The organism is Flavobacterium silvisoli (assembly GCF_004329815.1).
GTDB classification, from domain to species: Bacteria; Bacteroidota; Bacteroidia; order Flavobacteriales; family Flavobacteriaceae; genus Flavobacterium; species Flavobacterium silvisoli.
On the sequence record NZ_SJPE01000003.1, the window covers coordinates 57,672 to 115,342 of the forward strand.

Genomic DNA, 57,671 nt, shown 5'->3' on the forward strand with positions numbered 1-57,671 from the left:
TGATTAAAACCATGACCCTATCTGAAAAAGAGATGGAAAAACGATTTGTTTTCACCAATTTGGAACTTTATCGCGATTTGGAAAAACAAAAAAAGAGCATAGCTGTTATGCTTGCCCACTACGCCTCGTATGAGTGGGTAATTTCAATGAACCGTCACATTGCTTTTGAAGGTTTTGCCATTTATAAAAAAATCGGCAATAAATATTTTGACAAGTTGGTGCGCGATATTCGTTCCAAATTTAAAGCCACTTTAATTACCAATAAAGAAACCATCAAAACCATTGAAAAAAATGCCCGAATTAATCATTACGGAGTGTATGGGTTTGCCAGCGACCAATCACCTCAATTGAGCAAAACACATCATTGGGCTAAGTTCATGGGTATCGAAACACCGGTACACACCGGGGCTGAAATGTTAGCCAAAAGATTTGACATGAATGTCATTTTCCTAAAAACCCGCAAGGTAAAACGAGGGTATTACGAAGCCACTTTTGAACATTTGGCAAATGACCCTAAGATGGTTCCCAATTATGAAATCTCGGATGAATTTTTAAGACGTGTGGAAAAACAAATCCTCGAAGCTCCGGAATATTATTTGTGGACGCACAAACGTTGGAAACACAAAAAGCAACAATAAAATCTATTCGTTGGTTTTAAACCACGATTTTACCATTTCTTTTTCTTTGTTCTGAGCCTCTTTATGCATAAACTCATTGGTTTTTGAGTTGTACAAATAGTCTTTTGACCAATCTGTATGATGTGCTGCCAATGCTTTTATGCTTTCGCAAACAAATTGTATTTCCTCAGTGGTAGTAGTTGGGTGGATAGACATTCTGATCCAACCCGGTTTTTTGATTAAATCACCCGAGGTTATCTGACAAACTAAATCGTGCGATGTTTCCTGATCTACATGCAACAGATAATGCCCGTAAGTACCGGCACAACTGCAACCGCCTCGGGTTTGGATTCCGAAACGATCATTTAATAGTTTCACTCCCAAATTATAATGCAAATCATCAATATAAAACGAAATTACCCCCAAACGGTCTTGGTGTTGGTTGGCTAAAATATGTAAATTAGGAATTGCATTTAATTCCGAAAAAACAAAATCAACAATCTCATGTTCTCTCTTCAGGATATTCTCCACTCCCATTTGCTCTTTGAGTTGAATGGCCAAAGCTGTTTTGATTACCTGTAAAAAACCCGGTGTCCCGCCGTCTTCCCGATCTTCAATGTTATCGATGTATTTGTGTTCTCCCCAAGGATTTGTCCAACTTACAGTTCCGCCACCGGGACAATCGGGAATATTATTTTTGTATAAATTTTTATTAAAAATCAAAACCCCTGATGTGCCGGGACCACCCAAAAACTTGTGTGGAGAGAAAAAAATAGCATCCAAATAACTTTCTTCATCCGGATGCATGTTGATATCAACATAAGGTCCGGAACAGGCAAAATCAACAAAGCAAACTCCATTATTTTGGTGCATTATTTTGGCTACTTCGTGATAAGGCGTTTTAATACCGGTTACATTGGAACATGAAGTGATGGAAGCGATTTTAAAACTTCTATCTCTATACTGGTCTAATAGTGTTTTAAATTCGTTTAAGCAAAACAACCCTTCTTCATTGGCCGGTATTACAATGACATCGGCTATGGTTTCCAACCATGAAGTTTGGTTAGAATGATGTTCCATGTGTGAGATGAAAACTACCGGTTTGAGTTCTTTGGGCAGAGCGGTGTATTCTTTTAAATTTTCCGGAATTTTAAGTCCTAATATGCGTTGAAATTTATTTACAACACCGGTCATTCCGGTACCGGTATTGATCAGAATATCATTTTCATTGGCCTTTACATGCTTTTTTATGATTTGTTTAGCCTCGTGATAAGCCATAGTCATAGCGGTTCCTGAAACGGTGGTTTCGGTATGGGTGTTGGCTACAAACGGACCAAATTCATTCATCAGTTTTTCCTCAATCGGGCGGTATAATCTGCCGCTTGCAGTCCAATCGGTGTATATTATTTTTTTCTTGCCGAAAGGAGAATCAAACTCTTGGTCAATCCCTATAATATTCTTGCGAAATTGCTGAAAATACTGTTCTAATGCCGTTTTGGTTTCCGTAGTAATCATTTGGTAATCATTTGCGTTCAAAGATACATTATTTTTGATTTTTGCTAAATTTTAATGTAAATCCTTGTTGCCTCAGTGTAATGTGGTAAATGCGGATTTCTCTGCAGAAAACAATAATGAATTCCTTTTCAGAAAATTAAAACCTTTTTTAACTTCAAAAAAAGGCTAAAGAGTTAGAGTTCAAAGCACAAGACATTTGTAGTATTTAAATTTCAAATCTGCTCTAAAAATACCTATTGTTAGGGATTTTTTTATTAAATTTAATTTCCCAATTTTGAATCACTAACCGATAAACCAAAATAACATGAACGATCAGACTTATACCGCAGTCGGCTATCTGGATTTGGGAAACAATATTATTACTCTGGATGTCGCCTTACCCAATCCCCCCAAACGGGAAGATTTTTTAATAACTAACTACAACCTGAGCAAAAGATCCGAATACAACAATGTTTTAATGAATGTAATCTTATGTGAATTTACATATGAAGGAGATGAGGGAGAAGAATTGTCCAGAATAACAAAAGACAGGTACCAAGTTTCGATTGACTTTACTAAAATTGAAAAACCGGAAGGGATACCAAATGTAACAGATTTCAATTTTGTTGAAAATCCGAAATGCCTTTTCCTTTTTTTCCATAGTACCGATGCAAATGCAGATGACAGGCAGGCGTTTTTTGACGATATGGAAAAACTCTATTTAGGGGCTATAAAATCACCTTATGTTATTTATCCTGCACCATACATGAAAAACACTTCACAAAAAGGGAAACCACGAACATTAAGCCCTTCTTTAATCTGATAAAAACAATATGGCCATCATAAATTCAATTAAAATTCGGTTACTCATTTTATCCTTTATAACAAGTTCAATCTGTAGCGCTCAATCACCTGATTTTAAAGAAATAAAAAAGCTTATTGAAAAAGGGAATAACTTTGAAGCTCTTGAGCTGCTTAGGAAAATTGATGAAAAAAAAGTTTCCAGAGACAAGATAGCCCGAAAATACTATCTGATGGGGAAAGCCTATGGAAACGAAAATATTAACGATAAAAGTTATCATTGTTTTTTAAAAAGCAAAGACATTTTCGAAGCCATTGACAGTATTCCGGGATTAATGGAAGCCAAATTGGAAATTGCTTACGGTTTGAGTGTTGAACGAATAAAATATGAAACATCTAAAAAATATTACGAAGAGTACCTGAAATACACCCTTGACACTAAAGATCCCAAATTAATTACAAGAGGGTACTATGAAATAGCAAATTTTTTAATGGATAGCGAACCTAAAATTGGTCAACGTTATTACTTCAAAGCATTTCAATTAAACAAAAAAGTAAGGGATGAAAAAATGTTTGCCAAAATAGCTTCGGGTATAGCCATGCTTTATAACGAACGATTAAACCAAAGAGATTCTGCCATTTATTATTATGAAAAAGCCATAGACATTTCACGAAAATATAATAATCTGGACGACCTTAGTTTTAACATGGTATACCTGTCCAATGTATATTACTATAAAAAGCAGCATCAGAAGGCAATTCAACTATTGCGTGAAGCTGACAAAATACCTATAGTCATATATGTTCAAAACATGAAGAGCAGGATACACCAATACATTTCCATGAATTATGAAAAACTGCATGACTATGAAAATGCTTACAAAGAAAGATTATTATCACAGAAACTGAGTGAAGAAGATAATTTCAGGAGACAAAACAAAATCATAAATGACCTTCAGGCTCAATACGAAACAAAGGAAAAAGAACTTGAAAACCTGAATCTGAGAGTAAAAAACAGGAATAACCGTTTTCTGCTCATTATGTTTCTTGTGATTTCAATAGTAATCTTTTTTGTTGGTTACTTCAGAATAAAAATCTTGAGTAAAAAGAAACAAATTGCCGAGCAGGAAAAACTCATTGAATCTCAAAAATTAGAAAATGTATTGAAAGATCAGGAGCTTAAAGAAATTGACAAACTTTTGGAAGGTCAGGAAAAAGAGCGGATCAAAATTGCTAACGATTTGCATGACAACTTGGGCAGTTTAATGGCCACCTTGAAACATAATTTTCAGAATTTAAAACTCAAAGCCAATGCCAATGAAGAATCCGATCAACTTTTTGACAAAACCGATGAATTATTGGAAGAAGCCTATCAAAAAATAAGAGGGATGGCTCATGCCAAAAACGCGGGAGTAATAGCCAATGAAGGACTATTGCCGGCCATTTTAAACATGGTTGAAAAAGCTTCGGTAGCCGGAAAATTAAACATACAGGTCATTCCTTTCGGTCTGGATGAAAAGTTGGAAAATGCGATTGAAGTTACGATTTTCAGGATGATACAGGAAATCATTACCAATGCCATAAAACACGCTAAAGCAACTGAAATCATCATTCAACTAACACAACATAAAGACAGCCTGAATATCATAGTTGAAGATAACGGCAAAGGATTCAATCCCAAAAACATAAATAAAAATAACGGAATGGGACTTACAAATATTGAAAAGAAAGTTGAACAGATGGGTGGTACTTTTACCATAGACAGTGCAGAAGGACGAGGCACCTCCATATTAATTGATCTACCTTTATGATAACATTAGCTATAGCGGAAGACCACCAGGCATTAATTGACGGAATGAAACTATTCCTGAACAGCCAATCCGATATCCAGATTGTGGGAGAAGCCAATGACGGTGATGCGCTGATTGAATTGGTGAGATCCAAAAGACCCAGCATCGTTATCACAGACATTCGCATGCCCAAACGTGATGGCATCAGCGCTACTAAAATCATTAAAGAAGAATTTCCGGAAACTAAGATTATCGCTTTCAGCATGTTTGACCAAACCGAAGCGGTAGAACAAATGAAACAAGCCGGGGCCTCAGGGTATATCATGAAAAATTCTTCTCTTCAAAAAGTTTTAGAGGCCATCAGAACGGTAGATAAAGTTGGAAAATATTTTGATGATGCCATTCTGACCATAGATGACCTTACCAAAGAAGTTGTAATTCTGAGTGCTCGAGAAAAAGACATCCTACGTCTGATAGGCGAAGGGCATTCCTCTCAGGATATCGCCGATATATTGTGCATCGGTAAAACCACAGTTGACACCCACCGAAAGAACATCATCAAAAAGATAAATGTTCATGGTAAAACTGATTTAATCCGATACGCTATAGAGCGAAAATACGATTTCTAACTATTTTAAAGTAAGAAAAAAGATACTTGAAAATCCCCATCGTTGGGGATTTTTTTTTGATATTCATTCGCGAACTTTGAACTGTAATTTTCTTTAGCAAGAGATACAAAAAGAATGATACCCCCATACTGCATTCTGTTTAAAACAAAAGTACAAAGCCCCATATCGTAAGTTAATATTGTAAACAAAAATAGTCTGAAAGATTCGTTTCTGTTTCTGATAAATGAAGTTAGGTTAGTTAAGCAAAATCCTGCCCGAAATTATTGTAGTTGTTTGATTCAGGGCAGGTTTTTCAAAGCAAGTATATAGATTAAAAACATACCTACCGCTTCACTTCCCCTTACAAATTTGAGACTTTTAGTAAGGGGATGGTGAAGTGTCAGTTTTAAAAGAATAACAAAAACACATAAATCATGAGTTGGAATAACGTAGACACCCGTTGCAGAATAATGTATGGCGACCAATTAACTTCTAATCTGAAACCACAAGAGCGCAAATTCATCATCCACACAATTGCAGAGGAGTTTCCTCATTTTTCGAGGGTAAGAATAGCCGCCTCTGTTGATCATTGTTTCAAAATTAATCAAGGTCCTATACCAAGACGAACTTTTTTAACCTTCATCCAAAATTTTCTGAGATAAAAATACAGAAGCTACAAAAAAAAGAAGCATTAATAGATAATTCCGAACAGATTTAAAGAATAACTTTTCGGAAAGTGGTAACTCATAAATACCACTAGAAAGCCGATAAAACACATGGCTTTATCGGCTTTTGAATTCCGTTAATTTTGTTGGTACAATAAAAACTGTAGAATTATTTTTTGGTGTTATCTTTTAGCTCGAACAGTTTCTTCATTTCATTGGCTTTATCCACTTCATTGATAGCCATTAAAGATTGGGCATAGCGATAGTAATATACCGGCTCTAAATCTGTGGTCATTTCAAACAAATCACAATACCAACCGGCGGCTGAGACTAAATCATCATCAAAGAAACTACGGTCTGCCACTTTTTTGAGCATTTCAACCGATTTATATCCTTTGTTGATAACCCTCTCATAGGTATTTAAAATATTAATTTTAACAGAAGAATTACCGGGTTTTGCTGTGTTAAGCTCCGTTTTAGAAGGACTAACTTTAGAATCACCAACAGTCTTAACCGAAGCATTGGAAAAATTACCGGTAACTACTGTCGTTTTTTCTCTTACGTATTTGGGTTTTATTACCCTGACATTGTTAGGCCCCAAATCGTTAGTATTCACCAAACTCATATCCGGAACGGTATAAGTACTGGTGCTGCCACCAAAGGTTTGATTAATCTTTTCTTCTACGTGATAAGATTCAACCTTAAATTGTTTATCAGACATTTTGTCTGACATTACCACGGTATTGCCCCATTTTGCAGTAGTCGCTACGCCGTCATTATGTTGTGCAAAACAGTTGAAAGAAAAACCTATGGTAATAGCTGTGAAAAGAAATGTATAATTTTTCATATTAACTTAAATTAAAGGTTATTACAAAAAATTCAGGGTTAATAAAGGTACTCAAAATTTAATCTCAAAACCATATTTTATACGATTTATTTTTAGGCAAAACAGAATTAAATCTATTGACATAAAACGAGTTAGCACAAAACACATATCAACTGATATTCTGAAAAGCACATCATCATTTTTTCAGTTGCAAAGCAATATCTCATAAATAATTATTAGTTTAGTGAAACCTTGTCGGTATACCTTCTACTGTAAAATGAAGAATTCAAAAAATTAAAAACCATTGAAAATGATAAAACCAACCATCGCATTAAATTTCAGTATAATTGAGCATGTGGTGAATGATATCAAAATTGCTGATTTACTCAATAGCCGAGATCAAAATCCACTGACATTCGGTATGGAAACCCGATGCAGGATTATCCCTGAAAAATCCTCACATTCAAACCTGATTTATATACTTGAGTTCACTTATAAAGCGCCTGACAATTTAAATCACCTTGATGATGTAGCTGTTTTGGTAGAAGTTACGGAAGGACCGGTTATTCAAATTTTAGAATTTAAAATTACATAACACTATATAAATCGCTTAATCCAATCAAAGAACATCATGAAAAAGACAATAAATTTCATCCTAGCACTATTCATAGTATCTGTTACTCAAAAAATTACTGCTCAGAAAATTGAATTAAAAAACAATACGGTTGTGATGGAGGACAAACCTATTTTTTCATTTGATAAAAAAGCCATGAATAATGAATTCCATTTATTCAAACTAAATTCAAAAGAAGAGGTACTAATTCTGCAACACCAACACGTAGGAGCTGATACCGGTGCCAAGGATGATTTCAAGAAAATTATTTTCCCCAGCCAAAATATCACTATAGAATCAAGAGTTTTGCAAAAGAAAAATTGGAAATTCTTGGTACAGCTGTTACTTGACGAAAAAGTCATTGACACGGATGGCAATATTGATGTCCGAAATTTGGAACGATTTTCCGGTAAATACAATGAGAAAATAACCTTAAAAAAATAGGGCTCTAGAACAGCATTTTGATTTCTTTGATGTCATAACGAACAACGGAGTCGTCTTCCAGCATAACAGCTAATCTACCTTCATGGGTTACCCCTTTAATAATTCCCATAAACCGATTTCCTTTGGAGTCTTCAAAAGCACACGGGTAATCGAGTTTGAATAGCATTTTACGGTAGTTTTCCCAAAGCAACTGAGCATTTTGTTCTAAGTCAGCCACAGTAGTCTGAATACCTTTTCCAAATAAAAGAGCCATATCCTCCGGATTATAATCCAATCCTGTTATGCGTGTCAGAGAAGTTGCTTGAGGTAACCATTCAAAGTCCGTTTGATTCAAATTCAAACCCAAGCCTACTACAGCGGTAAAACTCCCATCCGACTTGAAGGTGTTTTCAATCAATATACCGCCCAATTTCTTGCCGCCTGCCATAATGTCGTTAGGCCACTTTATTTTTAATTCAGGAATATTCAGCGAAAATAAAACTTTCATCACCCCCAAGGTTACCGCCACATTAAAATCAAAAAGATGCTCACCCTCAAGCCTCACCTCTTTAAACAAGATGCTCATAGTGAGGTTTTTACCAGGCTCACTTACCCACTTAGCCCCCATTTGCCCTCTGCCTTTGGTTTGTTCACGAGCCGTGACTATTGTAAAATTAGTAACCTCTTTTTCTCTGGCCAATTGCTTTAAATAATCATTTGTAGAATCTATGGCATCGAGTTTGATTATAGGGAGCATACGAAAGTTTTTTACAATAAATTTTAGACTTTTGTTAAGTAAAAATAATGACAAAAGTAATACCTTTGTCCAACATACATAAATACTACATGGCGAAAAAAGCAGTTCAGACCGATGTTCTTTTAGCGAGCATCATTAAAGGCATTGAAGAAGTAAAAGGAAATGACATTGACATCCTCGATTTGAGGGACATAGATACAGCAGTTTGTGATTATTTTATCATCTGTAACGGTAACTCAAACACTCAAGTTAACGCAATCGTTAACTCCATTCAAAAAATAGTTTCTAAAGAATTAAAAGACAAACCTTGGCATGTTGAAGGAACGGACAACGGCGAGTGGGTTTTAATGGATTATGTGAACATTGTAGTGCATGTTTTTCAGAAACAAATTCGCGAATTTTATAACATTGAAGGCCTTTGGGGCGATGCCAAAATCACTACCATACAAACTAATTATTAATAGCTTACACAAAAATGGCTGACGAAAAAAAATCTAATAATTTTAAATATAGTCCGTGGTGGATATATATCGGCTTAATCGCCATATTCTTCGCCCTTAATTATTTTGGCGGTTCTAATTTTCAGGATGCTGCCAAAATAACTTCCTCAAAATTCAATGAATACCTTGAAAAAGGGCAAATTGAAAAAGTGGTAGTTTATAACAAAACCGAAGGAGAAGCTTATTTAACTAAAGCCGCTCTTAAAGACAAAGCACACGTCAAAGTTGCCAAAGACATGCTGGGTAATCCAAGCAAAGGACCTCACTACTCCTTTGATATTGGTAACGACGAAGTGTTTCAAAACAAAATTGAGAAAGCCAAACTTGAAGGCAAGCTGAAAGACTACGATTTCAAACCAAAAAGTAATTGGACAGAACTCTTAATCAGCCTATTGCCAATCATTGTCATCATTGGTTTGTGGATATTGATTATGCGACGTATGTCGGGTGGTGGAGCCGGTGGAGCCGGTGGTCAAATCTTTAACATTGGAAAATCAAGAGCCAAACTCTTTGACGAGAAAACCGATGTAAAAATTACGTTCAAAGATGTTGCCGGACTTGAAGGAGCCAAGGAAGAAGTACAAGAAATTGTAGAGTTTTTGAAAAACCCTGAAAAATACACTTCATTAGGAGGAAAAATTCCTAAGGGAGCCTTGTTAGTTGGACCTCCGGGAACCGGAAAAACTCTATTAGCCAAAGCGGTGGCCGGAGAAGCCAAAGTACCGTTTTTCTCTTTATCGGGTTCTGATTTCGTAGAAATGTTCGTAGGTGTCGGAGCTTCGCGTGTGAGAGACTTATTCAAGCAGGCTAAGGATAAATCACCATCAATCATATTCATAGACGAAATTGATGCTGTGGGTCGTGCCCGTGGCAAAAACAACTTCTCGGGTTCAAATGACGAACGCGAAAATACCCTGAATCAGTTATTGACCGAAATGGATGGCTTCGGAACCAATACGCATGTCATTGTATTAGCCGCTACCAACAGAGCTGATGTATTGGACAAAGCATTGATGCGTGCCGGGCGTTTTGATCGTCAGATTTATGTTGATTTGCCGGATATCCGCGAGCGTAAAGAAATTTTTGAAGTGCACCTCAAACCTTTGAAAAAAGTAGACGATTTAGACATTGATTTCTTAGCAAAACAGACTCCGGGATTCTCTGGAGCTGATATTGCAAACGTATGTAATGAAGCTGCATTAATAGCTGCCCGTAACAACAAAACAGCCGTAGACAAACAAGATTTTCTGGATGCTGTTGACCGTATTGTAGGTGGTTTAGAAAAGAAAAATAAAATTGTAACTACCGATGAAAAGCGTGCTATTGCCGTGCACGAGGCAGGCCATGCCACCGTAAGCTGGATGTTGGAACACGCCGCACCATTGGTAAAAGTAACCATAGTACCCAGAGGACAAAGTTTAGGTGCTGCCTGGTACTTACCGGAAGAACGTTTAATTGTACGTCCGGAGCAAATGCTAGATGAAATGTGTGCCGCCATGGGAGGTCGTGCCGCTGAAAAAGTTATGTTCAACAAAATTTCAACCGGTGCTTTGAGCGATTTGGAAAAAGTAACCAAACAGGCCCGTGCCATGGTGACCATTTACGGTTTGAATGACAAACTGGGCAATATAACCTATTACGATTCTTCGGGTCAGAGCGAATACAATTTCTCTAAACCTTATTCAGAAGAAACGGCTCAAACCATAGACAAAGAAATTTCAAATTTAATCGAAACTGAATACCAAAGGGCGATTAAAATTTTGGAGGACAACAAAGATAAATTAGAGCAATTAGCCAATATATTAATTGAAAAAGAAGTTATTTTCAAGGATGATTTAGAGACCATTTTTGGCAAAAGACCTTTCAATATTCCGGCCGAAGAGACCGATATAGTGTAGTCAAAACCTACATTTAACATTTTTTTAAAATCTTAATTCAAAACATGTTTTTGAATTAAGATTTTTTTATCTTTGAGGGATTTCAAATTCTAAACAAGATTATACCCACACAAGCATGAGTCTTTTCAGAAAATTTTTTGGCGCTGGTAACGATGCCTCTGACGAAGAAAGTCAAAGCGAATTCAACAATACTCCTTCCAGCTTTTCACTACTGCCTGTAGATGAAAAGTTTACTTATAATTTCAAAAAAAACGGCGGTAAATTTTTATACTGTGAAAACTTGAGCGAAGTAAAAGATCAGTTTTTAAACATTTTGGAAGAAAACGATTGGTTCGAATGTGAAGCCCTTTGTTATGAACCCAAATTATTCAGCATGCTTGACGAAAACAAGCTTAGTTACGATAAACCGCAAAACCCAAAATTTCTTTTTGCCAGTTGTGAAAACCTGATTGCCGATGAAGGTTCGGTACTTTTTTCATCTAATCAAATCAAACAAAACAAACCCAATGACCTCCCGATAAACATCATAATTTTGGCCACAACCAGTCAAATACTGGAAACCAAAAGCGATGGGCTTCGTGTCATCAAAAAGAAATACGACAAAGATTATCCAACTAATATCACGACCATAAAATATTTCGAAAAAGCAAAGGACGAGGACTTTCTGCAATACGGAAGCACCGCCAAGAATTTATATCTTTTGCTGCTAGAAGATTTATAGCATGAGTACTACTTTAACCAGAGCCCTTTCGGGAGCCGTGTATGTCCTCCTTTTAGTTGGTGCTACGTTATATTCACAGTATAGTTTCTTACTGTTGTTTGGATTGTTACTTATTTTTTCGACGGTCGAATTTTGCAAATTGATTCACTTAAAGCCTATAGTTCCTCTTGTATTGGCCACGGGTGCTTTTATTCTTTTCAATTTAAATAATACTGTAAAAACGAACGAAATACTATTGCTCATAGCGGCTCTATTAGTATCCTTTCGGGCATTGCTGTTTCTTTTTGAAAAACAAAGCAAACTGCTTGATCGAAATTCCAAATATGTATTTTTGATTGGGTATCTCATCATACCAATTATTATTTTTACCAAAATCCCTTTTATAGCTAACGAGTACCATCCGGAAGTTATCATCAGCATTCTGGTTCTGATATGGACCAATGACACATTCGCTTATTTGGTGGGAAGAAGCATGGGAAAAAATAAACTTTTTGAAAGAGTATCACCTAAAAAAACCATTGAAGGATTTGTAGGAGGTCTCATTTTTTCAATAATAGCCGGTTTTTTACTGGCTCAGTTTTATCTTGACGAATCCCTTATCCAATGGATGATTATTGCAGTTATCGTTAGTACTTTCGGCACTCTTGGTGATTTAATCGAATCAAAATTCAAACGAAATGCTGGGGTCAAAGACAGTGGCAATATCATGCCCGGACACGGCGGTTTTCTAGATCGCTTAGATAGTATTATATTTGCGGCACCATTTGTCTATTTGTTTTATCAAATTTTATATTATGTTTCATAAAGAAGGCGGAAAAATTATTGCAATAGCAACCTCATTAACGGTTATCATTTTTCTTTTATCACACAAATTCGTTGCTGATATATTTTGGTTGGAAAAAGGAATTCAGGTTGTTACGTTGTTTTTCCTAATCATGATTTTACAGTTTTTCCGAAATCCGAAACGAACAGTAGAAATCAATGACCATCATATCATTGCTCCGGTAGACGGAAAAGTGGTAGTAATTGAAGAAGTTTTTGAAGAAGAATATTTCAAAGACAAACGTTTACAGGTTTCCATCTTCATGTCGCCTATAAATGTTCACGTTACGCGATACGCGGCCAGTGGAAAAATAAAATTCAGCAAATACCATCCCGGTAAATACTTGGTAGCCTGGCATCCTAAAGCCAGTACTGAAAACGAAAGAACAACTGTAGTCATCGAAACTAAAGAATTTGGTGAAATACTCTACCGTCAAATTGCCGGTGCTTTGGCCAGAAGAATTGTAAACTACGCCGAAGAGGGACAACAAGTTGTTCAGGGTGAAGATGCCGGTTTCATCAAATTTGGTTCAAGAGTAGACATCTATTTGCCTTTGGGAACCAAAATAAATGTACATTTGAATGACAAAGCTGTTGGTGGAAAAACCATAGTTGCCACAAAATAAACCCTTATACTATGTCTGAAAAAGAATTGGAAATTCGTTTTCAGGAAGCTGTAGAAATAGCTTCCAAAATGACACAGTCATCGTTACCGCAAGATGTGCAATTGCGGTTATATGCCTATTACAAACAAGCAACTTTCGGTACCATTGAACACAACAACATTTCCAATTTTGATTTGAGAAATGCTTTTAAAACCAATGCCTGGATGCAAATCAGTCATTTAAGCGTAGACGAAGCGAAAGAATTATACATAGAAGCCATCAACGATATTGTAAAAAACACCAAATAACATGAAGCAGTTTTTTTCATTAATCTTATGTGTATCTTTTATTTTTTTAATGCCTTCCTGCAAAAGAAAAAAACTGCAAGAAGTGGTAGAAGTACCGCTACCCTCGGCAGAAGAAAAAATAACCATAGGTAAACCCGATGATGTAACCGCAGACGAAGGTCAGTTTCCTTTGGGCAAATTACCTTATGAGTACAACGCCCTGATGCCAAGCATTGACATCTTGACCATGGAAGTTCATTATTCCAAACACTACCTGACTTACACCAATAACCTGAATAAATTAGTGGCCGCTGATCCCACTTTAACCGACTTGAGTATTGAAGATATCCTGAAAAAAGTGGATATGAATACCAGCAATGATTTGCGAAACAATGCCGGCGGATATTACAACCACACTTTGTTTTGGGAAGGAATGTCGCCAAAATCTGGAGGGCAACCCAAAGATACTTTAGCGACCATTATCGATAGAGATTTCGGCTCATTTGACACTTTTAAAAATCAATTTACTGATGTAGCAGAAAAACAATTTGGTTCTGGCTGGGCGTGGCTGGTTGTTGATAAAAACGGCAAACTGTCCGTAACCAGTACACCAAATCAAGATAACCCTTTAATGCCCAAACAAACCGTTTCAGGAACTCCTATTTTAAACTTAGACGTTTGGGAACACGCTTATTATCTGGATTATCGTTACAAACGCAGAAAATACATTGAGAATTTCTTCAAAGTCATCAACTGGAAAAAAGTTTCCGAACGATACGAAGAAGCAACCGCAAAAAAATAACAACAAAAAAATCCCTGCCGATAACGACAGGGAATTTTTTATTCTTTAGTGGGCTGTTACCAAATCACTACTCTCAAATTATCCGGTTGATACATTTTATTTCCGGGTTTTATATTGAATGCTTTATAAAACTCCGGTATATTCATTAATGGTCCGTTAACTCTGAACTGTGCCGGCGAATGTACATCGGTCATAATTTGTCGGGCTAGGGCCTCATCTTTGGCATGCACCATCCAGGCATAGCCATAAGCAAGGAAGTATCTTTGCTCCGGAGTCAAACCACTAATTTTCTCTTTGTTTTTGTATTGAGGCGATTTTTTAAACGCTTCAAAGCCCATTACCACTCCTCCTAAATCAGCAATGTTTTCTCCCTGAGTTGCATCACCGTTTACAAATTTCCCTTTTAGTGGCTCAAATTTGTTGAACTGTTCAACAATGAGCTTAGTTTTTTGTTTGAATTTAGCTAAATCTTCCGCAGTCCACCAATTTTTAAGGTTCCCGTTTTCATCGTACTGACTCCCCTGATCATCAAACCCATGTGTAATCTCATGTCCGAAGGTTGAACCCCCAATAATTCCGTATAGAATAGCATCATCAGGCATTCTGCCTTCAAAGCCCGGAACCAATATATTACAAGCCGGTACTACAATTTCATTGTTGCTTGGGTTATAATAGGCATTATACGTTTGCGGGAACATGCTCCACTCCGTTCGGTCAACCGGTTTTCCGAATTTTTTCACCATATAATCATAGCTCCATTTGTTGGCCGCCATCACATTGGCACAATACGTACCTCTATTGATTACCACACTACTCATATCTTTCCATTTGTCCGGATAACCTACTTTCATTACAATTTTACTCAATTTGTTGAGCGCTTTCTTCTTAGTGGCTTCACTCATCCAGTCCAGTTTTTTGATGTGTTCTGCATAAACATCACGGATGTTATTTCCAATTTCCAATAACTTTTCTTTGGAACCTTTCGGCAAATAATCGGCTACGTACACCTGCCCAACCAATTCTCCTAGAGCACCATCAGTTTCTTCAACAATTCGTTTCCATCTTGGTTTTTGCTTTTTAACTCCATTCATCACGGTAGAATAAAAAGCAAAATTTTGTTTTTCAATGGCGTTGTTCAAATATGGAGCATAACTGTTTACCAAATCCCACTTTAAATAGGTTTTCCAGTCATCAATAGAATAGGTAGTTACAATTTTATCCAATCCTTTAAAAAACTCTGGCTGACCAACTATGACGGTATCTGCTTTGGCAACTCCTAATTGAGGTAATACATTTTCCCAAGCTATGGCCGGAGTAGAAGCTTTAAATTGTGCCAATGGCATTTTGTTATAATTTTTAACCGGGTCACGAAGTGCTTCCAGTTTTCTGCTTATTTTGGCCAAATCAGTCTCCATTTTCATGATTGTTGCAGAAGCCGATTTTGCAGCAGCAGCATCTTCTCCCATCAATTGCATCATAACTTCGAGATGCTTAGCATATTCTGTTCTGATTTTTACCGTTTGCTCATCGGTATTGAAGTAGTAATCTCTGTTTCCTAATCCTAATCCGCCTTGACTGAAAAACAAAGCATGTTTAGAACTGATTTTATCATCCTGACTCACATAAAATGAGAACGCGGGACCGGCACCAATGGTATGAAGATATCCAATAGTATTCATCAAGGAAGGAACATCCTGTACAGCCTGAATCTTGGCAAATTGCATGGCCAAAGGTTTTAACCCCATTTTTTCAATGGCCAATGTATCCATACCCGAAGCATAGAAATCTCCTATTTTTTGTTCGTTACTTCCTTTAGGAGCGTCTTCATTTTTAGCCGATTTTTCACAAATATCTTTAATTTGAGCATTGATGGTATCTCCTATCATTCTGAAAATTCCGTTACTGCTTTCGCTATCCGGTATAGGATGCTTTTTAAACCAACCCCCATTAGCGTAATGGAAAAAATCTTCTGTGGGACTAACGGTAGTATCACGATTGGTGATTAGCGGATCTTCAAATTGTATTTCTTTTTTGTTGCAACTAACCACAAGTAAAGCGGTAAATGCACTGATTGTAAGTTTGGTTTTTAATTGCATATGGTTTTTTTTATGACTATTTGACTCAATAACGTAAAAAAGTTACCAAATGTATACTATTCTGTTTAATCTTCTATTAATCAAATAAAAAAAGTGCCCGATTTCTCAGGCACTTCACAAAAAAAACAGTATGGTAAACTTATTTTTTTTCTTCCATTTTTTTAGCAGCGCAACATCCTGCCTTTTTCTCAGTACTGCAAGATTTTTTCTCTTCTGCTGAGCAGGTTTTTTCAGTTTTTGCTTTTTCTTTTTTCTTAGCTGCAGGTTTTTCCTGAGCATTAACATTCATTGAAAACAAAAAAGCTACTAAAGCTACTGTTGAAACTAATTTTTTCATTTTTTTATATTTTTAAGTATTATTTTTTAAAATTTAGTGATTCAGATTGATGATTTCAGACTTGATTGCAAAACTCGGGTGGTTGCCAAATAGCTACTCTGTAATTTGAAATCAGGCTATCATGATAGAGTGATTTTTCTTTGGGAGATTGATAAAACAAGGAATTCTGTAGTTGATAATCGGTGTTAAAAACGAGATAAGTAGCATTAGTGAAACTAATATTCAACACGCATTTATCTTTCTGACAACCGTTGGGCATGGTTTTATCCATCCCTTTTCCGCAACAAGAATTATGACACTTTTCGTGCATAGTCATCTTTATCACTTTGACCGTTGGCAAAACCGTCAAAACATTAAAGTAACAGCACAAGATGATGGCAAAAAATTTCAATTGATGATCAATTAGGTTATCAAATGTATACAATATTTCCAGATTTGAAAACTCTTTAACATTATGTTGATACTACAATAATGTAGTTGGGCATACATAAGCTGTCAGCGGCATATCGGTCAATTTAATTTCATTGAAGCCACCAATCACGTCAGCAAAATTTTCAAATCCTCTTTGTTTCAAAATTGAAGCTGCAATCATGCTTCTGTAGCCACCGGCACAATGAATGACAAAATACCGGTCACGAGGAAATTCAGTCAAATAATCACTGATTTGATTTAACGGAATATTGATAGCTCCAACGATGTGTTCTGATTCAAATTCACTTTGTTTTCTCACATCGAAAATCGGTGTTTCGTGTATCTCTTCTAAAATTACCAAATCATCAGCGGTAATTCGGTTGACCATATCCGTTTCTTTCCCCGCTTTTACCCATGCTTCAAAACCTCCTTCCAAATAGCCAACAGCATGATCATAACCCACTCTTGACAACCGAATGATGGTTTCCTGAACCTTCTCCTCATTTTCGGCTACAATTAAAATTTGTTGGTTTAAATCGGGAATCAATTCGCCTACCCACATGGCAAAATTGCTTTCCAACCCTATATTGATACTGTTGGGGATGAATCCCTTGGCAAACTCTGATGCTTTTCGGGTATCCAGGACTAGAGCCATTGTTTGGTTGGCTATCTCTTCAAAAGTTTTTACGTCATAGGGTCTTTGGCCGCGTTGCATAATATCATCTAAACTTTCATATCCCTGAATATTCATCAGGACATTTTTTGGAAAATACTGTGGCGGTGTGGTCAGTCCTTTTAAAACTGCCGCCACAAATTCGTCTTCCGACAATTTAGGATTCAACGCATAATTAGTCTTCTTCTGATTTCCGAGAGTATCGGTAGTTTCTTTACTCATCATTTTACCACAAGCACTGCCCGCTCCATGGTTGGGATATACCATCAAATCATCTGACAAAGGCATAATTTTATCGCGGAGTGAATGGTACAAATGTCGGGCAAGTTTATCCTGAGTTAAATCGGCTATCACGTGCTGCGCCAAATCGGGTCGTCCCACATCGCCTATAAAAAGTGTATCGCCAGTAATAATTCCACGCTCTTCATCATCTTCATCAATCAACAGAAAACAAGAACTCTCCATGGTATGCCCGGGAGTGTGTATGAGTTTTATTTTCATTCCGCCCAACTCAAAAATTTCACCGTCGTATCCCAAGTGAATCTCAAAACCCGTTTTCATACTCGTTGGACCATAAACAATAGTTGCTCCCGTTTTATGCGCCAAATCAACATGACCCGAAACAAAATCAGCATGAAAATGAGTTTCAAAGATGTACTTCAATTTCACTCCGTCTCTTTCCAGTCTTTCCAAATAAGGTTGAGTCTCACGAAGCGGATCAACAATGGCTGCTTCACCTTCCGAAGTAATATAATAGGCAGCTTCGGCTATACATCCGGTATAAATTTGTTCGAGTTTCATGGGTCTATTTTTTTCTACAAATGTAAATTCTGAAGTACCAATTTCATATGATAAATATCAGTTAGCCGGTTGACGTCACTCATTTTTCCTGAAAAACTTTTTTAACATTTATAATAATTTTAATACTACGCCGTTTTATAATGTAGTAATTTGCGATAAATAATTAAGGACTATGGATAAGATCAAAATACTCTGGGTTGATGACGAGATTGATTTGCTCAAACCACACATTTTATTTCTGGAAAACAAAAACTATAAAGTCACTACTTTCAACAATGGCCGAGATGCTATAGATGCTTATGAAGACGGAAATTTTGACATTGTTTTTTTAGATGAAAACATGCCGGGGATGAGCGGTTTGGAGACTCTTTCAGAAATGAAAGAAAAGAAATCGGCTACTCCTATAATTATGATTACCAAAAGTGAAGAGGAATACATCATGGAGGAAGCCATAGGTTCAAAAATTGCCGATTATCTCATCAAACCGGTCAATCCGAACCAGATTTTGTTGAGTTTGAAAAAAAATCTGGATCATTCCCGTTTGGTTTCTGAAAAAACGACTTTGGATTATCAGAAAGAATTCCGAAAAATTGCCATGGATATGGCTATGGTTAAAAGTTATGAAGATTGGGTTGAGCTGTACAAAAAGTTACTTTTTTGGGAGTTGGAACTCGAGAACATCAACGATCAAAGCATGACTGAAATCCTCGAAAGTCAAAAAGTAGAAGCCAATGTTCAATTCGGTAAATTCATTGAGCGCAATTACGAAGACTGGTTTGCTGGACCTACCCGAGGTAAGAACGAACAGAGCGAATCAAAACCTATATTATCGCATAATTTGTTCCGAGAATTGGTGGTTCCCGAATTGGTAAAAAAGGATCGTCCTGTTTTATTTATTGTAATCGATAATTTGCGTTATGATCAGTGGAAAGCTATGGAAAAAACGGTTGCCAATCATTACAAACTGGAAAAAGAAATTCCTTATTTCGCCAGTTTGCCTACCGCGACTCAATATGCCCGAAACTCTATTTTTTCAGGCTTGACTCCTCTGGAAATGGAAAAACAGTTTCCCCAATACTGGAAAAATGATGTGGAAGATGGCGGAAAAAATCTTTATGAAGCTGAGTTCTTAACGGCTCATTTAAAGCGACTCGGATTGAACATCAAACAGGATTATTTCAAGATTACCAATTTAGCCAGTGGCAAAAAGCTAGCTGAAAACTTCAAAGGACTGAAAGACAATAACCTGGTCACAGTAGTTTACAATTTTGTGGATATGCTTTCGCATGCCAAAACAGAAATGGAAGTAGTGAAAGAATTGGCCTCAGACGACAAAGCTTACCGTTCGTTGACTCTGAGTTGGTTTAAAAATTCCCCGTTGTTGGAAATCATTCAACAAGGACAAAAATTAGGATTCAAACTCATCATCACAACCGACCATGGCACCATAAACGTCAAAAATCCATCAAAAGTAATTGGCGATAAGAACACCAGTTTAAATCTTCGCTACAAAACCGGTCGAAGCTTAACTTATGAAGAAAAAGATGTTTATGCGGTAAAAGATCCGAAAAAAATTGGACTCCCGGCCATCAATATGAGCAGCTCATACATATTTGCCAAGAACGATTTGTTTCTGGCTTATGTAAACAATTACAATCATTACGTGAGTTATTACAGAAATACCTACCAGCATGGAGGTATATCCCTGGAGGAAATGATTGTCCCATTTTTAGTTTTTAATCCAAAATAATTACAATACAACCCAATGGAAATCCTATTTTCGATTGACGAAATTCAAGACGTAGCCCGCAAAATTATATCCGAAAACCCCAATAAAGTCATCTTGTTTCACGGCAACATGGGGGTCGGCAAAACCACTTTAATCAAAGCATTATCCAAAGAATTGGGAGTTCACGATGCTACCAGCAGTCCAACTTTTTCATTGGTAAATGAGTACAAGACCAATGACAACCGGTTGGTGTATCACTTTGACGTTTATCGCTTAAAATCGGAAACCGAAGCCTTAGACATGGGCATTGATGAATACCTCTACTCGGGAAATTGGTGTTTTATAGAGTGGGCCGAAAAAATTCCGAACTTAATTCCGGAAGCGCACTCAGTCATTAATCTGACGCAAACCGCAGATGGCAAAAGACATCTAAGATTGACGTAATTGGATAAAATTTTGTAATTTGTGGCGAAATTCAATATTGCGTTATGGCCATCACCCCTTTCACCAAGCAACAGCTGTTACCTCAGGAAGAAAAATTAGAAGTTTACCGTAACAAAAGCGAACTTTTTATCGGAATTCCAAAAGAAACCTCTTATCAGGAACGACGCATTTGTTTGACTCCTGACGCAGTGAATTCGCTTACTTCACACGGCCATAAAGTCATGATTGAATCGGGTGCCGGACTCAGTTCGAGCTATACCGATAAAGAGTTTAGCGATGCCGGCGCAATCATAACCAATGATACTAAAAAAGTTTTCAGTTGCCCGATTATTCTAAAAGTCGAACCTTTAACAATGGAAGAAATCGAGTTGGTCAGCAACAATACCATAGTAATTTCGGCCATACAGTTAAAAACGCGAAAAGCTGCCTATTTTGAAGCATTGATTAAGAAAAAAGTAACTGCTCTTGCCTTTGAATATATTAAAGATGAGGACGGTTCTTATCCGGCCGTAAAGTCACTGAGTGAAATTGCCGGAACTGCATCGGTACTGATTGCTGCTGAACTGATGATCAATAACCAATTTGGAAAAGGATTACTACTGGGAAATATTACGGGTGTTCCTCCTACTGATGTGGTAATTTTGGGAGCCGGAACCGTTGGGGAATTTGCTGCTAAAACTGCTATGGGACTGGGAGCCAGTGTTAAGGTATTTGACAATTCGATTACGAAATTACGCCGATTACAAAACAATCTAAATCAACGAATATTTACCTCTACCATACAACCCAAGTCATTGCTTAAAGCTCTGCGCCGTTGTGATGTTGCCATTGGTGCCATGCGTGGTAAAGACCGATGCCCGGTGGTTGTGACTGAAACCATGGTAGAACACATGAAAAAGGGCGCTGTTATAGTGGATGTCAGCATTGATACCGGCGGCTGTTTTGAAACCTCGGAAGTCACAACTCACGAATCGCCTACTTTTATCAAAAACAACGTGATTCATTATTGCGTGCCCAATATTCCATCGCGTTATTCAAAAACCGCTTCACTTTCCATCAGCAATATAATAACACCTTACTTATTGCAAATTGCCGAAGACGGCGGTATAGAAAGTGCTATTCGCTGTAACAAAGGACTCAAAAACGGAGTGTATCTTTATCATGGAATTTTGACCAACAAAGCCATAGGCGATTGGTTTAACCTTCCGGATAACGACATCAATCTGATTGTTTTTTAAATTAAAACTCCGTTAAAATTCTCGTTCAATCTCGAACATTGATTACTTTTGGCAAAAATTAATCTACTATATGAAATTTTACCATCGATTAGCCTATTACCTGGTAGGTTTTACAATTGGGCTTTTTTTTGTGGCTATGGTTCTTAGCGGAAAAGACACCCGATGTAATTACTTCCCGAATGCGAGAGTACTGAATGATATTCGAAATAAACCATTCCTTTATGACATTGAAGCTTCGCGACGATTAAGTGAAGATTGGGTAGACACTTTAGACATCAAAAACACCTTAACAAACGGAGATGTTGATTTTGATAAAAGTAACAAACCTATAGACGGAGGTAAATTATACATTGTTTACGGCAAGACAAAAAAGAATAAAGAAATCACATTAGAAATTATCAATTATCCTGAAAAGGCCATTTTGAGAAACATCATCAGAAAAGATAAATAAAAACAAGATTAAATAAAAAAAGGGTTGTCAAATTGACAACCCTTTTTTTATGCATAGAACTAATTAATTAGTTACCGTGTCTTTTTTCGATATCTTCAATATCTGCTTTACCCATGGTATCAACTAATACCGGCGTTGCAATGAATAATGAAGAGTAAGTACCGATTATAATACCGATTAACATGGCAAAGATAAATCCTCTGATAGATTCCCCACCGAAGATAAACATGATTAACAATACCATAATCATCGTCAATGAAGTATTCAATGTTCTTGACAAAGTAGTGTTAATAGAGGCATTTACCACGTCTTTAAAGTGACCTTTGCTGTCACCGGCCAAGAACTCACGGATACGGTCAAATACGATTACGGTGTCGTTCATTGAGTAACCGATAACCGTCAGAATAGCCGCAATGAAGTGCTGATCCATCTCCATGTGGAACGGTGCGTATTTGTATCCTATTGAATAAACTCCCAGTACAAAGATTACATCATGAAATACAGCTGCAATAGCTCCTAATGAATATTGCCATTTGCGGAATGAAATCACTAGGTACAAACCTACGATTATCATAGCTCCGATAACGGCCCAGAAAGAGTTGGTTTTAATATCGGCTGAAATGGCTGCTCCTACCTTAGAAGCCTGCAATACTCCGATTTTTTTTCCATCGTAAGTGTTGATGAATTTTTCGTAAGTTACATTCGGGCTGAAGTATTTTTTCAGACCGTTGTACAACTTCTCATTTACTTCTTTATCAACTTCTACTCCTTCTTCTTTGATTTTGTATTTGGTTGTAATTTTCAACTGATCATCATCTCCAAAAACTTTAGCCTCAACACCGGTTCCAAAAGCAGCAGACAATTCATCTGACACCTGCGTAGCTTCTACCGGTTTTTCAAATTTCACTTGGAAAGTTCTACCTCCCACGAAATCAACCCCTTCATCCAATCCGTTGAAATAAAAAGTAATACAACTAAGTACCACAACTGTAGAGGAGAAAATATAAGACCATTTTTTCACCCCGATAAAATCAAAGTGGAAGCCGGTAAACCAGTTTTTAGTCAAATTAGTAGTAAATGTTAAGTCTCTGTTTGCAGCAATATCTCTATCAATAAAGATTCTTGCAATAAAGATTGACGTAAACAATGAAGTAAAGATACCAATCAACAAAGTAGTAGCAAATCCTTGAATTGGACCTGTACCAAAGATGAATAAAATGGCTCCTGTCAATACGTGTGTCACGTTTGCATCGATGATAGAACGCATCGCACCTTTCCATCCATAAGAAGCCTTTACCGCTTCGGCCAATGATTTTCCTTCACGTAGTTCCTCTTTGGCTCTTTCGTAAATAATAATGTTAGCATCTACCGCCGTACCCAAAGTCAATACGATACCCGCGATACCCGGCAATGTTAAAACAGCACCTAAACTGGCTAGGATTCCGAATAAGAATAATAAGTTTACCAACAAAGCCACGTTAGCATACCAACCGGCTCTTCCGTAGTAGAACACCATCCACAAACACACCAATAACAATCCTACTAATGATGACGTGGTACCGGCATCGATAGCTTTTTGACCCAATGACGGACCTACCACTTCTGATTGTACAATTTCGGCAGCAGCAGGCAATTTACCCGCTCTCAATACGTTGGCTAAATCTTTAGTTTCAGTAACATTGAAGTTTCCTGAAATTTCAGATCTTCCACCCGCAATTGGTCCTGAAGTTACACCCGGTGCAGAATACACCATGTCATCTAGTGCAATAGCGATAAAGCTTTTTTGAGTATAAGCTCTTCCTGTTAATTCTTCCCAAACTTTAGCTCCCTGACCATTCATTTGCATAGACACAGCCGGTTTACCCATTTGGTCAAATGTATCTCTGGCGTCAACAATCACACCGCCACTTAGTGGAGCTGTATTGTCTCTGTTTCCTTTTAACGCATATAAGTCAACTGTTTCAGTCTCTTTTTTCGTTTTTTCATCAACCTTTACATCCGGTTTTCCCCAAACAAATTTTGCATAACGCTTATCTGCCGGTAATAAGGAACGAATTTCAGGTCTTTTCAAATATCCGTTGATTGCTGCGGTATCTTTGGTAGAAGCAATAACTAAAACCGGTCCACCTCCTTGAGAGATGAATTTGTCAAACAAAGGATTGTTTCCTTTTTTAGTAGCCGTTGAATCTTTTTCTTTATCTGTCAATAATTTACTGATAGAGTCAGTTGGTTTAGCAGCTGCTGCTTTTTCTTCCGGTTTTACGGTTGCTTTCAAAGCTTCGTTGGCCGAACCTAAGAAGCCCATCATTTCTTCTGCTTTGTATGTTTCCCAGAATTCTAATTCTGCTTTGCTTGATACCAATTTCTTGATACGGTCAACATCTTTAGCTCCTGGTAACTCGATTAATATTCTACCGGTTTGTCCTAATTTGGCAATGTTTGGTTGGGTTACACCAAATTTATCAATACGGCTTCTCAATACACCAAAAGCCGATTCAACTGATTCGTCAACTTTTTTAGCTAATACTTTTTTAACTTGTGCATCAGACATGTTAAAATCAATTTCTCCCTGAAGGTTTCGGTTTGCGAAAATATCCGGAGAAGCTAATTTTACTGATCCTGCTGACGCTTTATCGAATGCTTCGAAGAAAGCATCTAAGTATGATTGATTTCCTTGTCTGTTTTGAGTCGCATCAACTAATGCTTTATTGAATACAGGATTTTTAGAATTGTTTGATAATTGTACCAATACGTCTTTAACCGAAATCTGAAGAATTACGTTAATTCCTCCTTCAAGGTCAAGACCTTTGTTGATTTGCTTATCCTTTACTTCATTGTACGTAAACTCCGTGAATCCTAAATTGAAAACTTTTTCTTTCCCGATGGAATCAAGATATTTGATTTCTTTTTCAGGATTTCCCCCGGCAAAAGCTTTCGCATCATTTTTTACTTTATTGGCCACAAATGTGAATGAAAGTTGGTAGATGCTTACCAATGCAAATAGAATTGCGAAAAATTTAACTAGTCCTTTATTCTGCATTATTACTAAAAATTAATTAATTCTTGTTTTGTGTTAGCGTTCGCATTAAAAACAAAACCCTTGAAATTCAAAGCATTATAAGCTAAAGCACTGAATTTACAACCAATCTGTTATTTTTTGAAACGTGCAAATATATAATTCTATACAAGATTAACCAATTATTTGCTGATTAATATCAAAAAAAACACTGCAAAAAAACATCTGCTTAAAAATTAGGAACTATTATTAAAGAATAGTCAAAATTGAACGGATGAAATTACCATTTAGCTAATTTTTTAATTTTTAAATATCAAATTCACAATTCATTCGATTTCGCTTTGTACAACAACCAAATTTCTATCATATTAATTATATTTGTCATCGCAAAAAAAAAATCAAAACAACACCCGCTGTTTTTTATAGTCAGAATAGTATTCAGACCAATTAATCGATTCAACTTGACTCAACGCAGCGGAATAAAACCTCAACAATATGACAAAAATTAAAGTAGCTAATCCGGTGGTAGAAATCGATGGCGATGAAATGACACGAATTATCTGGAGCTTTATTAAAGAACAATTAATCCTTCCTTATTTAGATTTAGACATCAAATATTACGATTTAGGAATTGAGAGCCGTGAAGCCACCAAAGACCAAATTACAATTGACTCAGCCGAAGCCATTAAAAAATACAACGTGGGAATCAAATGTGCCACTATCACTCCGGACGAAGAAAGAGTAAAAGAATTCAATCTTTCGGAAATGTGGAAATCCCCTAACGGAACCATTCGTAACATCGTAGGCGGAACGGTTTTCCGTGAACCTATCATCATGAGCAATGTGCCGCGTTATGTACAAGGTTGGACCAAGCCAATTGTCATTGGCCGTCATGCTTTTGGAGACCAATACAAAGCTACAGACAAAGTAATCAAAGGAAAAGGAACTTTAACGATGTCATTTACTAATGAAGCCGGTGAAACCACTGAATGGAAAGTATACGATTTTAAAGGAGATGGTGTTGCTATGTCTATGTACAACACTGACGAAAGCATCTACGGATTTGCTCACTCTTCGTTCCAAATGGCATTGACCAAAAAATGGCCTTTATACCTTTCGACTAAAAATACGATTCTTAAAGCCTACGACGGAAGATTTAAAGACATCTTCGAAGAAGTATACCAACAACACTACAAAGCGCAATTTGATGCTATCGGAATTACTTACGAACACCGTTTGATTGACGACATGGTCGCTTCGGCTATGAAATGGAACGGCGGATTTGTTTGGGCTTGTAAAAACTACGATGGTGATGTACAATCGGACACGGTAGCTCAAGGATTCGGTTCGTTGGGCTTAATGACTTCGGTATTGGTAACTCCGGATGGAAAAACTGTAGAAGCCGAAGCCGCACACGGAACCGTAACCCGTCATTACCGCGAACACCAAAAAGGAAGAAAAACATCAACTAATCCTATTGCTTCCATCTTTGCCTGGACTCGTGGTTTAGAGCATCGAGGAAAATTAGACAACAACCAGGAATTAATTAAGTTCTGTAATACCTTAGAGCAGGTTTGTATCGAAACGGTTGAAAGCGGAAAAATGACCAAAGACTTAGCCATGTTAGTAAAACCGGAAGGTTTAACAGAGGCTGATTATTTGACAACTGAAGACTTTTTACAAGCATTAAAAACAAACTTAGATAAAAAACTGGCTTAATTTTTTAAGTCTGTCCCAATAAAAAAGCGACCTAATGGTCGCTTTTTTATTTTTCTTCCTGCTGCAATTGCAATTCAATTCCTTTTACTTTCCTGATTTTAACAATTGCGTTATATCCGGTATTGAGTGCCCATTTTTGATTGGTCACCACTACTTCATGTCCGTCATAAAAAACAAACTGACCGGTATTAGGAAATAATTCTCCGGTATTGAGCGCTTGAATTTTAATGGTATTCAAGCCTTCTTTCAATTCAAGCTTATACTTTTTCATTCCCGACTCTAAATATATGGCCGGTACCACTATTTGGTCGTTGAGCCAAATACTCACATTATCCCCATCAATAGCTCCGTAATCGCGGCAAGCAATGCTTATATTAAAAGTCGTGACCGTGTATTCACCCAAAAACATGTCACTGTTGACAATTTCTCTCGAAACCCCTTCCTGCTTCATCATATCATTCATCTTTTCGGTATATGCCTTGGCCGGATTTTCAAACTGGGGTTTGTTATCCATGACGCTTTTCTCTTCTTCGGGCTGTTTTTTTAAGAGTGAAACACTTTCGGTTAATTTATCTTTTTTGTCAAAAATACTCGGATAAGTAATGGTCTTGGATGATGTGGGAGCTATTGTACCCGAACTGTTGGTAACCGGAGCAATCTTAATCGTTTTTTTGGGCAACTCAAACTGAGAAAACCCTTTGAAGGACAAGAATAAAAACAGCATCAAAAATCCGGGACTTTTCATCATTAACAAATTGATGGTGTAAAAATATTCAAATTATAAACATCCCAACTTTTTAATTAACCAAAGCTTAACAGATTTTAAACAGCTGCAGATTAAAAGAACAATAATCTACCGTATTTTTGAAAAAATAAAAAATCACAACTCCCAAATCAATGCTGGTGGCCGCAACTTTTTGGAATCTTTTGCATCTGCATCAAAAAAAAAGCATAAAGACGGTAACATTTAACCAATTGCATCGTCAAATGCGCAATCAAAATAAAATCATCAATTCAATGCAAACCAAGATCAAACTGTTGTTGCTTTTTTTAGCGACAACATTTTCCTATGCGCAAGGCACAGGTAACAATGAATTTTTAAAAGAAAAATTCACCCTCAGTGGCACCATCACCGATGCCAAAACAAATGAAACCCTTATTGGTGTAAATATTTTTATCCCTGAAAAAAAAGTTGGGATTACAACCAATGAATACGGTTTCTATTCTATTACACTTCCCAAAGGGACCTATCAAATTCAAATTAGCTACATGGGATATGAAACGATAGAAGAAACTATTTCACTGACCAAAGACCTTAAAAAAAACTATGCCTTAACCGAAACCGGAGAGCAGTTAGAAGAAGTGGTCATCACCGAAAAAACAACCACTAACACCCGCAAACCCGAAATGAGCGTTAACAAACTCTCAATCGCAACCATCAAAAAAATACCGGTGGTTTTGGGCGAAGTTGATGTATTAAAATCGTTACTGACTTTACCGGGCGTAACCAATGCCGGCGAAGGACAGTCGGGGTTCAACGTGCGTGGCGGTGGAGCGGACCAAAATTTAATTTTGCTCGACGAAGCGACCATTTTTAATTCTTCTCACGTTTTCGGGTTCTTTTCGGTTTTCAATCCCGATGCCATCAAAGATTTAAAACTGTACAAAGGCGGTATCCCATCGCGTTTTGGCGGGAGAGTCTCATCGGTTTTAGACATTTACCAAAAAGACGGCAACAGCAACAAATTCAGCATGAACGGAGGTATCGGCCTCATCTCAAGTCGTTTGCTGGCCGAAGGCCCTATCGTAAAAGACCGAGGTTCGTTCCTTTTTGCCGGACGTGCTTCTTATGCCCATTTGTTCCTGAAATTATCGAACAATAAAAATTCGGCTTATTTCTACGATTTGAATACCAAAATGAATTACAAACTCAACGCCAACAACAACATGTTCCTTTCGGGTTATTTTGGACGCGACGTTTTCAGCCTGAATGACAGTTTTATCAATACTTACGGCAATGCCACGTTAAACCTGCGTTGGAATCATTTGTTTTCGGATAAATTATTCTCCAATTTATCTTTGATTTACAGCGATTACTATTACGGTTTGGACCTGAATCTTTTAGGATTCTTATGGAATTCGGGCATCAAAAACTACAACATCAAATACGATTTCAGACATTATGTAACCGATAAAATCAAACTCAACTATGGTGTAAGCGGTATTTATTACGATTTCAATCCGGGAACAATCGAACCGTCAGAAACCAGCTCGGGAATTAATTACAAACAATTGGAAAAGAAATATGCTTTTGAACCGTCCATTTATATAGATGCTGAACAAAAAATCACCAAAGCCCTTTCTGTTTCTTACGGTTTGCGCTACAGTCAGTTTTACCGTTTGGGAAGCTCAACCGTAAATCTGTATGCCAATGATGAGGCAGTGGTTTTCAATTCGGATTTACAACTTTATGAGAAAGGCACTCCGATTGACACGAAATATTACGGCCACAACAAGATCATGAAAAGTTTTGCCAATTTGGAGCCGCGCTTTGCAGCGTCTTATCAGTTAGACGACAACCAATCGGTTAAAGCCAGTTACAACCGTATGACGCAATACCTGCAATTGATTTCGAATACCGCATCGCCAACGCCTTTAGATGTGTGGACGCCAAGTGACAAATACATTAAACCGCAAATTGCCGACCAAGTAGCGCTTGGCTATTTCCGAAATTTCAAAGACGATAAGTACTCCCTTGAGGTGGAAACTTTTTATAAAAAAGTAAAAAACCGAATTGATTACATAGACGGAGCTGATTTGATTGCTAATGAAGCCTTGGAACAAGTGATTTTAAATGGCGAAATGAGAGCTTACGGCTTGGAAATCTTATTGCGAAAAAATACCGGAAAACTCAACGGCTGGATCGCTTATACTCTCTCTAAATCCCAACAGAGAACTCCGGGCAGAACCCCTCAAGAAACCGGAATCAACAACGGAGCCTGGTACAATTCGGGGTATGACAAATTGCACAATTTATCGGTGACCAGTTCTTATAACTGGAACCCGAAATGGAGTTTTGGAGCGAACTTCGTGTTGCAATCGGGGCAGCCGGTGACCCATCCTAACGGACAATACCAGTACGGTGACGACGGCGAAACAATAACCATCCCAAGTTACGGTTTGCGAAACGGAGACCGCTTACCGGTTTACCACCATTTGGATTTATCTGCAACCTACACCCCAAAACCCAACAAGAAAAAAGGCTGGCAAAGCGAATGGGTTTTCAGTATTTACAATGTATACGGGCGTAAAAATGCGGCGTCGATTTCATTCCGACAAAACGAAACTACCGGAGCCAATGAAGCGGTTCGCTTGTCTATATTCGGAGTCGTTCCGGGTGTTAGTTATAACTTTAAATTTTAATTCTATGAAAATTCTATCCTATATATCAGCAATAATCGCGATTGTTTTCCTAAACAGTTGTGAAGATGTGGTGCATGTTGATCTAGACACCGCTGCCCCACGATTAGTCATCAATGGTTCCATTCAATGGCAGAAAGGAACTGTCGGAAACGAACAAAAAATACGATTAACGACCACAACAGGCTACTACGACACCGTGATTCCGAGTATTTCGGGCGCAACGGTAACCGTAACCAACAGCGACAACGTGACGTTTAACTTCATCGAAGAAGTGCCTAATTCAGGCATTTATTTGTGTCACAATTTTGTACCCGAAATCGACAAAACGTATGTGATGACTGTGGTCTTAAACGGAGAAACGTACACCGCTACCGAAACCCTGAAAAGCGTTGCTCCTATAACTACTATAGAACAGAAAAACGAAGGCGGTTTCAGCGGAACCGATGTCGAAATCAAAACGTTCTACAATGATCCGGGCAATGCCGACAATTTTTATATGTTCAAATACAAGTCCAGCATCAACGCTATGCCGACTTATGATGTAAGCGAAGATAAATTCTACCAAGGCAACGAGTTTTTCGGGTACTACACGAACGAAGACATTGCGGCCGGAGACCAACTGAACATAACCATTTACGGCATTTCGAAACGGTATTTCGAATACATGAAAAAATTGATTTTGATTTCAATGGGCAGCGGCGGCCCGTTTTCTACCCCACCGGCTACCGTTCGGGGCAATATCGTCAATCAAACCCATCCCGACAATTATGCTTTAGGATATTTCAATCTGTCGGAAACCGACATTAAGAATTATACCATCCAATAAAAAAAGAAAGGGGCACGGAGGAGCAGGTTTTATTACTAACTTCGTGCCTCTAACTTTTTACAATCTGAAAATGTCATCACACCACATTGTTCGCGACGATCAGGAACCGGCTTTAATCATAGCGAACGGAGAAGCCTGCAGTGCCGAATTGCTCGGACAATTATTAGAATGGTCGCCTTTGGTTATCGTTTTAGATTCAGCCATCGAGCGCGTGTTGGCGTTGGGCATCAAAGTTGATGTGCTCCTAGGTGATTTTGATCGCGGATTTGATGCCGACTATTATAAAGAGCAGCAGTACCCCATTGAAATTGTATACGCCCCCAATCAGGACAAAACCGATTTGGAGAAAGCTTTTGATTATTTAATCGAAAAAGGCCACAAAGCCGCCAATGTGATTTGGGCCACCGGAAGACGCGCCGATCATACCATTACCAACCTGACCAATATCGTAGCCTATCGCCATGCGCTGAAAGTGGTTATTTTAGATGACCACTCTAAGGTATTTTTGTTGCCCAATGTTTTTGAAAAATGGTATCCCGCCGACACCATTCTGTCGTTAATCCCCATAGGAAAAGTAACCGGCATTACGACTCAGAATCTTTTTTATGCGCTGAATAACGAAGATCTGACCATAGGATACCGCACCGGAAGCAGCAATCATGTTACCCAAGACGGCTTGGTCAGCATTACCCATACCGACGGCGATTTGCTGCTGATGGAATGTTGGGATTAATTGCCAAGTGAGAATACAATCAAATGCAACGCACGACCAACTTATATAAAAATTAATCAAATCTTTATCTTTATTAACCGCTATCAAACTAAAATTCAACTACTTTTATTCTGGATTTAACATTCAGAATATATGAAACGTCTGCTAACGGTTTTCTTTTTGTGCCTCAACCTGTATAGCTTTGCTCAGGAAACAGCGACCCTGCAAAACGCTTTGACCAAAGCGGCACAAGAACATAAAAAAGTACTCTTCTTCTTCTCGGGCTCGGATTGGTGCGCCCCATGTGTAAAATTCAAAAGAAACTTTATTGATTCGGAAGATTTTAAAGCTTTTGCCACCACGCATTTGGTTGTGTTCAATGCTGATTTTCCGCGACAGAAAAAAAATGCGCTTTCCAAAACACAAACGTCCGAAAACGAAAAACTGGCGGATCAATACAATCCGAAAGGCCTGTTTCCGTACATTATTTTGTTTGATGAAAACGGAAAAATCATTCGCAAATGGGAGGAACTGCCCGGAATTACCATCAACGAGTTTATCGACCAATTAAAATAAATATATGCTTTTCAAAAAACAAACTCGCTTAATGGGCAATCAGTTTGAATTTTCTGTTTTGGCAGAAAAAGAAACGATTGCGGGGGAACTTTTTGAAATTGCCATAGCCGAAATTCAAAGAATCGAAGCATTGCTGACAACCTTTTCGGAAACCAGTACCACCTTTCACATCAATCAAAATGCCGGAATCCGACCAGTGGAAGTTAGCGACGAAGTATTTCAACTCATCAAACGAAGCCAGTTTATTTCTAAAATTACACAAGGTGCTTTCGATTTGAGTTATGGCAGCCTTGATAAACGGTTTTGGAATTTTGATTTGAATATGACTTCACTGCCCGATGCGGATACCGCAAAAAAATCAGTGGCCTTAATCGATTACCGCAACATCATTTTAGACGAGACCCAACAAACGGTTTTTTTGAAAAACAAAGGCATGCGTATTGGTTTTGGCGGAATTGGCAAAGGATATGCCGCCGAAATGGCTAAGAAAAAATTACTGGAAAACAATGCCATGAGCGGCATTGTAAATGCTTCGGGTGATTTATCGGCCTGGGGGTATCAGGAAAACGGAGAACCCTGGACCATAGGCGTCGCCGATCCCAATCAAAGAAAATCCATTTTTTCCGCTTTTAAAATCACCAACAAAGCCGTAGCGACATCCGGCAATTACGAAAAATTTGTGCTGATTAACAACAGACGCTACTCGCACACCATCGACCCTAAAACGGGGTTTCCGGTATCCGGAATTAAAAGTGTAACCATCATTGCCGATAATGCCGAAATTGCAGATGCTCTGGCAACTCCGGTCACCGTGATGGGCATCGAGGTGGGTATGGATTTCATCAACCAGTTAAAAACCATCGGCTGTATTCTTATTGACGATTACGACAAAACGTATTTCTCAAAAAATATCACGATTACTCAAACCCAACACCTATGAAAAAGTTGCTATTCCTCATCGCTTTAGGCACATGTTTCTCGTGTGAACCTGTCAAAGAGTACCAAAAGGCAAAACTCAATGATGCCGAAATGGTACTGACCGCCAAAAAAACGGAAAAATTTGAAAACACCTTCCAACTCTACCGAGAAGCGGCTTCAGGAGCCAATGGCGGAAAAACCGGTGGAGGTTGCGGTTGCAATTAATTTTTTAGCAGATGAAAAAGAGAGTCATATCCGTAGCAGTACTGGCATTTCTGTTTTCCGTACAGGGAAAAGCACAAAACGATACCGTCTCTGGAAATTATAAAAAGCAAAAATTAAAACTCGAGGAAATCAACTTCATTTCGAGCTATTATTCGCAAGACGGGAACAATTCAGCCGTAACGGGCGGGGTTGGCACCGAAAAACTCACGGATATCGCCACCAATATTGAAGTCATTTTATCCAAGAAAAATCAAAAAAACAATGTTCACGGTTTTGATTTGAGCTTGGGCATCGACAGTTACACGTCGGCCTCTTCAGACAAAATTGATCCCAGCACCGTTTCCTCTGCTTCTTATCAGGATGTTAGAGTGTATCCGGCGGCCAATTATACGTTTACCAACACCGAGCAGAAATACGCTCTGAATGCCGGAGTTTCCTTTTCGGCTGAGTTTGATTATACCTCTATCGGAACCAATATTGGTTTTACCAAAACCTCAAAGGACAACAATCGCGAATTCTCGGTTAAAGCCATGGCTTTTTTTGACACCTGGAAAGTAATTTTGCCCATCGAACTGAGGAACAACCCTTCTGACGATGAAGCCAAACACTTGGATACCAAACCAAGAAATTCATATAACTTAGGATTTACATTATCACAAGTCATCAATAAAAATTTCCAGTTGGCTTTACTGGCTGATTTAGGCTATCAAGACGGTTTGTTGGCTACCAAATTTAACCGGGTTTATTTTGAAGATGCCAGCGTTCGGTCGGAAAAACTGCCTTCCAACCGCTTCAAAATTCCGGTGGGCATCCGAGCCAATTACTACATGACAGATCGGATTATTTTGCGTACGTTTTACCGCTACTATTACGACAACTGGGACATCAGCGCCCACACCTTCAGCATTGAACCCAGCATCAAGCTCACGCCTTTTGCTTCGTTGTCCTTGCCGTATCGTTTTTATACGCAAAACGCTGCCAAGTACTTTCGACCGATTTATCAACACGAACTTACCGATTCGTATTATACCAGTGATTACGATTTATCCAAATTTACCAGTAACATGATTGGATTGGGTTATCATCTGACAGATAGCAACAAAGGGATTTTCAACGTCAAAAGAATTCACAGTTTGGAACTGCGCTATGGCTATTACACGCGAAACAACGGCCTGAGTTCCCATATCATTACGCTGGCCTTGCAATTTAAATAAGGTGTAGCTTTTTGCGTTTTTACTTCGTAACTTAGCCCCTTTACTACACAAGATGAAATTCCAAGTCGTATCCGAATACCAACCTACCGGTGATCAGCCGCAAGCTATTGAAAAGTTAGTTGCGGGCATCAACAATGGCGAAAAGTACCAAACGCTGCTCGGGGTTACCGGCTCGGGAAAAACATTTACCATGGCCAATGTGGTACAAGAAGTCGAGAGACCTACCTTGGTATTGGCACACAACAAAACGCTGGCCGCCCAATTGTATTCGGAATTCAAGCAGTTTTTCCCTAACAATTCCGTACAGTATTTTGTTTCCTATTACGACTATTATCAGCCCGAGGCCTATATTCCGGTAACGGGGGTTTTCATCGAAAAAGATTTATCCATTAATGACGAGCTGGAAAAACTCCGCTTAAGTACCACTTCTGCCCTGCTCTCCGGACGGCGGGATGTTTTGGTCGTCGCTTCCGTTTCGTGTTTGTACGGAATTGGAAACCCAGTAGAATTTCAGAAAAACGTCATTTCCATAGAAAAAGACCAAATGATTTCGCGCACCAAATTGCTGTACCGTTTGGTACAAAGTTTATATTCCCGAACCGAGGCCGATTTTCTTCCGGGTACATTTCGCATCAAAGGCGACACGGTAGAGATTTTTCCGAGCTATGCCGACGAGCCGTTTCGTGTGCATTTTTTTGGGGATGAAATTGAGGAAATTGAAGCCTTTGACGCCAAATCGTCTAAAGTTATCGAACGGTATGAAAAACTCAATATTTATCCGGCCAACATGTTTGTAACCTCTCCCGATGTATTGCAGGCGGCGATTTGGGAAATTCAACAGGATTTGGAAAAACAAGTCCGTTATTTTAAAGAAATCGGCAAACATCTCGAAGCCAAACGCTTGGAAGAACGCACCAATTTTGATTTGGAAATGATACGCGAATTGGGCTACTGCTCCGGCATTGAAAATTATTCGCGCTATTTGGACCGACGCCTTCCGGGCACGCGTCCGTTTTGTTTGTTGGATTATTTCCCGGATGATTATTTGATGATTGTAGACGAGAGTCATGTCACCATTTCGCAAGTACACGCCATGTATGGCGGTGACCGCAGTCGGAAGGAAAATTTGGTGGAATATGGTTTCCGCTTGCCGGCCGCTATGGACAACCGCCCGCTGAAATTTGAAGAATTCGAAAGCATGCAAAACCAAGTGGTGTATGTTTCGGCAACACCGGCCGATTACGAATTGCAAAAATCGGAAGGCGTATATGTAGAGCAAGTAATTCGTCCGACAGGCTTGTTGGATCCCATTATAGAAGTACGTCCGAGCTTGAATCAAATTGACGATTTAATCGAAGAAATTCAGTTGCGCTGTGAGGCCGATGAGCGGGTATTGGTAACAACATTAACCAAAAGAATGGCGGAAGAACTGACCAAATATTTGGCCAAAGTTTCCATCCGTTGCCGTTACATTCACTCCGATGTGGATACTTTGGAACGTGTGGAAATCATGCAGGATTTGCGCAAAGGATTGTTTGACGTGCTGATTGGAGTCAACCTGCTTCGCGAGGGTTTGGACTTGCCCGAAGTGTCCTTGGTTGCCATTTTGGATGCCGATAAAGAAGGTTTTTTGCGCAGCCATCGCTCCCTCACACAAACGGTGGGCCGCGCCGCGCGTAACGTGAACGGAAAAGCCATCATGTATGCGGATAAGATTACAGCCAGTATGCAAAAAACGATAGACGAAACCAATTACCGCCGTGAAAAACAAATGGCATTCAATCTCCTTCACGGTATTGAACCCAAAGCGCTCAACAAAAGCCTCAACAACGCCTTGAGCCACAACTCGGTTTCGACGTCTTATTTTGAAGAAAAAATGGCTAAAGCCGCTGAACCGGAAAGCCAGTATTTATCCAAAGCCGAAATCGAAAAGAAAATCCGCGATACCCGAAAAGCCATGGAAAAAGCAGCCAAAGACTTAGATTTTATGCAGGCGGCTAAATATCGGGATGAAATTCAGGCGTTGCAAAACAAATTGGCATCAACCTAAAAAACGATTTTGAAAAGTATTTTTGCTCATAAAGATCAGATTCCAAACCAAAACCAACTCAAGGACGCTTTGGCAGGCACCTATGAATATTGGCAAACGTTTGTCGCGCATACCCAAAAGCTTTCGCCTAAAGCCACTCAAACATGGCATTATTCAGGCGACCTGTATGGGTGGAGTTTCAGAATCAAAGACAATAAAAGAATCCTGATTTATCTTTTGCCCCGAGATCAATTCTTTAAAATCGGGATGGTTTTCGGGCCCAATGCTACCCATCAAATCATGACAAGCACCATTAGTGAAACCATCAAAAAAGAACTGCAAGCCGCAAAAGCCCATGCAGAAGGAAGAGGTATCCGAATCGCCATCACTGAGCCTACTTTTATTCAAGACGTGCTTACACTCATTGACATCAAAATAAACAGCGGCCACAAGTAAAAGCGATTTTACCTCTTATCAATCGATTGATCATTACAGTCGAGCGGCTGCAAAAGTCCCACTTTTTGTATTTTTTCATACAAAATGTAACAAAAGGATGCCTAAAACGTCTTGTAGGGACTTTTGTTGGGAAACCAATTTAAATAATCATCAATCAATCATGAAAAAAACACTAACAATCGTTAAGTACGTTGTAGTCTGTGTACTACTGCTTATCGCCGGAATCTTAACCTACGTCAAGACCATGTTGCCCAATGTGAAGGACGCTCCCCAAATGAAAGTATCCATGACACCCGATCGAATTGAAAGAGGAAAATACCTCGCCAATAACGTGATGGTTTGCATGGACTGTCATTCTTCAAGAGACTGGAGCAAGTTTGCGGGGCCTCCCAAAGCCGGCACCATGGGAATGGGCGGCGAAGTTTTTGATCAAAACTTGGGGTTTCCCGGAAAATTTATTGCGCCTAACATCACTCCTTTTGCCCTAAATCAATGGACTGACGGTGAAATTTTCAGAGCCATCACGACCGGAGTGAATAAAGACGGCAAAGCGCTTTTCCCGGTAATGCCGCACATCAGCTATGGAAAATTAGACAAAACCGATATCGAAGCAGTAGTCGCTTACCTGAGAATCCTCGCTCCGATAGAACATCAGACAGCGCCTTCATCGCCCGATTTCCCGATGAATTTTATCATCAATACCATTCCGTCTGAAGCCCAATTCAGTAAAATTCCGGAGGATAAAAATTCAGTCGCCTACGGAAATTATTTGGTAACCGCCGGCGCTTGTTTTGATTGCCATACCAAACAGGAAAAAGGAAAATTTGTGGGAGAACCTTTTGCCGGAGGATTTGAATTCAAATTACCGGATGGTTCGGTAACCACCTCGGCCAACCTCACGCCGCACAGCAGCGGCATCGGAAATTGGACGGAAGCACAATTCATTCAGCGATTCAAAGTTTACACCAATCCGGATTACAAAGCACCTCAGGTAGCACCGGGTGAATTTCAAACTCCGATGCCTTGGATGATGTATGCCGGCATGAGCAAAGAAGATTTGGCCGCCATTTACAAATTCCTTCGCACTTTAGAGCCTAAGAAAAATGAAATCGTCCGATTTAAATCGGCACGCTCCTAATTAGAATTTCCCAACAAAAGTCAATAAAAAAGCGCCTTTTCAGGCGCTTTTATTTTATGTTTCAAGGATTATTGTATCGAAATTAAACGTTTTGGTTTTGGTAAGGCTTCCTGCTTTTTAGGCAATGTAACCAACAACACTCCGTTTTCATAATTAGCATTGATGTCTTCTGTATTTACTGTATCAGGCAAGGTAAAAGCACGACGGAAAGAGGCGTAGCTGAACTCTCTGCGAGTATATCTTCCGGTATCGTCTTTTTGCTCGCTTTCATTTTTCATTTCAGAAGAAACGGTCAATACATTGTGATCGATTTCAATCGTAAAATCGTCTTTCGACTTACCCGGTGCCGCGAGTTCGAGGCTGTAATGGGTATCGGTTTCCTTAATATTTACGGCTGGAATATTGGATTGGAAATTTTGTAATCCGCCAAACCAATCCGGTTTCAAAAACTCATCAATAATGGATGGAAAGTTGCTGTAATTTTTCTTAACTAAGTTCATGGTTGTAGAATTTAATGTTAAACTTCATTTTGATTACAACCCCAAATAAACAAAAGCCATACCAAGACCCATTTGAAGTCATTTTGACCACAATTCTCGGGTAAAAAATGAAAAAATGACGGATTTAAGAATTCTTTAACTGACTAAATATCAGTTTAATTGTTCCTGAAACACCTCTAATAAAAACTCCGGCGAGACCATTTTGGTTGGTGAGCTTTCCATGGCTTTGAGCACGCGTTTGATGGCGTGAGGATTGAGCCCCATGTTAATCCCGATTTCGTGTATTTTATTGTGTTCACGTTCGTGCAACACTCCGTCACAGTGCATCAACAAGGCCAAACGGTAAAATTGCTGTATGCGTTCGAATTCGGATTTGATGACTGTTGGATAATTTTCCTGATGGAATAAGGCGTTAAAATCTTCCCTTTTCACCTGAAGTTCTTGGGCAATCATTGACAGAAAAATATATTCTCTCTCGTGTAATCTTCCGTCAATTACAGAAAAAGCAATCATTTCGGTCAGCAAGGCTAATTTATCTTCGTATGTATCCATCTGTCGAACTATTATTTTTAGCTAAAATATAATTTTTTGTGAAATTGCAAGCTATTATTATTTTGAAATCATTTTTGATTTATTTTTACCGAGTTAATCATTTAGACTTATGAAGACCTTGCAATTTTTATTTTTCTGTGTCCTCCTTTCAACTGCTGTAGCCACTGCTCAGTATGGCAACAATTATGGTTATGGAAACCGATACAACAGCATGTCAAACATGCCTCAAAAAGAATCAAAGCCAACACCGGCCGAAATTGAAAAAAGCAGAGAAGAACGGGTCACTGCCGCTATGGAAAGATTAAAAGGCGAGTTAAATCTTGATGAACTGCAATACATTGCCATTAAAAATGACATTTCATCCAGTTTCAAAAACATGGAAATTGTGATGAAAATTGAAAACTCTGATGAGGATAAACAAAAAGAACTTATTGCTATTCAGGAAAAAACAGAAAAAAACATTAAGAGTTACCTCAATCCGACACAAAGAGAAAAATACGAAAAAATGAAAGAGGATAAAGCCGTGGGAAAAAAGGAATCGAAAAAAAAGCGAAAAGAAAAATCTGAAACCACTGAGCAATAATTGATGTTGAATAAACTCCTCCTTACTCTCAGTTTTCTTTTATTCGGCAAATTAATCGCTCAGGAAAATACGTTCACTAAACAAGTCAGTACCTTCACGCTCGAAGCACCTCAACTGAAAATAATCCAAAAATTTGGGTATACCTACCCAAAGACTACACAGCTTCAACTAAAAAATACCCAGTCATTTATATGCACGACGGACAAAATTTGTTTCGTCAAAATCGTGAAACTCTTTCCGGATGGACTATAGATGAGGCTCTGAACGATATCAATGCTCAAGTCATTGTCATCGGGATTGAAAGCGATACAAATCAACAATACGGTAAGAACAAAACAGATGAGTATTTGGCTTTTATTGTTGAAATGCTGAAACCTAAAATAGATGCAACTTACCGCACTAAAACCAACGCTCACAATACCTGTATCATGGGAAGTTCCCTTGGTGGAGCGGTATCTTTTTATGCTGCTTTGAAATATCCCGAAGTGTTTGGCAAAGTGGGATGTTTCTTCCCTGCTTTTGGATTCAATCGAGCTGAACTATTGGTACTGTTGGCAAAAACAGAAACGTTTAAAGCCAAAGTCTATTTCCTGTGTGGTGACCGTGAAAATAACCCCGAGATGCTTTCCGATATAACATTGGTCGAGCATTGGGTAAATACCAAGCGCTGCGAGTGTAAAAAACTAAATAAAAAAGTAATTGTCAAAGGCGGACAGCAAGACGAAGAATTGTGGCGTGAGAGTTTTAAAAAGGCGTATCTTTGGCTGTTTTAAATTACGAATTACGAATTACGAATTACGAATTACGAATTACGAATTACAGATTTCAGGATTATAGATTTTCAAATTTTCACCAATTATGAATAACAACGATATATTTAAGAAACTCCGTGTGGCTTTGCAATTGCGCGACGACCAAATTGTAGAAATCATGCAATTGGTAGATTTCCGAATTTCGGCAGCGGAATTGGGGGCTTTTTTCAGAAACGCCGACCACCCGAAATACATGGATTGTGGTGATCAGGTATTGCGTAATTTTTTAAATGGCCTAGTGATTCATTTGCGGGGAACAAAAGAAAACCCGAAAAAACCCATGGAGGTCATCCAACAGAACCAACAGGCTGTTCAGAAAAACAATTCCGAAAAAAACAAAACAGCTCCCAAAACCGGCTTCAACAAAAAACCGGCTGCCGGTGTAAAACCCAAAAACAAGAAACCGGAGACCAAAATTCAGGCGGTAGAGAAAGTGAAATTCAAAAACGGAAAAAAATAGACTTTTCTGTTAGGGTAAAAACCATACTAGTTGTTTTTTAATTCATTAACCAACAGAACATCATATGAAATTGATTAACAACTTCTTATTTGCCGGTTTAGTGGCCATCACCTTTTCGTGCAGCAACGACCTCGAAAAAGAAAACAAAACCACCGCAAGAACCGCTACCACCACAACAGCATTAGCTGTGACTCCGAAGAAATTTTTATTTGACGCAACCAAAGCCGAAACGGCCGGAAATGCCGACTGGGTCATTGATGCTGACACTTCACCCCAACGTTTTCCTACGCCGGCACAATCCAACATCACGGCCACTACAACCGAAAGTTTTTGGAAAGGCGGCTTGTCAGCCTGGGGAGTTGCTTTGGCCAAACTGGGACATACTGTTGAAACACTACCTTCCGGAACTCCCATTACTTATGGAAGTACAGGGGCTCAGGACTTAAAAAACTACGATGTATTTGTAATAGATGAACCCAACATTCGATTTACAGCAGCAGAAAAAACAGCTATTCTCAATTTTGTGAAGAATGGCGGCGGTTTGTTCATGATCTCAGACCATACGGTTTCTGATCGCAATAATGATGGTTGGGATTCTCCGGCGATTTGGAATGATTTGATGTCAAACAACACCGTTAAAACCAATCCATTTGGAATTACTATAACATTAAATAATATTTCCGAAACCTCGACTAACAGATTAATTGCAACTACTAATCCTATTTTGAATGGTTCTCAGGGAACAGTTTCAAATCTGAAATTTTCTAACGGCGCTACCATGTCGATAAACAAGACCGCTAATACTACGGTACAAGGCTTAATTTGGAGAGGTACTTCTACCCAAGGGACTTCCAACATTATGTGTGCTTCGGCTACTTTTGGTACCGGAAGGGTCTTTGTCATTGGCGACAGTTCACCGGCCGATGATGGAACCGGTGCCACGGGCGACACGCTTTATCCGGGTTGGACCGAATTAGCCTCTCACGCTATTTTGCACATGAATGCCTCGCTTTGGTTGGCTAAATTGTAATTTAAAATGATACAAATCCCTTCATCATCAGAAGGGATTTTTTATTTGCAAAAAACAGATAACATGATATATATCAGATCTTTATCACTTTCCATAGTGTAACTTTGAAAATACTAACACTAAATAAAACATATCATGAGAAAAAACATGGGTTCTTTCGATCGGTTCATCAGAGTGCTGTTGGCAGCCGTAATGGCTTTTCTGTATTTTAACCACATCATTTCAGGAGTTCTTGGCTTGGTACTCTTGATTTTTGCCGGCGTATTTTTACTGACAAGTTTGGTCAGTTTTTGTCCGCTATATGTCCCTTTTCGCATCGATACCCGAAATGTCAAAAAAGGAATTAAATAGTTAATTAAAAAATCCTGAGCTTTCACTCAGGATTTTTCGTTATTCAATTCTCAACTGTTTTTGTTCGCGTGCCAGCAGGGTATTTTTGAGCAGCATAGCAATCGTCATCGGACCAACTCCTCCGGGAACCGGAGTAATGAAAGAGGCTTTTTTAGAGACGTGTTCAAAATCAACATCACCGGTAATGTGGTAGCCTCTTGGGTCAGCTTCATCGGCAACGCGCGTAATTCCAACATCTATCACCACGGCATCGTCTTTAATCATTTCGGCTTTCAGATAATTGGGAACACCTAAAGCGGTTATGATAATATCGGCCTGGGTGGTAATTTGTGCTATATTTTTGGTAAAACTGTGTGTCAGTGTCACGGTTGAATTGCCTGGAAACCCTTTTCTTCCCATCAGAATGCTCATTGGGCGGCCTACGATATGGCTTCTTCCAATCACTACCGTGTGTTTTCCTTGGGTTTCAACTCCGTAACGCTCTAATAATTCGAGAATTCCAAACGGTGTAGCCGGAATAAAAGTAGACATATCTAGCGCCATTTTTCCGAAATTTTCCGGGTGGAAACCATCCACATCTTTGCTGGGGTCTATAGACATCAGTATGTGCTGGGTATCAATTTGTTCGGGCAACGGCAATTGCACGATGAAGCCGTCGATGTCATCGTCTTCATTGAGTTCTTTGATTTTCTTGAGCAACTCTGTTTCGGAGGTTGTACTGGGCATTTTTATCAGTGTAGATTCAAAACCCACGCGTTCGCAAGCTTTAACTTTGCTGCTTACATAGGTAAGACTGGCACCGTCATTCCCGACAATAATGGCGGCTAAATGAGGTACTTTTTCGCCGTTGGCTTTCATCTTTTGAACTTCGGCTGCGATTTCGTTTTTAATGTCTTCCGACACTTTTTTTCCGTCTAGAATTTGCATTGTAGTTGTATTTGTGTGTTGTTTTGTTTAGCAATAAAAAAGACGCGATTCCTCGCGCCTTCATACTTTATCTCATGCCTTTCATGCCGCCCATCATGCGCATCAGGTTCTTACCTCCACCACCTTGCATCATTTTCATCATTTTGCTCATTTGGTCAAATTGTTTCAGTAATTGGTTAACCTGCTCTATTTTGGTTCCGGAACCTTTAGCGATTCTGATTTTTCTTTTGGCATCTATAATGGCCGGTTTTGTTCTTTCTTTAGGAGTCATCGAGTGAATGATGGCTTCGATATGTTTGAACGCATCGTCTTCAATTTCTACATCTTTCAATGCTTTTCCGGCTCCGGGTATCATACCTACAAGGTCTTTCATGTTACCCATCTTTTTCACTTGCTGAATTTGCGCCAGGAAATCATCAAAACCAAACTCATTTTTGGCAATTTTCTTTTGGATTTTGCGCGCTTCCTCTTCGTCGTATTGTTCCTGAGCCCTTTCTACTAATGAAACTACGTCTCCCATACCAAGAATACGGTCGGCCATACGCGATGGATAGAACACATCAATCGCTTCCATTTTTTCACCGGTACCGATGAATTTGATTGGTTTATCAACTACCGACTTGATGGAAATCGCAGCTCCACCACGGGTATCACCATCTAATTTGGTTAAAATAACTCCGTCAAAATTTAAGCGGTCATTAAAAGCTTTAGCCGTATTCACCGCATCCTGTCCGGTCATGGAGTCAACCACAAACAAGGTTTCCTGTGGTTTGATGGCGGCATGCACATTGGCAATTTCGTTCATCATTTCTTCATCGATAGCCAAACGACCGGCGGTATCGACAATCACCACATTATAGCCGTTTGATTTGGCGTGTTGGATGGCATTTAACGCGATTTGAACGGCATTTTTATTTTCGGGTTCCGAGTATACTTCTACTCCGATTTGATCGCCTACTACGTGCAACTGATTAATAGCTGCCGGACGGTAAATATCACAAGCTACCAAAAGTGGTTTTTTGCTTTTTTTGGTTTTCAAGTAATTGGCCAATTTTCCGGAGAAAGTAGTTTTACCCGAACCTTGTAACCCTGACATCAAAATCACAGCAGGTGAACCGGTTAAATTGATTCCGGTAGCTTCACCTCCCATTAATTCGGTCAGTTCATCTTTTACAATTTTCACCATCAACTGCCCCGGTTGCAATGTAGTCAATACATTTTGACCTATGGCTTTGTCTTTAACTCTAGTGGTAAAATCTTTGGCAATTTTAAAGTTAACATCGGCATCAAGCAAGGCGCGACGCACTTCTTTGAGTGTTTCGGCTACGTTAACCTCGGTTATTTTCCCGTGTCCTTTAAGGATGTGTAATGCTTTATCTAGTTTATCACTTAAATTATTGAACATAATAGCAAGCTTTGTTTTTTAATGAAGTGGCAAATTTAAGGATTTGATTTTGAAGTTTTACAGGAAACCAAATAAAAAAACCACTCGTTTTTAGCGAATGGTTTAAAAAAAGTGATGCTCTTATTTTTTTCCTAATCGATTAATTTTTGGTGAAAACCAAAACATCAGTTCCTCCATTACCACCACTAACATCGGTTAGAGAAATAGTAGTTGCAGTGTAAGTGGTGATGTGCCAATCATCGGTCAATTCAAGAAAATCTGCCGGTGATGCAAAGGCAATGTTGAAATCCAAATCGTTGCTAGGGCTGTCGTCATTGCTGTCATCAGTAGTTACCAACCAAGTACCGGTATAAGTATTGGTTCCGTTGGAAGCTGTTAAGACATTGTTGTTGTCAAACGTGAAGTTATAACCGGTAAAATGATTGGTTTCATCTGTTCCCGAATCGATGTAGCTGGTTACACGCCAAGTCCCTTGTTTGGCAGTATTGATGACAGGAGTCGGATCGGTGGATGATGCACTGCTGTCTGAACTGCACATAGAAGCTGTGTTCATAAAAAACACCATAGCTAAAGCCGGATAAATAAATAGTCTTTTCATTGTTTTACGTTTTTATTGAGAGTTAATTGTTTAAAAATTGAAGGACGAAAAAAGCAACCATAAAAATCAAAACCCATATCAGTATCTGATTGAAAAAATAATTAATTCTGGTTTTGTCCAGTGTAGTCATGTCTAGTCTTGTATCTCTAAATCCCTGTTGATTTAGAAACTTCTTATTGAAAATTTTCATGCCGGTAAAATCGTGATTAAAAGAGTCTAGTTTTTAGTAAAACTCAAATAGTAGTATTGCCCGCTGCTGCTGCTTTCGCTTTTGAGTCTGACGAAAGTACTACTTACTTCGAGCACTCTCCAGTTGGATTCTAAGTCTTCAAGAGTAGAACCGTCAAAATGCAAATCCAACCTTTGATAACCATACTCATCATGAACATCCCAATCGCCGTAAATCACAGTGCTGTTTTTGACAGCTTTAACCGTTTCATTACTGTTAAAAGTAAAATTATAATTGGCGTAATAATACGTTTCATCGTGGGTGTAATAGCAATAAGAGACACGCCAAGTTCCACTTGTCAAGACTTCTTCTACCTCCAGAGGCATAGGACCGGTTGTGCACTCAAATACTGCATTGTCTATAGCATCCTCAAGTTGACTATTGGAGGTAACCGTAATCACAGAAGAACTGTTTGTTTTTTTGAGTGATAACGGGTATACAATTCCAACTATTTCAGTGGCAGTCAAATCATGAATAAAATCATAGAGTTGTGCATCACTGGTTACCGTTACTGAACCTGCTAACTGATTATTGGTATTGTACTTATTGATGGTAAAAGGATACTGAAAATTGATACAGTCAATTTCGTGGTAATTACTGTCATCACCCATGGCCGCCAAAATTGCATTGTATTCGGTTTCACTGTTTACTAAAACTTCCTGATGGTCGGGATAAACCAGCGTTATAGGGAACTGAAAATGAACCACATCGTCTCCTGCATAATTGTCTTTGTAACTTTGAACCGTTGGGTAAAGAGCGCTGCTGTTTACATAACAATATTGGGAGTTAACCGTTACATGAACCGGTAATTTCACGCTGAAGTTACTGGTATTATCAAGTACGTTATCACAAGTAGTTTCAAATTGTGAAACTCTCGAAATTAAAGATGATATTGCAGAAGATTTACCAAAACTATTGGCTGCACTTTGTTTAACGCTTTCCTCTTCGTCCTGACAAGAGGCGAAAGACAAAGCTACCAGAGCAAAAACAAACCAAATATAATTTCTCATAATTGTTACTTCAATTCAAAGGTTAAACAAAGTTGCAATAAAAAACCCTACTTTCGAAAAAAATTTTATATTTAAACCTTCAAACAATCGATATAAATTAAAATGGAGCACACCGATTCTAATGGTATTTGTGAAGAATTAGTTTTTTCTCGTTTTTTCAAAGCCAACGTAAAATCCCTGCGCAATTATCTCTACTTCAAATTTGGCAATGAAGAAAAAGCCAACGACATCACTCAGGAATCTTTCATAAAATTATGGGAGAACTGTAAAAATGTTCCGTTGGAAAAAGCCAAATCCTATATATATACGATTGCCAACAATGCCTCGCTGAATGAAATTGCCCATCAAAAAGTAGTTTTAAAATATGCGCAGAGTCAAACTCAAAAAGACAGAACCAATTTAAATCCAGAGTTCCTGATTGAAGAAGAACAATTTAAACAAAAACTCGAAAAAGCCATAGACAGCCTGACCGAGGCCCAGAGAACAGCTTTTCTTTTGCATCGGATTGAAGGAAAAAAATATCATGAGATTGCCGTTATTTTAGACATCAGTGTCAAAGCGGTTGAGAAAAGAATACACGGAGCACTGATCACATTACGAACCGAAATAGAACAGTTCAAGTAGGGTTTTTTACTTACGGACTGTTTAACCAAACATAATGAATACAATGGAAGAAAAATACGAATTAGCCAAATGGCTGGCAGGAGAAATGACCGAAGCGGAATTACAAGCGTTTCAAAACACTCCCGACTATGCTACTTACGTCAAAATTGCGGACTATTCAAGTCAGTTGAAAGCCCCTGATTTTGACAGCGATTTGTTGTATCAAAACACCCTCTCTAAAGCTCAAAAAGAACCTAAGGTAATTCCGCTATACCAATCTAAATGGATGAAAATTGCTGCCGTTTTTGTGGTACTATTAGGGTTGACTTTCTTTGTAAAAACGACTTCAACTTCAACAGAAATTGCCGAAAACGGAAAGAAAACCAGTTTTGCACTACCTGATCATTCTCAAATCGTGTTAAACAGCGGTTCTGAAATTGAATACAAAAAATGGAATTGGGACAACAACCGAACCCTGCACTTAAAAGGAGAAGCTTATTTTAAAGTCGCTCACGGCAAAAAATTTGAGGTAAGCACTCAACTGGGAACCGTGACCGTACTCGGAACTCAATTCAACGTAAAAGCGCGCGACAATCGCTTTGATGTGACCTGTTATGAAGGTCGTGTAAAAGTAGTACACAATAATCACGAAGTAATCATCACAAAAGGTACTTCGGTGACATTTGATGCTGATACTTTTGAACAACAGACCGTTCAAAACACAAAACCAGAGTGGACTGTCAACCAAATTGTTTTCAAAAAAGAAAAACTGCAACGCATTTTAAATGAGTTACAGAGGCAATACAACTGTGAAATCGTATTAAACGCCAACGAAAATTTACAGCTTTTCTCAGGAACACTGCCCGCTGACAATTTAAAAACAGCTTTACAGATAGTTTCTTCCACATATCATTTAAAAATCTCTAAATTTGAAACTACAAAAGTTATTTTAGAAGATTTTTAATGTTAAACCCAAACAGACTGTTTTTTGTACTGTCACTGTTTCTCTCCTTGTTTGCAGCTCAGGCTCAGGAAGGTCAGAATGCTGTGGCTTTAAAAACTGTTTTAGATCAGATAAGCGATCAACACAATGTAAAATTCAATTACATTGATTCAGAACTCATCATCTATAAAATAATTCCGCCCAAAGAATCGGTTTCTCTGACTGAGAAGATAAGTTACATCCAATCTAAAACCGGCTTTAAAATAAAACAGATTAGTGACAACTATTATTCTGTCGTTAATAACAGGCACTTAGACAAACCACTTTGCGGCTACTTATTTGATGAAAATACCGGACTGGCTGTTGAAAACGCGAAAATCACTATTTCAGAAACTTCCACTCAAACACTTTCAAATGAAAAAGGTTATTTTGAATTGCCATTGGTTTCGCCAAACACGATTGAAATAACCCATTTGAGTTTTGAAAAAAAACAACTAAGTCCGATAGATTTATACGTATCCGATTGTCCTAAAATCAAACTGACCGCTGTGGCGCAACAGCTGAATGAAGTCATAGCCATGCGCTACCTAACCACAGGAATTTATAAAAAAAATGACGGAAGTCTCGAAATAAAGCCTACAAAATTCGGTATCTTACCGGGTTTGATTGAGCCCGATGTGCTACAAACCATGCAACAAATTCCGGGGATTTCATCGGTTGACGAAACGGTTTCCAACATCAATGTACGAGGTGGTACGCACGATCAGAATCTTTTTCTTTGGAATGGCATCCGCATGTTTCAAACCGGCCATTTCTTCGGATTAATTTCGGCTTTTAACCCTTCTTTGGCACAAACAATATCAGTAACCAAAAACGGAAGTTCAGCTTTTTACGGAGAAAGCGTTTCGAGTTTGATTGACATTACATCACATACAAAAGCTATTTCCAAAAGCCGATCGAGCATCAGTTCTAATTTGATTAGTGCTGAATTTTATACCAAAATTAAAACCTCAGAAAAAGCCAATATCATACTCTCGGGCAGGCGTTCACTCACTGACTTTTTTGCCTCGCCTACTTATAAAAATTACAGAGACAAAGTGTTTCAGAATACGGTAGTTACCAATCTGGACAATAATCAAACGGTAAATTTTAAAACTGATGAAGCTTTTTATTTTTATGATTTTACCGGTCAATACCAACAAAGAATAGGTTCAAAACATGAACTTACCGCTGATGCCATAGTCATACGAAACTCGCTTTTCATTAATCAATTTACTGCCAATGCCAGCAAAAACAGTGATTTGGCACAAGAAACTTTGGGTAGTAGCCTGCATTGGAAAACCAACTGGAATAAGAGGAACAGTTCCGAACTAGAATTATACAGTTCTAAATACACTTTGGTTTCTAAAAATGAATCGATAGAAAACAATCAGATTTTGAAGCAGGAAAACAGTGTGTTGGATTTGGGTTTTCAATTCAAAAATTCAAATGTCATTTCAAAAAAAATAACTGTAAATCAAGGGTATCAGTTTAACGAAACCGGGGTTACCAACAGTGATGAAATCAACTCGCCGTTTTTTTCCCGAAAAAGCATCAATGTATTATTGACCCATGCCTTAATTGCAGAAGGAATTTTTGAAAACGAAAACAAAAAAACATTTCTGAAAGTTGGTGTTCGTGGCAATTATTTTGCTAAATTCAGAAAAACGTTGATTGAACCGCGTCTGCAATTCAATCAGGCTTTAAATCCTAATTTACGTCTTGAAATTTTGGGTGAACAAAAAAGCCAAACGCTTTCACAAGTAATCGATTTACAGCAGGATTTTTTAGGCATCGAAAAACGCCGTTGGACACAAGCAAACGACAACACTATCCCAATTCAAAAGAGCCAACAGTTATCGTTGGGTTTTAGTTATACCAAACACAACTGGTTGATTACTTTGGACAATTTCTACAAAAAAATTACCGGAATTACCACGAGTAGTCAGGGTTTTCAAAATCAGTTTGAGTTTGTAAAATCAAGCGGTTCCTATGAAGTTTTGGGTTCTGAATTTTTGATTCAAAAGAATTTCGGGCGTTTTTATTCCTGGTTGAGTTACAGCTATAACGACAATAAATACTTTTTCAAATCGCTTACACCACCTGAATTTTACAATAACTTCGAATTGAAACACTGCATTTCCTGGGCGGGAATTTACGAATGGAACAGTGTAAAATTGGCACTGGGCTGTAAATGGCATACCGGAAAACCCATAACAACTCCGGCTTCGACTACAGTTGACAATAATAATTCTATTAGTTACAACTCGCCTAACAATGCCAAATTGGATGATTTTTTTCAGATGAATTTTTCTGCTTCCAAAGAATGGAAATTAGCAGAAAAGATGGCTTTACAAACCAATGTTTCCGTTTTGAATGTTTTAAACACACAAAACAGCATCAATAGATTTTACCGCGTAAACACTGCCAATAATACCGTGGAAAGCGTCAATACCTATGCGCTTGATTTGACTCCGAATATAAATGTTAAGCTGAGTTTTTAGCATAAAAAAAAGGTTGGCAAAACCAACCTTGTATCAACTCTTTTCATCATTTTACATGCGTTCAGGAACTTCAATTCCTAATAACCCGAAAGCTGACTTTATCGTTTCTCCCACTTTTTTGGAAAGTTGAACCCTGAATATTTTCTTGGTGGCATCTTCTTCTCCCAAAATTGAAACCGATTGGTAGAACGAATTGTATTCTTTGACCAAATCATAGGTATAATTGGCAATAAGAGCCGGACTGTGATTGTGTGCGGCATTTTGAATCACATCTGGGAAAAGTTCGATTTGTTTCAACAACTCTTTCTCTTTTTCATGCAGAGCAATATCAACTACTGTAAAATTCAGATCGAAATCGGCTTTACGCAAAATCGATTGAATTCGGGCATAAGTATATTGAATAAACGGACCTGTATTTCCTGCAAAATCAACAGATTCTTCAGGATTAAACAAGATTTGTTTTTTGGGATCAACTTTTAAAATGTAGTATTTCAGTGCGCCCAGACCAATGGTTTTGAACAAGCGGGCTTTTTCAGCATCCGAATAACCCTCCAGTTTTCCCAGTTCAGTAGCTATGTTTCCGGCTGTGGTGGTCATTTCTTCCATCAAATCATCGGCATCAACTACTGTTCCCTCTCTTGATTTCATTTTTCCGGAAGGCAATTCCACCATACCGTAAGAAAGGTGAAATAAACTTTCTGCCCAGTCAAAACCTAGTTTTTTCAAAATCAGGAATAAAACTTTAAAATGGTAATCCTGTTCGTTCCCTACGGTGTATACCATTCCGCCAACATCAGGAAAATCTTTTACCCTTTGAATGGCAGTGCCTATATCCTGAGTCATATAAACTGCGGTTCCGTCAGAACGCAACACAATTTTTCGGTCTAAACCGTCTTCGGTCAAATCAATCCAAACCGAACCGTCAGGATCTTTTTCAAAGATGCCTTTTTCGAGACCGAACTGTACCACTTCTTTTCCTAACAAATACGTGTTACTTTCGTAATAATAGCTGTCGAAATCAACACCCAAATTTTTATACGTTTGAGCAAAACCATCGTAAACCCATTGATTCATGGTTTTCCAAAGCTCGATGACTTCGGGCTTTCCGGCTTCCCAATCCAGTAACATTTGTTGGGCTTCCAAAATAATTGGCGCTTGCTTTTTGGCTTCCTCTTCGGTTTTTCCTTCAGCCATTAAAGCATTGATTTCGGTCTTGTATGCTTTATCGAATTCAACATAAAAATTCCCAACCAATTTGTCGCCTTTTAAACCGGTAGATTCGGGAGTTTGTCCGTTACCGAATTTTTGCCAGGCCAACATCGATTTACAAATATGTATGCCTCTATCGTTGATAATCTGGGTTTTGTATACTTTCTTTCCGGATGCTTTGATGATTTCGGCTACCGAATATCCCAATAAATTATTGCGGACATGGCCGAGGTGGAGCGGTTTGTTAGTATTGGGTGAAGAATATTCAACCATAACGGCTTTATCATTTGGTGAAGCCGTTACGTAACCAAATTGTTCGTTACCTTTAATATCATTGAAAAAAGTAAGGTAGTAACTGTCGGAAACCACGATATTCAAAAAGCCTGAAACCACATTAAAGCGACTCACTTCAGTAACATTCTGTACTAAATAATCACCGATTTTAGTTCCGATTTCGATCGGATTTCCTTTGATGATTTTTAGTAACGGAAAAATTACCATCGTGATATCGCCTTCAAAATCCTTGCGGGTCATTTGAAATTCAACTTTATCCGTTGTTACCTCAAACAATTGTTGAATAGCGATTTGTATGTGTTGTGTGAGCATTTCTGAGAGCTTCATGGTATTTCTTTTTGGTGGGCAAAGATAAACATTACTAAAGAAATTTTATATGCTAAACTCATTAATAAAAACATTCATTGAAAATTTATTTTTGTAAGTATTTTACTTTTTATTTGATTTTTTTTGTGCTTTTTATCGATTTTTTTTGCATTTAAACGATTTTATATTCAATATTTGCTACGTCAAAATCCCCGAGTCATGAAAAAGATATTACTAGTAATCATTTTATTATTTACGATATTTGGTTTTTCGCAACCATTATCGGTGAGTACAACCAGTCATACGGTACCACAATTGGTTAACGATGTACTTATTAACTCCCCTTGTGTATCGGCTACGAACATAACCTGGTCAACCGGATCAAACTTTGGTTCATCAAATGGAATTGGCTTTTTCCAAAATTCAAATCCAAACTTCCCAATGAACAGCGGTGTGGTGTTGAGTACCGGAAACGCTTTGAATGCAGCAGGCCCAAATACATCTTTGTTAAATGACGGATCTGTTGCCTGGCCTGGAGACAGTAGTTTAGAAGCTACCTTGGCGGCATCAGGTATCCCGATGGTTTCAAAAAACGCAACTGTTTTAGAGTTCGATTTTACACCTATTTCTCCTAATTTTAGTTTTGACTTTGTCTTTGCCTCAGAGGAATACGGTAATTATCAATGTCATTACTCGGATGCTTTTGCTTTTTTGTTGACCAATATGAATACCGGAGTGACCACAAATTTGGCGGTTGTGCCCAGCACAACTTTACCTATTTCAGTGGTTACCATCAGAGATTCTCAATATAACTCTTCATGTCCTTCAACAAATGCTCAATATTTTGGCAGTTTCAACGGTGGGTCCGCAGCAGCTGGATCGGCTACTAATTTTAACGGTCAGACCAAATTATTGACCGCAGCCGCCCCATTGATACCAAACGTACCTTATCACATCAAATTAGTTATTGCTGACCGATTGGATCCACAATCGGATTCGGCCATTTTTATATCTTCTGACAGTTTCAACATAGGTCAGGATGTATTAGGCCAAGATTTGACGATTGCAAACAATGCTGCCGTTTGTTTTGGCACAACCAAAACCTTGACAACTGGTTTAAGCACGGCTGACTATACATTTGTTTGGAAAAAAGACGGAGATGTTTTACCGTCAGAAACCAATTCGAGCTTAGTTATTAATCAACCGGGAACTTACACAGTAACTTATACTAATTTGTCTAATTTTTGTCAACCGATTACTGACCATGTTGTGGTAGAATATTACCCGGAGATTGTTACAGCCAATCCTACGACTATCTACCGTTGTGATTCGGGAGCGGCAACTTACAATTACAATCTGGATATAAATACACCAATTGTTAAAGCAGGTTTAGATGCTTCAGCCGTTGTTACTTATCATAGTTCACAATCAGATGCTGAAAATGGTATTAATCCGCTACCACTAGTATACAACAGTGCTAGTGGTCAAACTGTATATGTTAGAATCAAGCTACCCACTACGGGATGTTATGTTGTTAAATCTTTTCAGCTAATGGTATCGCCCGGACCCGTGGCTAACCAACCGGCAGATTTTGTAAAATGTGCACGTTCACAAACCCAAAACACGGCAGTGTTCAATTTGACACAACAAAATGCCCAAATACTGAACGGACAACCTGCTTCGATTAACATCATAAGTTACTATACCTCACAGCTGGATGCGAACAACGGTACTAACCCGATTACTAACGTTTTAACCGGAGTGTATCCAAATACAACGATTTATGTTAGAGTTGAAAACGTGAGCGATCCACAATGTTATAGTCTTACTCATTTCAATTTAGTGGTTACGCCTATACCTCCTGTGGATGATTTAGATGATGTGGTTGTATGTAGCAGCTATACTTTACCTCCATTGGTAAACGGAAATTACTTTACTGCTCCAAACGGAAACGGAATTCCTTTATTTGCCGGTACCGAAATCATACAATCGCAAACCATTTACATATATAACCAACCTGATGGCCCGGGTACTTGTGGTTCCAGCACTTCATTCAAAGTTAAAATTATTGATCCGTCCTCTTTATCACCTTCAAGTGTAACCCGATGTGGTAGTTATACTTTAACCAGTGCTCCTTATGGTCGTTATTATACTCAACCGGGAGGAATGGGAACAGTTATACCAACAGGGACCGTTTTTACATCCTCACAAGTAATTTACTATTACTATAAAACTGAAATCGCTCCGTTTTGTGAAATCGATACAGATTTAACCATCACTATACTTCCATTAGTGGAAGTGGGGGAAAGACCGGATGTTTTTGAATGTACATCCTACACCTTACCTCCCTTATCTATCGGAAACTATTATACCGGACAAAACGGTACAGGCACCTTATTACATGCCGGTGATGTTATCACAACCAGTCAAACTATTTACGTATATGCTTCCTCTAATGTAAGTACTACTTGTTCTGATGAGGATAGTTTTGATGTAATCATTGGTATGCCTCAACCAAGCGATGTAAACCAATGTAACGGATATACATTACCAGCCTTACCAATAGGGAACTATTTTACAGGTCCAATGGGTACCGGAACCATCATTCCTGCGGGAACGGTTATCAACTCAAGCACAACCGTTTATATCTATGCTCCTACGACCAGTGGATTAAACAATTGTACAGAGAATATGCATTTCACATTAAACATAGCCCAACCTGAAGTTGATGTGTTGAGCGACGTTTCAGTATGTGAGTCATACACGCTCCCTGCTTTAAACCACGGAAGTTACCGCACTGGTGTTGACGGAACCGGGGTAATCTTATATCCGGGCAACGTAATTGTTTCAACTCAAAAGATTTACATTTTTGAAAGATTAAATGCCACATGTTTCAACCAGTCAAGTTTTACAGTAACAATTAATCCGCTACCTAATATAGACTCACGTTCAGATATTGATATCTGTGACCAATATGTTCTATCAGCTTTGAATGTGGGAAGCTATTATACCGGTCCGGGTGGTACAGGAACTATGTTACCGGCAGGAACCGTGATTACTACATCTCAAAAAATTTATGTGTATGCAGTTTCCAATACAACACCTCCGTGTTCCATAGAAAACAGTTTCCAAATCAATATCTTTTCAACTTCTTCGGATGCTCCGGCAGATGTGACAGCTTGTGACAGTTACACTTTACCGGCATTAACTCCGAACAATAAATACTACACATTATCAGGCGGACCTGATGGTGGCGGAACAGAAATACCGGCAGGAACTACGCTGACTACGAGTCAAACACTTTATGTTTTCAAAGAATCGTTAATCCGAACTTCTTTTTCTTGTGTTGATGAACACAGTTTTACCGTAACTATCAACAAAACACCGGTGCTTCCGTCTTTTGCTAATGTTACAGCTTGTAATTCATATACGTTACCGGCTTTACCTTTAGGAAATTATTACACCGGGCCTAACGGTTCAGGCACTTTACTGAATGCCGGAGATGCTATCACCAGCACACAGAAAATTTATGTATTTGCTCATACTGCAACCACACCGGATTGTAGCAGTGAGACCAGTTTTACAGCTACTATTTACAACGTTGACAATTTACCGAATACAACCATCTGTGAAAATTATAAACTTCCGGTGCTTACTGTAGGTAATTATTTTACCGGAAGTGGTGGTACAGGAACCATGTTGACAGCCGGAACAATCATTTCAAACTCGCAAACAATATACATTTACGGTACCTCTCCTTTCAGCCCTTCATGTTCAGATGAAAGTTCGTTTACGGTTACCATAATTGATACACCGTTTGCCAACCCTGCACCTATAACAATGCGAACCGTTTGTGATGAAGACGGAACCAATGATGGTATAACTTCATTTGACTTAACGACTTTATCAGCAACCATATTGGGAACTCAAACAGGAAGTGAATTCACAATTGCCTACTATGAAAGCATCACAGATGCAGCCAATCAGGTTAATGCTGTTACATCAACTACCAAACCGTTAGTGTATGTCAGAGTTAGCAATACTTTAGCCACAAGCTGTTATGATATTAAAACAGTAGCAATTGTAGTTAACAAACTACCGGCCCCTACTCCGGTTGACGGTGTTATTTGTATTGACAGCAAAACCGGTACTCTTTTGAATCCATACACCATGTATAGTGGTTTGCCGGCAAGTGCTTATAGTTTTGTTTGGAAAAATGAAAACGGGCAAACAGTTGGAACCGGTACCTCGTACCAAGCTGTTCTACCAGGCGTTTATACCTTGGTGGCAACCAACAAAATAACAGGCTGTGCTTCTGTTCCGGTGGATGTTACTGTAATTCCTTCTGAACCGGCAATTGTATCGTATACTGTTAATGAAGATTTTGCTGATTCTCAAAGCATCACTGTGGTTGCTGTAGGACAAGGAAATAACTTTGAATATCAATTGGATAATGAAGCCTTCCAAGACAGTCCGGTATTTGATCATGTGACTTCGGGAGTACATACCATTACTGTACGCGACAAATACGGTTGCGGAAGTACTACCATTCAAGCTTTAGTGGTAAACTATCCTAAATTTTTCACGCCTAACGGAGATGGATATAACGACACTTGGAACATTCGCGATTTAGCAGACCAAAAGAGTGCTATGAT

54 protein-coding genes (2 of these 54 cut by a window edge) are annotated in these 57,671 nt (G+C 38.5%); 38 read left to right on the forward strand and 16 right to left on the reverse strand.

Annotated elements, in window-relative coordinates:
- A protein-coding gene (locus EZL74_RS03905; protein ID WP_131475288.1) for a lysophospholipid acyltransferase family protein crosses the window boundary here: on the forward strand, positions 1-638 show its 3' portion. Its footprint begins 238 nt before the window's first position; 638 of the gene's 876 nt are visible here — the last part of the coding sequence; its start codon lies off the left edge, out of view; the stop codon is at positions 636-638.
- Between the two features lie 3 nt (positions 639-641).
- Here EZL74_RS03905 and EZL74_RS03910 read toward each other — a convergent pair whose 3' ends face one another.
- Positions 642-2,132, reverse strand: coding sequence for an aminotransferase class V-fold PLP-dependent enzyme (locus EZL74_RS03910; RefSeq protein WP_131475289.1), 1,491 nt, complete (start codon positions 2,130-2,132; stop codon positions 642-644).
- A 304-nt stretch (positions 2,133-2,436) separates the two neighbouring features.
- Here EZL74_RS03910 and EZL74_RS03915 point away from each other — a divergent pair, with 304 nt between their 5' ends.
- The 4 genes from EZL74_RS03915 to EZL74_RS03930 all read left to right on the forward strand — a co-directional run bounded on the left by EZL74_RS03915 (position 2,437) and on the right by EZL74_RS03930 (position 5,972).
- On the forward strand, positions 2,437-2,934 hold the full coding sequence (locus EZL74_RS03915) for a hypothetical protein (RefSeq protein ID WP_131475290.1): 498 nt from the start codon (positions 2,437-2,439) through the stop codon (positions 2,932-2,934).
- Between the two features lie 10 nt (positions 2,935-2,944).
- Positions 2,945-4,723 (forward strand): ATP-binding protein, encoded by a 1,779-nt coding sequence (locus tag EZL74_RS03920; RefSeq protein WP_131475291.1) that lies wholly within the window; start codon positions 2,945-2,947, stop codon positions 4,721-4,723.
- A complete protein-coding gene (locus tag EZL74_RS03925; protein ID WP_131475292.1) occupies positions 4,720-5,331 on the forward strand; it encodes a response regulator in 612 nt (203 codons plus the stop codon). Before EZL74_RS03920 ends, EZL74_RS03925 begins: the two co-directional genes overlap by 4 nt.
- Before the next feature lie 413 nt (positions 5,332-5,744).
- On the forward strand, positions 5,745-5,972 hold the full coding sequence (locus tag EZL74_RS03930) for a hypothetical protein (protein WP_131475293.1): 228 nt from the start codon (positions 5,745-5,747) through the stop codon (positions 5,970-5,972).
- 172 nt (positions 5,973-6,144) lie between these two features.
- Here EZL74_RS03930 and EZL74_RS03935 read toward each other — a convergent pair whose 3' ends face one another.
- Positions 6,145-6,822 (reverse strand): hypothetical protein, encoded by a 678-nt coding sequence (locus EZL74_RS03935; protein ID WP_131475294.1) that lies wholly within the window; start codon positions 6,820-6,822, stop codon positions 6,145-6,147.
- A 289-nt stretch (positions 6,823-7,111) separates the two neighbouring features.
- On the opposite strand from EZL74_RS03935, the gene EZL74_RS03940 reads away from it, so the two are divergent.
- Positions 7,112-7,396 carry a hypothetical protein gene (locus EZL74_RS03940; RefSeq protein WP_131475295.1) on the forward strand — a complete coding sequence of 95 codons (285 nt, stop codon included), beginning with the start codon at positions 7,112-7,114 and terminating at the stop codon, positions 7,394-7,396.
- 36 nt (positions 7,397-7,432) lie between these two features.
- Positions 7,433-7,858 carry a hypothetical protein gene (locus tag EZL74_RS03945; RefSeq protein ID WP_131475296.1) on the forward strand — a complete coding sequence of 142 codons (426 nt, stop codon included), beginning with the start codon at positions 7,433-7,435 and terminating at the stop codon, positions 7,856-7,858.
- A 4-nt stretch (positions 7,859-7,862) separates the two neighbouring features.
- Here the strand turns inward: EZL74_RS03945 and EZL74_RS03950 are convergent, their stop codons facing one another.
- A complete protein-coding gene (locus tag EZL74_RS03950; RefSeq protein WP_131475297.1) occupies positions 7,863-8,594 on the reverse strand; it encodes a biotin--[acetyl-CoA-carboxylase] ligase in 732 nt (243 codons plus the stop codon).
- Positions 8,595-8,683: 89 nt separating this feature from the next.
- On the opposite strand from EZL74_RS03950, the gene rsfS reads away from it, so the two are divergent.
- The 7 genes from rsfS (at position 8,684) to EZL74_RS03985 (ending at position 14,229) form a co-directional block, all read left to right on the forward strand.
- Positions 8,684-9,055: a ribosome silencing factor gene (gene rsfS, locus EZL74_RS03955; RefSeq protein WP_131475424.1), complete on the forward strand. Its 372-nt coding sequence runs from the start codon at positions 8,684-8,686 to the stop codon at positions 9,053-9,055.
- A 14-nt stretch (positions 9,056-9,069) separates the two neighbouring features.
- Positions 9,070-10,992, forward strand: coding sequence for an ATP-dependent zinc metalloprotease FtsH (gene ftsH, locus EZL74_RS03960; RefSeq protein ID WP_131475298.1), 1,923 nt, complete (start codon positions 9,070-9,072; stop codon positions 10,990-10,992).
- 115 nt (positions 10,993-11,107) lie between these two features.
- Positions 11,108-11,713 (forward strand): LUD domain-containing protein, encoded by a 606-nt coding sequence (locus EZL74_RS03965; RefSeq protein ID WP_131475299.1) that lies wholly within the window; start codon positions 11,108-11,110, stop codon positions 11,711-11,713.
- A gap of 1 nt (position 11,714) precedes the next feature.
- A complete protein-coding gene (locus tag EZL74_RS03970; RefSeq protein ID WP_131475300.1) occupies positions 11,715-12,518 on the forward strand; it encodes a phosphatidate cytidylyltransferase in 804 nt (267 codons plus the stop codon).
- The gene (locus EZL74_RS03975) at positions 12,508-13,161 is read left to right on the forward strand and encodes a phosphatidylserine decarboxylase family protein (protein ID WP_131475301.1); all 654 of its coding nucleotides are present in this window, start codon (positions 12,508-12,510) and stop codon (positions 13,159-13,161) included. The genes EZL74_RS03970 and EZL74_RS03975 overlap by 11 nt, the downstream gene beginning before the upstream one ends.
- Positions 13,162-13,172: 11 nt before the next feature.
- Positions 13,173-13,448: an acyl-CoA-binding protein gene (locus EZL74_RS03980; RefSeq protein ID WP_131475302.1), complete on the forward strand. Its 276-nt coding sequence runs from the start codon at positions 13,173-13,175 to the stop codon at positions 13,446-13,448.
- 1 nt (position 13,449) lies between these two features.
- The gene (locus tag EZL74_RS03985) at positions 13,450-14,229 is read left to right on the forward strand and encodes a superoxide dismutase (protein ID WP_131475303.1); all 780 of its coding nucleotides are present in this window, start codon (positions 13,450-13,452) and stop codon (positions 14,227-14,229) included.
- A gap of 56 nt (positions 14,230-14,285) precedes the next feature.
- Here the strand turns inward: EZL74_RS03985 and EZL74_RS03990 are convergent, their stop codons facing one another.
- From EZL74_RS03990 to EZL74_RS04005, 4 genes are all read right to left on the reverse strand, one after another.
- A complete protein-coding gene (locus EZL74_RS03990) occupies positions 14,286-16,325 on the reverse strand; it encodes a M13 family metallopeptidase (protein WP_131475304.1) in 2,040 nt (679 codons plus the stop codon).
- Between the two features lie 139 nt (positions 16,326-16,464).
- Positions 16,465-16,662 (reverse strand): hypothetical protein, encoded by a 198-nt coding sequence (locus EZL74_RS03995; protein ID WP_131475305.1) that lies wholly within the window; start codon positions 16,660-16,662, stop codon positions 16,465-16,467.
- 55 nt (positions 16,663-16,717) lie between these two features.
- The gene (locus EZL74_RS04000) at positions 16,718-16,978 is read right to left on the reverse strand and encodes a hypothetical protein (protein ID WP_161971688.1); all 261 of its coding nucleotides are present in this window, start codon (positions 16,976-16,978) and stop codon (positions 16,718-16,720) included.
- A gap of 147 nt (positions 16,979-17,125) precedes the next feature.
- Positions 17,126-18,547, reverse strand: coding sequence for an MBL fold metallo-hydrolase (locus tag EZL74_RS04005; protein WP_131475307.1), 1,422 nt, complete (start codon positions 18,545-18,547; stop codon positions 17,126-17,128).
- Positions 18,548-18,719: 172 nt separating this feature from the next.
- Between EZL74_RS04005 and porX the strand changes: the two genes are divergently transcribed.
- The 4 genes from porX to EZL74_RS04025 all read left to right on the forward strand — a co-directional run bounded on the left by porX (position 18,720) and on the right by EZL74_RS04025 (position 22,409).
- The gene (porX, locus tag EZL74_RS04010; protein WP_131475308.1) at positions 18,720-20,297 is read left to right on the forward strand and encodes a T9SS response regulator signal transducer PorX; all 1,578 of its coding nucleotides are present in this window, start codon (positions 18,720-18,722) and stop codon (positions 20,295-20,297) included.
- Between the two features lie 15 nt (positions 20,298-20,312).
- Positions 20,313-20,720 carry a tRNA (adenosine(37)-N6)-threonylcarbamoyltransferase complex ATPase subunit type 1 TsaE gene (tsaE, locus tag EZL74_RS04015; RefSeq protein WP_131475309.1) on the forward strand — a complete coding sequence of 136 codons (408 nt, stop codon included), beginning with the start codon at positions 20,313-20,315 and terminating at the stop codon, positions 20,718-20,720.
- Positions 20,721-20,764: 44 nt separating this feature from the next.
- Entirely contained in the window at positions 20,765-21,958 is a 1,194-nt protein-coding gene (locus EZL74_RS04020) for an alanine dehydrogenase (RefSeq protein ID WP_131475310.1), read from the forward strand.
- 70 nt (positions 21,959-22,028) lie between these two features.
- Positions 22,029-22,409, forward strand: coding sequence for a DUF4258 domain-containing protein (locus EZL74_RS04025; RefSeq protein ID WP_131475311.1), 381 nt, complete (start codon positions 22,029-22,031; stop codon positions 22,407-22,409).
- Positions 22,410-22,476: 67 nt separating this feature from the next.
- Here the strand turns inward: EZL74_RS04025 and secDF are convergent, their stop codons facing one another.
- Entirely contained in the window at positions 22,477-25,449 is a 2,973-nt protein-coding gene (gene secDF, locus EZL74_RS04030; protein ID WP_131475312.1) for a protein translocase subunit SecDF, read from the reverse strand.
- 471 nt (positions 25,450-25,920) lie between these two features.
- On the opposite strand from secDF, the gene EZL74_RS04035 reads away from it, so the two are divergent.
- Positions 25,921-27,144, forward strand: a complete 1,224-nt coding sequence (locus tag EZL74_RS04035; protein WP_131475313.1) for an NADP-dependent isocitrate dehydrogenase — start codon at positions 25,921-25,923, stop codon at positions 27,142-27,144.
- Between the two features lie 46 nt (positions 27,145-27,190).
- Here EZL74_RS04035 and EZL74_RS04040 read toward each other — a convergent pair whose 3' ends face one another.
- Positions 27,191-27,892: a hypothetical protein gene (locus EZL74_RS04040; protein ID WP_131475314.1), complete on the reverse strand. Its 702-nt coding sequence runs from the start codon at positions 27,890-27,892 to the stop codon at positions 27,191-27,193.
- A 269-nt stretch (positions 27,893-28,161) separates the two neighbouring features.
- Between EZL74_RS04040 and EZL74_RS04045 the strand changes: the two genes are divergently transcribed.
- From EZL74_RS04045 to EZL74_RS04090, 10 genes are all read left to right on the forward strand, one after another.
- A complete protein-coding gene (locus EZL74_RS04045) occupies positions 28,162-30,567 on the forward strand; it encodes a TonB-dependent receptor (RefSeq protein ID WP_131475315.1) in 2,406 nt (801 codons plus the stop codon).
- A 4-nt stretch (positions 30,568-30,571) separates the two neighbouring features.
- On the forward strand, positions 30,572-31,393 hold the full coding sequence (locus EZL74_RS04050; protein WP_131475316.1) for a DUF4249 domain-containing protein: 822 nt from the start codon (positions 30,572-30,574) through the stop codon (positions 31,391-31,393).
- A 70-nt stretch (positions 31,394-31,463) separates the two neighbouring features.
- Positions 31,464-32,126, forward strand: a complete 663-nt coding sequence (locus EZL74_RS04055; protein WP_131475317.1) for a thiamine diphosphokinase — start codon at positions 31,464-31,466, stop codon at positions 32,124-32,126.
- 132 nt (positions 32,127-32,258) lie between these two features.
- Positions 32,259-32,681 carry a thioredoxin family protein gene (locus tag EZL74_RS04060; protein WP_131475318.1) on the forward strand — a complete coding sequence of 141 codons (423 nt, stop codon included), beginning with the start codon at positions 32,259-32,261 and terminating at the stop codon, positions 32,679-32,681.
- A gap of 4 nt (positions 32,682-32,685) precedes the next feature.
- Positions 32,686-33,621 carry an FAD:protein FMN transferase gene (locus tag EZL74_RS04065; RefSeq protein ID WP_131475319.1) on the forward strand — a complete coding sequence of 312 codons (936 nt, stop codon included), beginning with the start codon at positions 32,686-32,688 and terminating at the stop codon, positions 33,619-33,621.
- Complete coding sequence (locus EZL74_RS04070; RefSeq protein ID WP_131475320.1) at positions 33,618-33,824, forward strand: DUF4266 domain-containing protein; 207 nt, start codon at positions 33,618-33,620, stop codon at positions 33,822-33,824. The genes EZL74_RS04065 and EZL74_RS04070 overlap by 4 nt, the downstream gene beginning before the upstream one ends.
- An 11-nt stretch (positions 33,825-33,835) precedes the next feature.
- Positions 33,836-35,038: a DUF3570 domain-containing protein gene (locus tag EZL74_RS04075; RefSeq protein WP_131475321.1), complete on the forward strand. Its 1,203-nt coding sequence runs from the start codon at positions 33,836-33,838 to the stop codon at positions 35,036-35,038.
- Between the two features lie 52 nt (positions 35,039-35,090).
- Positions 35,091-37,088 carry an excinuclease ABC subunit UvrB gene (uvrB, locus tag EZL74_RS04080; protein ID WP_131475322.1) on the forward strand — a complete coding sequence of 666 codons (1,998 nt, stop codon included), beginning with the start codon at positions 35,091-35,093 and terminating at the stop codon, positions 37,086-37,088.
- A gap of 9 nt (positions 37,089-37,097) precedes the next feature.
- On the forward strand, positions 37,098-37,523 hold the full coding sequence (locus tag EZL74_RS04085; protein ID WP_161971689.1) for a DUF3788 family protein: 426 nt from the start codon (positions 37,098-37,100) through the stop codon (positions 37,521-37,523).
- Positions 37,524-37,683: 160 nt separating this feature from the next.
- Positions 37,684-38,661 (forward strand): c-type cytochrome, encoded by a 978-nt coding sequence (locus tag EZL74_RS04090; RefSeq protein WP_131475324.1) that lies wholly within the window; start codon positions 37,684-37,686, stop codon positions 38,659-38,661.
- Between the two features lie 68 nt (positions 38,662-38,729).
- On the opposite strand, the gene EZL74_RS04095 is transcribed toward EZL74_RS04090, so the two are convergent.
- Together EZL74_RS04095 and EZL74_RS04100 are read right to left on the reverse strand one after the other, a co-directional pair.
- Complete coding sequence (locus tag EZL74_RS04095) at positions 38,730-39,161, reverse strand: Hsp20/alpha crystallin family protein (protein ID WP_131475325.1); 432 nt, start codon at positions 39,159-39,161, stop codon at positions 38,730-38,732.
- Between the two features lie 150 nt (positions 39,162-39,311).
- Positions 39,312-39,713, reverse strand: coding sequence for a tellurite resistance TerB family protein (locus tag EZL74_RS04100; RefSeq protein WP_131475326.1), 402 nt, complete (start codon positions 39,711-39,713; stop codon positions 39,312-39,314).
- A gap of 109 nt (positions 39,714-39,822) precedes the next feature.
- Between EZL74_RS04100 and EZL74_RS04105 the strand changes: the two genes are divergently transcribed.
- The 5 genes from EZL74_RS04105 (at position 39,823) to EZL74_RS04125 (ending at position 42,949) form a co-directional block, all read left to right on the forward strand.
- Positions 39,823-40,296 carry a hypothetical protein gene (locus tag EZL74_RS04105; RefSeq protein ID WP_131475327.1) on the forward strand — a complete coding sequence of 158 codons (474 nt, stop codon included), beginning with the start codon at positions 39,823-39,825 and terminating at the stop codon, positions 40,294-40,296.
- Positions 40,297-40,427: 131 nt separating this feature from the next.
- On the forward strand, positions 40,428-41,069 hold the full coding sequence (locus tag EZL74_RS04110; protein WP_240034556.1) for an alpha/beta hydrolase: 642 nt from the start codon (positions 40,428-40,430) through the stop codon (positions 41,067-41,069).
- A gap of 85 nt (positions 41,070-41,154) precedes the next feature.
- Positions 41,155-41,568, forward strand: coding sequence for a DUF1456 family protein (locus EZL74_RS04115; RefSeq protein ID WP_131475328.1), 414 nt, complete (start codon positions 41,155-41,157; stop codon positions 41,566-41,568).
- 64 nt (positions 41,569-41,632) lie between these two features.
- A complete protein-coding gene (locus EZL74_RS04120; protein WP_131475329.1) occupies positions 41,633-42,598 on the forward strand; it encodes a hydrolase in 966 nt (321 codons plus the stop codon).
- A gap of 135 nt (positions 42,599-42,733) precedes the next feature.
- Positions 42,734-42,949, forward strand: a complete 216-nt coding sequence (locus tag EZL74_RS04125) for a YgaP family membrane protein (RefSeq protein WP_131475330.1) — start codon at positions 42,734-42,736, stop codon at positions 42,947-42,949.
- A gap of 39 nt (positions 42,950-42,988) precedes the next feature.
- On the opposite strand, the gene EZL74_RS04130 is transcribed toward EZL74_RS04125, so the two are convergent.
- From EZL74_RS04130 to EZL74_RS04145, 4 genes are all read right to left on the reverse strand, one after another.
- Entirely contained in the window at positions 42,989-43,876 is an 888-nt protein-coding gene (locus tag EZL74_RS04130; RefSeq protein WP_131475331.1) for a bifunctional 5,10-methylenetetrahydrofolate dehydrogenase/5,10-methenyltetrahydrofolate cyclohydrolase, read from the reverse strand.
- Positions 43,877-43,943: 67 nt separating this feature from the next.
- On the reverse strand, positions 43,944-45,281 hold the full coding sequence (ffh, locus tag EZL74_RS04135) for a signal recognition particle protein (RefSeq protein WP_131475332.1): 1,338 nt from the start codon (positions 45,279-45,281) through the stop codon (positions 43,944-43,946).
- Positions 45,282-45,420: 139 nt separating this feature from the next.
- Positions 45,421-45,879, reverse strand: a complete 459-nt coding sequence (locus EZL74_RS04140; RefSeq protein WP_131475333.1) for a hypothetical protein — start codon at positions 45,877-45,879, stop codon at positions 45,421-45,423.
- Between the two features lie 216 nt (positions 45,880-46,095).
- Entirely contained in the window at positions 46,096-47,118 is a 1,023-nt protein-coding gene (locus EZL74_RS04145; RefSeq protein WP_131475334.1) for a hypothetical protein, read from the reverse strand.
- Between the two features lie 102 nt (positions 47,119-47,220).
- Here EZL74_RS04145 and EZL74_RS04150 point away from each other — a divergent pair, with 102 nt between their 5' ends.
- The 3 genes from EZL74_RS04150 to EZL74_RS04160 are packed head-to-tail and all read left to right on the forward strand — an operon-like array spanning position 47,221 to position 51,207.
- On the forward strand, positions 47,221-47,742 hold the full coding sequence (locus EZL74_RS04150) for an RNA polymerase sigma factor (RefSeq protein ID WP_131475335.1): 522 nt from the start codon (positions 47,221-47,223) through the stop codon (positions 47,740-47,742).
- Positions 47,743-47,776: 34 nt separating this feature from the next.
- Positions 47,777-48,685 carry a FecR family protein gene (locus EZL74_RS04155; RefSeq protein ID WP_240034550.1) on the forward strand — a complete coding sequence of 303 codons (909 nt, stop codon included), beginning with the start codon at positions 47,777-47,779 and terminating at the stop codon, positions 48,683-48,685.
- On the forward strand, positions 48,685-51,207 hold the full coding sequence (locus tag EZL74_RS04160) for a TonB-dependent receptor (RefSeq protein ID WP_131475336.1): 2,523 nt from the start codon (positions 48,685-48,687) through the stop codon (positions 51,205-51,207). Before EZL74_RS04155 ends, EZL74_RS04160 begins: the two co-directional genes overlap by 1 nt.
- A gap of 51 nt (positions 51,208-51,258) precedes the next feature.
- Here the strand turns inward: EZL74_RS04160 and argS are convergent, their stop codons facing one another.
- Complete coding sequence (gene argS, locus EZL74_RS04165) at positions 51,259-53,037, reverse strand: arginine--tRNA ligase (protein WP_131475337.1); 1,779 nt, start codon at positions 53,035-53,037, stop codon at positions 51,259-51,261.
- 198 nt (positions 53,038-53,235) lie between these two features.
- Here argS and EZL74_RS04170 point away from each other — a divergent pair, with 198 nt between their 5' ends.
- A protein-coding gene (locus EZL74_RS04170; protein WP_131475338.1) for a T9SS type B sorting domain-containing protein crosses the window boundary here: on the forward strand, positions 53,236-57,671 show its 5' portion. It continues 178 nt past the right edge of the window; the window shows 4,436 of its 4,614 coding nt (coding positions 1-4,436); it begins with the start codon at positions 53,236-53,238; its stop codon lies off the right edge, out of view.

Bases quoted from the DNA above. Each gene is read 5' to 3' on its own strand.
- EZL74_RS03910 (WP_131475289.1), bottom strand. From the start codon at position 2,132: ATGATTACTACGGAAACCAAAACGGCATTAGAACAGTATTTTCAGCAA.
- EZL74_RS03915 (WP_131475290.1), top strand. From the start codon at position 2,437: ATGAACGATCAGACTTATACCGCAGTCGGCTATCTGGATTTGGGAAAC.
- EZL74_RS03920 (WP_131475291.1), top strand. From the start codon at position 2,945: ATGGCCATCATAAATTCAATTAAAATTCGGTTACTCATTTTATCCTTT.
- EZL74_RS03925 (WP_131475292.1), top strand. From the start codon at position 4,720: ATGATAACATTAGCTATAGCGGAAGACCACCAGGCATTAATTGACGGA.
- EZL74_RS03930 (WP_131475293.1), top strand. From the start codon at position 5,745: ATGAGTTGGAATAACGTAGACACCCGTTGCAGAATAATGTATGGCGAC.
- EZL74_RS03935 (WP_131475294.1), bottom strand. From the start codon at position 6,822: ATGAAAAATTATACATTTCTTTTCACAGCTATTACCATAGGTTTTTCT.
- EZL74_RS03940 (WP_131475295.1), top strand. From the start codon at position 7,112: ATGATAAAACCAACCATCGCATTAAATTTCAGTATAATTGAGCATGTG.
- EZL74_RS03945 (WP_131475296.1), top strand. From the start codon at position 7,433: ATGAAAAAGACAATAAATTTCATCCTAGCACTATTCATAGTATCTGTT.
- EZL74_RS03950 (WP_131475297.1), bottom strand. From the start codon at position 8,594: ATGCTCCCTATAATCAAACTCGATGCCATAGATTCTACAAATGATTAT.
- rsfS (WP_131475424.1), top strand. From the start codon at position 8,684: ATGGCGAAAAAAGCAGTTCAGACCGATGTTCTTTTAGCGAGCATCATT.
- ftsH (WP_131475298.1), top strand. From the start codon at position 9,070: ATGGCTGACGAAAAAAAATCTAATAATTTTAAATATAGTCCGTGGTGG.
- EZL74_RS03965 (WP_131475299.1), top strand. From the start codon at position 11,108: ATGAGTCTTTTCAGAAAATTTTTTGGCGCTGGTAACGATGCCTCTGAC.
- EZL74_RS03970 (WP_131475300.1), top strand. From the start codon at position 11,715: ATGAGTACTACTTTAACCAGAGCCCTTTCGGGAGCCGTGTATGTCCTC.
- EZL74_RS03975 (WP_131475301.1), top strand. From the start codon at position 12,508: ATGTTTCATAAAGAAGGCGGAAAAATTATTGCAATAGCAACCTCATTA.
- EZL74_RS03980 (WP_131475302.1), top strand. From the start codon at position 13,173: ATGTCTGAAAAAGAATTGGAAATTCGTTTTCAGGAAGCTGTAGAAATA.
- EZL74_RS03985 (WP_131475303.1), top strand. From the start codon at position 13,450: ATGAAGCAGTTTTTTTCATTAATCTTATGTGTATCTTTTATTTTTTTA.
- EZL74_RS03990 (WP_131475304.1), bottom strand. From the start codon at position 16,325: ATGCAATTAAAAACCAAACTTACAATCAGTGCATTTACCGCTTTACTT.
- EZL74_RS03995 (WP_131475305.1), bottom strand. From the start codon at position 16,662: ATGAAAAAATTAGTTTCAACAGTAGCTTTAGTAGCTTTTTTGTTTTCA.
- EZL74_RS04000 (WP_161971688.1), bottom strand. From the start codon at position 16,978: ATGACTATGCACGAAAAGTGTCATAATTCTTGTTGCGGAAAAGGGATG.
- EZL74_RS04005 (WP_131475307.1), bottom strand. From the start codon at position 18,547: ATGAAACTCGAACAAATTTATACCGGATGTATAGCCGAAGCTGCCTAT.
- porX (WP_131475308.1), top strand. From the start codon at position 18,720: ATGGATAAGATCAAAATACTCTGGGTTGATGACGAGATTGATTTGCTC.
- tsaE (WP_131475309.1), top strand. From the start codon at position 20,313: ATGGAAATCCTATTTTCGATTGACGAAATTCAAGACGTAGCCCGCAAA.
- EZL74_RS04020 (WP_131475310.1), top strand. From the start codon at position 20,765: ATGGCCATCACCCCTTTCACCAAGCAACAGCTGTTACCTCAGGAAGAA.
- EZL74_RS04025 (WP_131475311.1), top strand. From the start codon at position 22,029: ATGAAATTTTACCATCGATTAGCCTATTACCTGGTAGGTTTTACAATT.
- secDF (WP_131475312.1), bottom strand. From the start codon at position 25,449: ATGCAGAATAAAGGACTAGTTAAATTTTTCGCAATTCTATTTGCATTG.
- EZL74_RS04035 (WP_131475313.1), top strand. From the start codon at position 25,921: ATGACAAAAATTAAAGTAGCTAATCCGGTGGTAGAAATCGATGGCGAT.
- EZL74_RS04040 (WP_131475314.1), bottom strand. From the start codon at position 27,892: ATGATGAAAAGTCCCGGATTTTTGATGCTGTTTTTATTCTTGTCCTTC.
- EZL74_RS04045 (WP_131475315.1), top strand. From the start codon at position 28,162: ATGCAAACCAAGATCAAACTGTTGTTGCTTTTTTTAGCGACAACATTT.
- EZL74_RS04050 (WP_131475316.1), top strand. From the start codon at position 30,572: ATGAAAATTCTATCCTATATATCAGCAATAATCGCGATTGTTTTCCTA.
- EZL74_RS04055 (WP_131475317.1), top strand. From the start codon at position 31,464: ATGTCATCACACCACATTGTTCGCGACGATCAGGAACCGGCTTTAATC.
- EZL74_RS04060 (WP_131475318.1), top strand. From the start codon at position 32,259: ATGAAACGTCTGCTAACGGTTTTCTTTTTGTGCCTCAACCTGTATAGC.
- EZL74_RS04065 (WP_131475319.1), top strand. From the start codon at position 32,686: ATGCTTTTCAAAAAACAAACTCGCTTAATGGGCAATCAGTTTGAATTT.
- EZL74_RS04070 (WP_131475320.1), top strand. From the start codon at position 33,618: ATGAAAAAGTTGCTATTCCTCATCGCTTTAGGCACATGTTTCTCGTGT.
- EZL74_RS04075 (WP_131475321.1), top strand. From the start codon at position 33,836: ATGAAAAAGAGAGTCATATCCGTAGCAGTACTGGCATTTCTGTTTTCC.
- uvrB (WP_131475322.1), top strand. From the start codon at position 35,091: ATGAAATTCCAAGTCGTATCCGAATACCAACCTACCGGTGATCAGCCG.
- EZL74_RS04090 (WP_131475324.1), top strand. From the start codon at position 37,684: ATGAAAAAAACACTAACAATCGTTAAGTACGTTGTAGTCTGTGTACTA.
- EZL74_RS04095 (WP_131475325.1), bottom strand. From the start codon at position 39,161: ATGAACTTAGTTAAGAAAAATTACAGCAACTTTCCATCCATTATTGAT.
- EZL74_RS04100 (WP_131475326.1), bottom strand. From the start codon at position 39,713: ATGGATACATACGAAGATAAATTAGCCTTGCTGACCGAAATGATTGCT.
- EZL74_RS04105 (WP_131475327.1), top strand. From the start codon at position 39,823: ATGAAGACCTTGCAATTTTTATTTTTCTGTGTCCTCCTTTCAACTGCT.
- EZL74_RS04115 (WP_131475328.1), top strand. From the start codon at position 41,155: ATGAATAACAACGATATATTTAAGAAACTCCGTGTGGCTTTGCAATTG.
- EZL74_RS04120 (WP_131475329.1), top strand. From the start codon at position 41,633: ATGAAATTGATTAACAACTTCTTATTTGCCGGTTTAGTGGCCATCACC.
- EZL74_RS04125 (WP_131475330.1), top strand. From the start codon at position 42,734: ATGAGAAAAAACATGGGTTCTTTCGATCGGTTCATCAGAGTGCTGTTG.
- EZL74_RS04130 (WP_131475331.1), bottom strand. From the start codon at position 43,876: ATGCAAATTCTAGACGGAAAAAAAGTGTCGGAAGACATTAAAAACGAA.
- ffh (WP_131475332.1), bottom strand. From the start codon at position 45,281: ATGTTCAATAATTTAAGTGATAAACTAGATAAAGCATTACACATCCTT.
- EZL74_RS04140 (WP_131475333.1), bottom strand. From the start codon at position 45,879: ATGAAAAGACTATTTATTTATCCGGCTTTAGCTATGGTGTTTTTTATG.
- EZL74_RS04145 (WP_131475334.1), bottom strand. From the start codon at position 47,118: ATGAGAAATTATATTTGGTTTGTTTTTGCTCTGGTAGCTTTGTCTTTC.
- EZL74_RS04150 (WP_131475335.1), top strand. From the start codon at position 47,221: ATGGAGCACACCGATTCTAATGGTATTTGTGAAGAATTAGTTTTTTCT.
- EZL74_RS04155 (WP_240034550.1), top strand. From the start codon at position 47,777: ATGAATACAATGGAAGAAAAATACGAATTAGCCAAATGGCTGGCAGGA.
- EZL74_RS04160 (WP_131475336.1), top strand. From the start codon at position 48,685: ATGTTAAACCCAAACAGACTGTTTTTTGTACTGTCACTGTTTCTCTCC.
- argS (WP_131475337.1), bottom strand. From the start codon at position 53,037: ATGAAGCTCTCAGAAATGCTCACACAACACATACAAATCGCTATTCAA.